The sequence below is a fragment of the Candidatus Corynebacterium faecigallinarum genome (assembly GCF_052264515.1).
Taxonomy (GTDB): Bacteria; Actinomycetota; Actinomycetes; order Mycobacteriales; family Mycobacteriaceae; genus Corynebacterium; species Corynebacterium faecigallinarum.
The window spans coordinates 1-55,692 of record NZ_JBQQOC010000019.1 but is presented as its reverse complement, the minus strand read 5'-3'; the positions used below and the strand labels follow the sequence as shown (position 1 = coordinate 55,692).

General features: G+C 67.0%; 53 protein-coding genes and 1 tRNA gene. 32 read left to right on the top strand and 22 right to left on the bottom strand.

Translation table 11 applies throughout. The features are described from left to right. From ACTXPP_RS10545 to ACTXPP_RS10530, 4 genes are all read right to left on the bottom strand, one after another. Window positions 1-971, bottom strand: a 971-nt coding sequence (locus ACTXPP_RS10545) for a GTP pyrophosphokinase (RefSeq protein ID WP_443342064.1), incomplete at its 3' end; no start/stop codon positions are given. Further along, window positions 968-1,507 carry a hypothetical protein gene (locus ACTXPP_RS10540; RefSeq protein WP_301495183.1) on the bottom strand — a complete coding sequence of 180 codons (540 nt, stop codon included), beginning with the start codon at window positions 1,505-1,507 and terminating at the stop codon, window positions 968-970. The genes ACTXPP_RS10545 and ACTXPP_RS10540, both read right to left, overlap by 4 nt. 16 nt (window positions 1,508-1,523) lie before the next feature. Beyond that, window positions 1,524-2,405, bottom strand: a complete 882-nt coding sequence (locus ACTXPP_RS10535) for a BRCT domain-containing protein (RefSeq protein WP_443342062.1) — start codon at window positions 2,403-2,405, stop codon at window positions 1,524-1,526. Window positions 2,406-2,416: 11 nt separating this feature from the next. Further along, the gene (locus ACTXPP_RS10530) at window positions 2,417-2,977 is read right to left on the bottom strand and encodes a TetR/AcrR family transcriptional regulator (RefSeq protein ID WP_301495180.1); all 561 of its coding nucleotides are present in this window, start codon (window positions 2,975-2,977) and stop codon (window positions 2,417-2,419) included. Between the two features lie 92 nt (window positions 2,978-3,069). Between ACTXPP_RS10530 and ACTXPP_RS10525 the strand changes: the two genes are divergently transcribed. Both ACTXPP_RS10525 and ACTXPP_RS10520 read left to right on the top strand, forming a co-directional pair. Then, complete coding sequence (locus ACTXPP_RS10525) at window positions 3,070-3,726, top strand: hypothetical protein (RefSeq protein ID WP_443342060.1); 657 nt, start codon at window positions 3,070-3,072, stop codon at window positions 3,724-3,726. Continuing rightward, entirely contained in the window at window positions 3,723-4,223 is a 501-nt protein-coding gene (locus ACTXPP_RS10520) for a hypothetical protein (RefSeq protein WP_301495176.1), read from the top strand. Before ACTXPP_RS10525 ends, ACTXPP_RS10520 begins: the two co-directional genes overlap by 4 nt. 4 nt (window positions 4,224-4,227) lie before the next feature. Here the strand turns inward: ACTXPP_RS10520 and ACTXPP_RS10515 are convergent, their stop codons facing one another. Further along, window positions 4,228-5,880, bottom strand: coding sequence for a hypothetical protein (locus tag ACTXPP_RS10515; protein ID WP_443342058.1), 1,653 nt, complete (start codon window positions 5,878-5,880; stop codon window positions 4,228-4,230). Between the two features lie 85 nt (window positions 5,881-5,965). Here ACTXPP_RS10515 and hisD point away from each other — a divergent pair, with 85 nt between their 5' ends. The 18 genes from hisD (at window position 5,966) to ACTXPP_RS10425 (ending at window position 23,840) form a co-directional block, all read left to right on the top strand. Next, window positions 5,966-7,300: a histidinol dehydrogenase gene (gene hisD, locus ACTXPP_RS10510; RefSeq protein WP_301495172.1), complete on the top strand. Its 1,335-nt coding sequence runs from the start codon at window positions 5,966-5,968 to the stop codon at window positions 7,298-7,300. Then, complete coding sequence (locus ACTXPP_RS10505; RefSeq protein WP_301495169.1) at window positions 7,297-8,433, top strand: histidinol-phosphate transaminase; 1,137 nt, start codon at window positions 7,297-7,299, stop codon at window positions 8,431-8,433. The genes hisD and ACTXPP_RS10505 overlap by 4 nt, the downstream gene beginning before the upstream one ends. Continuing rightward, window positions 8,430-9,032, top strand: a complete 603-nt coding sequence (gene hisB / locus ACTXPP_RS10500; RefSeq protein ID WP_301495168.1) for an imidazoleglycerol-phosphate dehydratase HisB — start codon at window positions 8,430-8,432, stop codon at window positions 9,030-9,032. Before ACTXPP_RS10505 ends, hisB begins: the two co-directional genes overlap by 4 nt. A gap of 8 nt (window positions 9,033-9,040) precedes the next feature. Further along, on the top strand, window positions 9,041-10,312 hold the full coding sequence (locus ACTXPP_RS10495; RefSeq protein WP_301495166.1) for an MFS transporter: 1,272 nt from the start codon (window positions 9,041-9,043) through the stop codon (window positions 10,310-10,312). A gap of 211 nt (window positions 10,313-10,523) precedes the next feature. After that, window positions 10,524-11,480 carry a type IV toxin-antitoxin system AbiEi family antitoxin domain-containing protein gene (locus ACTXPP_RS10490; protein WP_301495164.1) on the top strand — a complete coding sequence of 319 codons (957 nt, stop codon included), beginning with the start codon at window positions 10,524-10,526 and terminating at the stop codon, window positions 11,478-11,480. A gap of 59 nt (window positions 11,481-11,539) precedes the next feature. After that, window positions 11,540-12,184, top strand: coding sequence for an imidazole glycerol phosphate synthase subunit HisH (gene hisH, locus ACTXPP_RS10485; protein WP_301495162.1), 645 nt, complete (start codon window positions 11,540-11,542; stop codon window positions 12,182-12,184). Between the two features lie 42 nt (window positions 12,185-12,226). Then, entirely contained in the window at window positions 12,227-12,985 is a 759-nt protein-coding gene (gene priA, locus ACTXPP_RS10480) for a bifunctional 1-(5-phosphoribosyl)-5-((5-phosphoribosylamino)methylideneamino)imidazole-4-carboxamide isomerase/phosphoribosylanthranilate isomerase PriA (RefSeq protein WP_301495160.1), read from the top strand. Beyond that, the gene (locus ACTXPP_RS10475; protein ID WP_301520397.1) at window positions 12,978-13,940 is read left to right on the top strand and encodes an inositol monophosphatase family protein; all 963 of its coding nucleotides are present in this window, start codon (window positions 12,978-12,980) and stop codon (window positions 13,938-13,940) included. The genes priA and ACTXPP_RS10475 overlap by 8 nt, the downstream gene beginning before the upstream one ends. Continuing rightward, a complete protein-coding gene (hisF, locus tag ACTXPP_RS10470) occupies window positions 13,937-14,713 on the top strand; it encodes an imidazole glycerol phosphate synthase subunit HisF (protein WP_301495156.1) in 777 nt (258 codons plus the stop codon). The genes ACTXPP_RS10475 and hisF overlap by 4 nt, the downstream gene beginning before the upstream one ends. Beyond that, entirely contained in the window at window positions 14,710-15,096 is a 387-nt protein-coding gene (gene hisI, locus ACTXPP_RS10465) for a phosphoribosyl-AMP cyclohydrolase (RefSeq protein WP_301520396.1), read from the top strand. Before hisF ends, hisI begins: the two co-directional genes overlap by 4 nt. Before the next feature lie 6 nt (window positions 15,097-15,102). Beyond that, window positions 15,103-16,626 carry an anthranilate synthase component I gene (locus ACTXPP_RS10460; RefSeq protein WP_301495152.1) on the top strand — a complete coding sequence of 508 codons (1,524 nt, stop codon included), beginning with the start codon at window positions 15,103-15,105 and terminating at the stop codon, window positions 16,624-16,626. Then, on the top strand, window positions 16,623-17,312 hold the full coding sequence (locus tag ACTXPP_RS10455) for a TIGR02234 family membrane protein (protein WP_301495150.1): 690 nt from the start codon (window positions 16,623-16,625) through the stop codon (window positions 17,310-17,312). Before ACTXPP_RS10460 ends, ACTXPP_RS10455 begins: the two co-directional genes overlap by 4 nt. A gap of 39 nt (window positions 17,313-17,351) precedes the next feature. Next, a complete protein-coding gene (trpC, locus tag ACTXPP_RS10450) occupies window positions 17,352-18,176 on the top strand; it encodes an indole-3-glycerol phosphate synthase TrpC (RefSeq protein WP_301495148.1) in 825 nt (274 codons plus the stop codon). Window positions 18,177-18,202: 26 nt separating this feature from the next. After that, window positions 18,203-19,531 (top strand): tryptophan synthase subunit beta, encoded by a 1,329-nt coding sequence (trpB, locus tag ACTXPP_RS10445; protein WP_301524657.1) that lies wholly within the window; start codon window positions 18,203-18,205, stop codon window positions 19,529-19,531. Beyond that, complete coding sequence (trpA, locus tag ACTXPP_RS10440) at window positions 19,531-20,304, top strand: tryptophan synthase subunit alpha (protein WP_301494234.1); 774 nt, start codon at window positions 19,531-19,533, stop codon at window positions 20,302-20,304. The genes trpB and trpA overlap by 1 nt, the downstream gene beginning before the upstream one ends. Beyond that, complete coding sequence (gene lgt / locus ACTXPP_RS10435) at window positions 20,304-21,323, top strand: prolipoprotein diacylglyceryl transferase (protein ID WP_301524656.1); 1,020 nt, start codon at window positions 20,304-20,306, stop codon at window positions 21,321-21,323. Before trpA ends, lgt begins: the two co-directional genes overlap by 1 nt. 33 nt (window positions 21,324-21,356) lie before the next feature. Next, on the top strand, window positions 21,357-22,772 hold the full coding sequence (pyk, locus tag ACTXPP_RS10430) for a pyruvate kinase (protein WP_301494238.1): 1,416 nt from the start codon (window positions 21,357-21,359) through the stop codon (window positions 22,770-22,772). Between the two features lie 144 nt (window positions 22,773-22,916). Continuing rightward, window positions 22,917-23,840, top strand: a complete 924-nt coding sequence (locus ACTXPP_RS10425; RefSeq protein ID WP_301494240.1) for a patatin-like phospholipase family protein — start codon at window positions 22,917-22,919, stop codon at window positions 23,838-23,840. Between the two features lie 156 nt (window positions 23,841-23,996). Here the strand turns inward: ACTXPP_RS10425 and ACTXPP_RS10420 are convergent, their stop codons facing one another. Further along, on the bottom strand, window positions 23,997-25,223 hold the full coding sequence (locus ACTXPP_RS10420) for an amidohydrolase (protein ID WP_301494242.1): 1,227 nt from the start codon (window positions 25,221-25,223) through the stop codon (window positions 23,997-23,999). A gap of 20 nt (window positions 25,224-25,243) precedes the next feature. Continuing rightward, window positions 25,244-25,477 (bottom strand): hypothetical protein, encoded by a 234-nt coding sequence (locus tag ACTXPP_RS10415; protein WP_443342054.1) that lies wholly within the window; start codon window positions 25,475-25,477, stop codon window positions 25,244-25,246. Here ACTXPP_RS10415 and ACTXPP_RS10410 point away from each other — a divergent pair. Next, window positions 25,445-26,128 (top strand): hypothetical protein, encoded by a 684-nt coding sequence (locus ACTXPP_RS10410; RefSeq protein ID WP_443342052.1) that lies wholly within the window; start codon window positions 25,445-25,447, stop codon window positions 26,126-26,128. The genes ACTXPP_RS10415 and ACTXPP_RS10410 overlap by 33 nt on opposite strands. 40 nt (window positions 26,129-26,168) lie before the next feature. On the opposite strand, the gene ACTXPP_RS10405 is transcribed toward ACTXPP_RS10410, so the two are convergent. Further along, on the bottom strand, window positions 26,169-27,533 hold the full coding sequence (locus tag ACTXPP_RS10405) for a DUF4921 family protein (RefSeq protein ID WP_443342051.1): 1,365 nt from the start codon (window positions 27,531-27,533) through the stop codon (window positions 26,169-26,171). Window positions 27,534-27,597: 64 nt separating this feature from the next. On the opposite strand from ACTXPP_RS10405, the gene ACTXPP_RS10400 reads away from it, so the two are divergent. Beyond that, window positions 27,598-27,975 carry a hypothetical protein gene (locus ACTXPP_RS10400; RefSeq protein ID WP_301494248.1) on the top strand — a complete coding sequence of 126 codons (378 nt, stop codon included), beginning with the start codon at window positions 27,598-27,600 and terminating at the stop codon, window positions 27,973-27,975. A 72-nt stretch (window positions 27,976-28,047) separates the two neighbouring features. Here the strand turns inward: ACTXPP_RS10400 and ehuA are convergent, their stop codons facing one another. From ehuA to ACTXPP_RS10385, 3 genes are read right to left on the bottom strand one after another with little or no spacing between them, the layout of a single operon-like run. Then, window positions 28,048-28,821: an ectoine/hydroxyectoine ABC transporter ATP-binding protein EhuA gene (gene ehuA, locus ACTXPP_RS10395; RefSeq protein WP_301494249.1), complete on the bottom strand. Its 774-nt coding sequence runs from the start codon at window positions 28,819-28,821 to the stop codon at window positions 28,048-28,050. Continuing rightward, a complete protein-coding gene (locus tag ACTXPP_RS10390) occupies window positions 28,821-29,780 on the bottom strand; it encodes an amino acid ABC transporter permease (protein ID WP_301494251.1) in 960 nt (319 codons plus the stop codon). Before ACTXPP_RS10390 ends, ehuA begins: the two co-directional genes overlap by 1 nt. Next, window positions 29,777-30,757 carry an ABC transporter substrate-binding protein gene (locus ACTXPP_RS10385; RefSeq protein WP_443342049.1) on the bottom strand — a complete coding sequence of 327 codons (981 nt, stop codon included), beginning with the start codon at window positions 30,755-30,757 and terminating at the stop codon, window positions 29,777-29,779. Before ACTXPP_RS10385 ends, ACTXPP_RS10390 begins: the two co-directional genes overlap by 4 nt. Before the next feature lie 48 nt (window positions 30,758-30,805). Between ACTXPP_RS10385 and ACTXPP_RS10380 the strand changes: the two genes are divergently transcribed. Further along, complete coding sequence (locus ACTXPP_RS10380; RefSeq protein WP_301494253.1) at window positions 30,806-32,134, top strand: glutaminase; 1,329 nt, start codon at window positions 30,806-30,808, stop codon at window positions 32,132-32,134. Here ACTXPP_RS10380 and ACTXPP_RS10375 read toward each other — a convergent pair. Next, window positions 32,123-32,260 (bottom strand): hypothetical protein, encoded by a 138-nt coding sequence (locus tag ACTXPP_RS10375; RefSeq protein WP_301494255.1) that lies wholly within the window; start codon window positions 32,258-32,260, stop codon window positions 32,123-32,125. The genes ACTXPP_RS10380 and ACTXPP_RS10375 overlap by 12 nt on opposite strands. 233 nt (window positions 32,261-32,493) lie before the next feature. Next, a tRNA-Leu gene (locus ACTXPP_RS10370) sits at window positions 32,494-32,567 on the bottom strand. A gap of 130 nt (window positions 32,568-32,697) precedes the next feature. Here ACTXPP_RS10370 and ACTXPP_RS10365 point away from each other — a divergent pair. Continuing rightward, window positions 32,698-33,036: a 4a-hydroxytetrahydrobiopterin dehydratase gene (locus tag ACTXPP_RS10365; RefSeq protein ID WP_301494257.1), complete on the top strand. Its 339-nt coding sequence runs from the start codon at window positions 32,698-32,700 to the stop codon at window positions 33,034-33,036. A gap of 31 nt (window positions 33,037-33,067) precedes the next feature. Here ACTXPP_RS10365 and ACTXPP_RS10360 read toward each other — a convergent pair whose 3' ends face one another. Then, window positions 33,068-33,721: a TetR/AcrR family transcriptional regulator gene (locus ACTXPP_RS10360; RefSeq protein ID WP_301494259.1), complete on the bottom strand. Its 654-nt coding sequence runs from the start codon at window positions 33,719-33,721 to the stop codon at window positions 33,068-33,070. An 88-nt stretch (window positions 33,722-33,809) separates the two neighbouring features. Between ACTXPP_RS10360 and polA the strand changes: the two genes are divergently transcribed. Next, entirely contained in the window at window positions 33,810-36,524 is a 2,715-nt protein-coding gene (polA, locus tag ACTXPP_RS10355; RefSeq protein WP_301494261.1) for a DNA polymerase I, read from the top strand. Window positions 36,525-36,545: 21 nt separating this feature from the next. On the opposite strand, the gene ACTXPP_RS10350 is transcribed toward polA, so the two are convergent. The 3 genes from ACTXPP_RS10350 to ACTXPP_RS10340 all read right to left on the bottom strand — a co-directional run bounded on the left by ACTXPP_RS10350 (window position 36,546) and on the right by ACTXPP_RS10340 (window position 39,047). Next, entirely contained in the window at window positions 36,546-37,253 is a 708-nt protein-coding gene (locus ACTXPP_RS10350; protein WP_301494263.1) for an MgtC/SapB family protein, read from the bottom strand. Between the two features lie 104 nt (window positions 37,254-37,357). Continuing rightward, window positions 37,358-38,002, bottom strand: coding sequence for an HAD-IA family hydrolase (locus ACTXPP_RS10345; protein ID WP_301494265.1), 645 nt, complete (start codon window positions 38,000-38,002; stop codon window positions 37,358-37,360). A gap of 34 nt (window positions 38,003-38,036) precedes the next feature. Then, on the bottom strand, window positions 38,037-39,047 hold the full coding sequence (locus tag ACTXPP_RS10340; protein WP_301494266.1) for a DUF368 domain-containing protein: 1,011 nt from the start codon (window positions 39,045-39,047) through the stop codon (window positions 38,037-38,039). A gap of 136 nt (window positions 39,048-39,183) precedes the next feature. Here ACTXPP_RS10340 and ACTXPP_RS10335 point away from each other — a divergent pair, with 136 nt between their 5' ends. The 3 genes from ACTXPP_RS10335 (at window position 39,184) to ACTXPP_RS10325 (ending at window position 44,165) form a co-directional block, all read left to right on the top strand. After that, window positions 39,184-40,308, top strand: coding sequence for an isocitrate/isopropylmalate family dehydrogenase (locus tag ACTXPP_RS10335; protein ID WP_301494268.1), 1,125 nt, complete (start codon window positions 39,184-39,186; stop codon window positions 40,306-40,308). An 83-nt stretch (window positions 40,309-40,391) separates the two neighbouring features. Further along, complete coding sequence (gene rpsA / locus ACTXPP_RS10330; RefSeq protein ID WP_301520298.1) at window positions 40,392-41,870, top strand: 30S ribosomal protein S1; 1,479 nt, start codon at window positions 40,392-40,394, stop codon at window positions 41,868-41,870. A 252-nt stretch (window positions 41,871-42,122) separates the two neighbouring features. Then, window positions 42,123-44,165, top strand: a complete 2,043-nt coding sequence (locus ACTXPP_RS10325) for a glucose PTS transporter subunit IIA (protein WP_443342044.1) — start codon at window positions 42,123-42,125, stop codon at window positions 44,163-44,165. On the opposite strand, the gene ACTXPP_RS10320 is transcribed toward ACTXPP_RS10325, so the two are convergent. The 4 genes from ACTXPP_RS10320 to ACTXPP_RS10305 form a co-directional block, all read right to left on the bottom strand. Beyond that, entirely contained in the window at window positions 44,166-46,289 is a 2,124-nt protein-coding gene (locus tag ACTXPP_RS10320; protein ID WP_443342043.1) for a copper-translocating P-type ATPase, read from the bottom strand. 29 nt (window positions 46,290-46,318) lie between these two features. Next, a complete protein-coding gene (locus ACTXPP_RS10315) occupies window positions 46,319-46,903 on the bottom strand; it encodes a YdhK family protein (protein ID WP_301494274.1) in 585 nt (194 codons plus the stop codon). 295 nt (window positions 46,904-47,198) lie between these two features. Then, entirely contained in the window at window positions 47,199-48,161 is a 963-nt protein-coding gene (locus ACTXPP_RS10310; protein ID WP_301494276.1) for a MaoC/PaaZ C-terminal domain-containing protein, read from the bottom strand. Between the two features lie 29 nt (window positions 48,162-48,190). Continuing rightward, window positions 48,191-49,525, bottom strand: coding sequence for a 3-oxoacyl-ACP reductase (locus ACTXPP_RS10305; protein WP_301520297.1), 1,335 nt, complete (start codon window positions 49,523-49,525; stop codon window positions 48,191-48,193). Window positions 49,526-49,726: 201 nt separating this feature from the next. Between ACTXPP_RS10305 and ACTXPP_RS10300 the strand changes: the two genes are divergently transcribed. After that, window positions 49,727-51,040: an acetyl-CoA C-acetyltransferase gene (locus ACTXPP_RS10300; protein ID WP_301498916.1), complete on the top strand. Its 1,314-nt coding sequence runs from the start codon at window positions 49,727-49,729 to the stop codon at window positions 51,038-51,040. A 92-nt stretch (window positions 51,041-51,132) separates the two neighbouring features. On the opposite strand, the gene ACTXPP_RS10295 is transcribed toward ACTXPP_RS10300, so the two are convergent. Continuing rightward, window positions 51,133-52,425: a glycoside hydrolase family 183 protein gene (locus ACTXPP_RS10295; RefSeq protein ID WP_443342041.1), complete on the bottom strand. Its 1,293-nt coding sequence runs from the start codon at window positions 52,423-52,425 to the stop codon at window positions 51,133-51,135. Between the two features lie 49 nt (window positions 52,426-52,474). On the opposite strand from ACTXPP_RS10295, the gene ACTXPP_RS10290 reads away from it, so the two are divergent. From ACTXPP_RS10290 to uvrB, 3 genes are read left to right on the top strand one after another with little or no spacing between them, the layout of a single operon-like run. Further along, window positions 52,475-52,906 carry a hypothetical protein gene (locus ACTXPP_RS10290; RefSeq protein ID WP_301494574.1) on the top strand — a complete coding sequence of 144 codons (432 nt, stop codon included), beginning with the start codon at window positions 52,475-52,477 and terminating at the stop codon, window positions 52,904-52,906. Window positions 52,907-52,940: 34 nt separating this feature from the next. Further along, the gene (gene coaE, locus ACTXPP_RS10285) at window positions 52,941-53,531 is read left to right on the top strand and encodes a dephospho-CoA kinase (RefSeq protein ID WP_301494576.1); all 591 of its coding nucleotides are present in this window, start codon (window positions 52,941-52,943) and stop codon (window positions 53,529-53,531) included. Continuing rightward, on the top strand, window positions 53,531-55,690 hold the full coding sequence (gene uvrB, locus ACTXPP_RS10280) for an excinuclease ABC subunit UvrB (RefSeq protein WP_301494578.1): 2,160 nt from the start codon (window positions 53,531-53,533) through the stop codon (window positions 55,688-55,690). The genes coaE and uvrB overlap by 1 nt, the downstream gene beginning before the upstream one ends. The last annotated feature ends 2 nt before the right edge of the window (window positions 55,691-55,692 follow it).

Below are 55,692 nucleotides of genomic sequence, written 5' to 3'. Positions count from 1 at the left end.
TCCTTCTGCTTCTGACCCATCCGCTGCCAGCGGTTTCCGAGGCGGCCGGGTCGGGATTCGGGGTGGTCCCCGATGTGGACGGTACGTCGGATGTGATCTCGGCCGTAGGTGTACAGCAGCAGGTCATCGACGAGACGGACCTGTCCGGGCGGGTAACCGAAACCCATCACGTCCTTCAACCCCTCCAATGTCTCCGGGTCGCACAGCGTCTCGAGCTCGCCGATGGTCGTCACACCATTGGCGGCGAGCATGTCGATGGCGAAACCGTAGTACTCAGCCTTCGACATCGGGTACCCCGAACCGACGATCATGGTGAGCACGCCCGGCAGCGTCGCCGCGGTCAGTTCCGTGTCCTCGGTGGAGGAGTCGTGGTCGGTGGTGTTCCGGGCGATCATGTCGAACTGCTGGTCGGCGACCTCGATCAACCCGGCGGCCAGGGTGAACGCCCGGTGCACTTCCGGGGTGAGCTCATAGCCGGGGTTCTTGTAGCGCACATCATGCTCGAACTCCGCCCACGCGTGCTGCAGCACGGTGCGTAGCTGCACCTCGATCAGCCGGCCGTCGTACCCGCGCAACTCCGGCAGGATGGAACCGTCGATGGCGGCGATGACGTGACGAGAGGCATAGCCGAACAGGCCCTGTGCCGCGGTCTGGGCGGTCTTGTCCGTCACCGAGTGCACGTCGAACATGCCCCGCATCACCCCGACGAGCAATGGGATCTCCGAGGTGGTGAACACCGTCACCCGCACCCCGAGCACATCGTGCGCGGAGGCGAAGTCGCGGTAGTCCGGGTGCTCTTTGTCGCGGAGTTTACGCAGGTAGCTGCCCCGGTTCTTGATCCGCACCGACACCTGGTCGAAGTTGATGCCGGCGTCCGAAAGCTCCTCGGAGACGACCTCACTCACGTCGGTGACCACCGTGGGATGGGCGGCCAACCAGTTGTCGAAGTCGCGCAGTGCACTGGTACTCATGGCACCGACTCTAGCCCGACCTCACGGCAGTACCCGGCAGACATGTCCAGCGGCGGTGACAACAGTTCCCCATGGCCCTCCGGGAGCTGCCCGGTGGAGGTCACCAGCAACCGCTGGTCGAGGGTGACCACCAGAGCACCACCGGACGGAGCCCGGTAGTCGGCCAGGGCAGACAGCATTCGGTGAGTCGGGGTGGCGAGCAGGGGATGGGCGATCAGCCCGGCGGCGGGGAACACCTCGTCGACGACGGCGATCTCGCGGACCCCGTCGCCGAGATCACGGTGGCGCAGCGCGGTGCCGTGGGCGGCAGTCAGGTCGCCGAGAGTGGTGAGCATGGCGGAGGCTGCGTCCTGCCACAACCTGCTGGCCGTGGCGGACAGGGTCTCGAGGTCACCGGTGGTTACCGCGGTGTCCCCGTCGAGCACGGTGGCGCACAGTCCGGCCCCCAACGGGATGCTGACTGGGGAGGTCGGCTCGTAGGGGTCGGGCACCTCGGCGATGATGCGCAGGTGCAGTTTCGGCGGAAGAAGGCTCATACCTTCTATAGACGCCTCAGAAGGGTGCTGAGGTTCCCTTGACGTCCTCGAGATCCGGACGACGTGACTTGCCGAGCGCGGCGAGGAACTCGTCGAAGGTCCACAGCATGATCTCCTGGCCCTTCTCCTTGAGCTCCCGGGCACGCTTCTCCTTGCTGGTCACCGAGTTCCACTCGCCGATGACCAGCAGGGTGGTCTTCTTGGTGACATTCTTGCCGACCGTGCCACCGGCCTCGGCGATCATGTCCCACACCTCACCCTTCTCGTAGGGGGCGAAGTCGCCGGTGACGGTGACGTTCTGGCCGAAGACCGGGTTGTTGGCGTCGGCCTCGGCGTTCGGCTCCGGGATGGTGTCCGGGGTGGCGACCGCCCGCCAGTTTCCGCGCTTGGGGGCGGGCTTGTCCTCGACGGCGAACAGGGCGTCCTGCTCGACGGGGGCGGCGTTGCCGGTGAGGGGTTTGCCGGACGCGCTGGCGGCGGCGGACGAGCCTGTCTTGTCGGTGCCGGCATCGGCCGGGGTCTCAGCGCTGTCCGCGTGGTCCGGGGTGACGGTGATGTCGTCCAGCGGGTATCCGGCCTGGAGGTTCACCAGTGTCTGGTGGACCGCGGAATACTCCGTGTCCTGGCCCGGGGCGAAGACGACGATATTCGCCGCCCCGCGAGTCGCCGGGAAACCCCGTACCGGACGCTCGACGGATCCCTCCGGGGCATCGGTGAGACTGAACTGGATCCAGCCCGGCGAGGTCGGCGTGGGGGACTGGTGGTACCAGCCACGCAGCTGCTCGGCGGGCACCTCCAGCACCGCAGGCAGCAGGTTCTGGGCCATGGCCCCGCGGCGGACCGTGACCCCGGCGGTGGTGATCTCGACGGTGGACCCGTGGGCGGTGACGCTGTTCATAATCCCCGATCCTAGCCGGTGGGCTCGGTCGGGATTCCACCCAGCACGAGATCCACACCCGCCATCACGTGTGCCACCGGGCGCGGCTCGGCACCGGCGGCGACGGCGGTCTGCAGGTCGGTGGCCGCCCCCAGCAGGTAGCGGGTCAGCACCCAGCCGGCCAGCCCGGCGTCCGGAGCGTCCTGCAGTGCGACGGTGAGCCGCTCGGCGGGATCCGCCGTGGCGGTGCCGGACGCTAGTGCGGCCGAGACGATCTCGGCACCGTCGCGGGTGGACAGCAGCCGGTCCAGCAGGGTCGCCGCGGTGGCGTGGGCGACGGTGCGCCAATCGGCAATGGCCGAGGTTGGTGCCGCCTCGGCGGCGTCGTCCGCCGCCCCGTCCTCACCGAGGATCCGGTCGCTGATGCCGCCGAGGAGCTCCTGCTTACTGGGGAAATGCCAGTACAGGGCACCAGGGGCGACGTCAAGGTGCCGGGCGAGCCGACGCATCGTCAGGTCGCCGAGGCCGTATTCGTCGAGGATCTCGAACGCCGCGGTGAGGATACGTTCCCGGTTCAGATGTGCAGTGACCACGGTGCTCAAGTGTACGTGCTGCTGCTAACGTGGACGGGTCGTAAACGATGTAGTGTCGTAACGTCTACCGTCCGACCAGAAGGGAACCATCAATGACTCGACGTGGGAACGCTAGGGGTGTTCGCCGGGCAGCACTGGCCGCCATGATGGTCAGCGCGCTCGGACTCGCCGCCTGCGGGTCGGACTCCGACGGGGACGAGGAAACCACCTCGGCCTCGGCGACAACGGGGCACACGACGACCAGCACCACGCAGAGCGAGGAGTCGGAGACCCCGTCGGCCAGCGAGTCCGCCCCGGAAACTGAGCCGGAGACTCCCGAGGATCAGGACCCTGAGCAGGACCCAGAGGCCCAGCGCGAGGACGAGCCGGAGCAGCGTGGCGCCCCCGCCGCATCCGAGGGCGACGCCGCGCAGATCCGCGCGGTCTCCGAGGGGTTGGCCGGTGACCGTCCGTACGCCGACTACATGCAGTACGTCTACGACAACACCTGCACCGCCGACATCGACCGCCTGGGTGGACGCGACTCCTACCGCGAGCAGATCGGTGAGGCACGCAAGGAGAACGAGATGTGGAGCGAGGTCGCCGGTGGTCAGGGCAACATCCCCGACGTCCACGGCGTCAACGACATCCAGGTCCAGGGTGACCGGGCGACGGCGAACGTCGACCGTACTCTCGGCGGCAACCGAAACACCGAGCTGGTGACCTACGTGCGTGAGGATGGCGCCTGGAAGACCTGCGCCAGCGCATGACATCCCCCGTCCTGAACCAGGCGGCCAAGACCGTCACCGTCTTCCTCGTGGTCTTCGGCGTCGCCGGGGCTCTGTGGGGGTGGTGGCGTCCGGCGGTGACCGCGGTGGTCTCCGACCGCGGTGGCGTGGTGGTCGACCCGTCCAGCACCGGTGCGCCGTTCGAGGCCTTCGCCGTCTACGCCGTGGTGACCGGACTGCTCGGTGGGTTGCTCGGTGCCTGGGCCTTCTGGCGCACCCCAGCGCTGCGCGGCCCGGTCGCGATGCTGGTGGTCATCGCCCTGGCCCTGGTCGGGTCGGCGGTGTTCCTGCTCTTCGGGAACTCCCTGGCCGACGCGATCGGCGGCGACAGTGTCGAGGGGGACGTGTCCCCGGGGGACACTCTGTCGATCCTGGCGCACATCTCCGGTGCCATCGGCTACCTTGCTGCACCGGCGGCCGCGGCAATCACCTACTGGGCGTGCGCACTCTTCTCCCCGGACGAGGCGTTCAGCCGATAGCCGGCTAATTGCCCCGCAGGTGCCGCAGCTCGTGGTACGCCTGCCACGCCGGGCTCCCGGGGGCACCGACATCACCGACATCACCGTGGGCGCCGTCGGTCTCCTCGGGGACTTCCTCGGGCACCAGCAGCAGCTCGCCGTGGGCACGGTCCAGGGCGATGTCGCAGCGGGTGTCCTCGCCACGCTCCAGGTGCAGGGACGCCGCAGCCACCCAGTTCAGCGCGGCACTGCTGTGATCCTGGGCATCGGTGAAGGACTGGGCGGCCCGGGTGGCGTACTCCAGGGCCAGGTCCTCGCGACCGGCCTCCTCCCAGATCGCCGACATGTCCTCGTTCCAGTCGCCGAGGTGCCAGCTGAGCATCGGTTCGTCCTGCGCCCGTTCGGCGTCCTCCAGGATCACCCGCGCGCGCTCCATCAGTTCGATCGCCCGGGAGGTGGCCTCGGCGTTGAGCTGTTCCCGGGCGGCGGTGCGCAGCGACTGCGAGGCAGCCAGTGGACGGCCCAGCTCCAGGTAGAGCACGCAGCTGCGCTCCAGCAGGGCGGCGGTGCCGACATGGTCACCGGCGGAGGACGCCGCGACAGAGGCCATGGTCAGACATGCCAGCGTCCGCTCGGCGTCGGGGGTGAGCATCGACCAGTCGGCGGTGGCCTCTGCCAACCGGCGGGCCTCGTCGAGGTTCCCGACCCCGAGGGCGGCCCGGGCCCGTACCGCCTGCAGGTTCAGCAGCGCCGGTGACACCGGGGCGCCGGTGCATGCCTCGTCATAACGGCAGGCCAGGTCGTAGGCGGCGGTGTAGTCACCCTCGGCGTTGAGGAGCTGGCAGGCCTGCTCCGCCCGGTGGACACCCTCCAGCGGGGCGCCGAGCTCCAGGGCGATCTCTGCACAGGTCCGCCAGTGCTCCAGCACCGAATCATTGTCCTCGGCGGTCAGCGCGAAGTAGCCCATCAGGTCGTGGGCCTCGTAGCGGGTGGTCGGGGACTCGGCATCGAGGAGGGCGACGACGAGTTCCTTCGCCGCGGCGATCTCGCCGTCGGCGTGGAGCTGCTGGGCCCGGGTCAGGATCCGGTCGTTGGTCGCCGAGGAGGTGGACGGGGCGGTGAACTTCTCGGCGAGCGTCCGGAAGGTCTCCCGCAGCGGGGACTCCAGTGAGGTCGCACAGGTCAGTCCGCCCATCGCCGCCAACGACAGGCACATCGACTCATGGCGGGTGAGGGAATCACCGGTAGTGTCCCCAGCAGGGGAGTAGGTGCGCAGGGCGTCCCGCAGGTCGGCCAGCAGGGCCTCGGAGGGGGCCAAGGACTCCAACGGGGCGTTGTCGGACTCCACGACCATCGCCACGAGGCACAATGCCGAGGATGCCAGCACAGCTGAGGCATGGTCGCCGGTCTCGGTGGCACGAGACCGCCAGGCGTGGACCGCCTCGGCGGCCTCGGCGTGCAGCTCCAGGCGGTCGGCTACCGCGGCACGCAGCACATGGAACTCGGTGACCAGGTGGGCCCGAGTGCCTTCAGTGCCCTCAGTGACCTCCGGGGCCTCGTCCACCCAGTGCCGCGTCCCGAACTCACTGGTCAGCCGCCAGGCCGTGGTGTGGTCGCCGGCCGTGGCAGCGTCGGCAGACGCCTGCAGCAGTTCGGCGAGAGACAACTGTGATGCCACGGGAGACCCTCCGTCCTTTCTTCAGTCTTGTACTGGCTAGAATCAGTTAACGATACCCGACGACCCCTGGAGAAGATCACCCGCCATGCTCTCGCGCCTGGACCTGAGGGGACAGACCCTCACGACCGCCGAACTCCGCCGCATCCTGCCCCGTGGAGGAACGGACATCGACCATGTCCTCGGGGCGGTGACCCCGGTGGTCGAGGCGGTGCGCAACCGCGGTGCCGAGGCAGCCCTGGAGTACGGCGAGAACTTCGATTCTGTGCGTCCGGACTCCGTCCGCGTGCCCGCCGAGGTCATCGAAGCCGCGGCCCGCGACCTGGACCCGAAGATCACCGAGGCGCTCACCGACGCGATCTCCCGGGTGCGCACCTTCCACGCCACCCAGGTCCCGCAGGACGCCTCTGTCGAGGTCGCACCCGGCGGCACCGTGTCCGAGCGGTGGATCCCGGTGAACCGGGTGGGTCTGTACGTGCCCGGCGGTAAGGCCGTCTACCCCTCCTCGGTGATCATGAACGTCGTGCCCGCCCAGGAGGCCGGTGTCGGCTCGCTGGTGGTCAGTTCCCCGCCGCAGGCCGACTTCGGCGGCTGGCCGCACCCCACCATCCTCGCCGCCTGCTCCCTGCTCGGTGTCGACGAGGTCTGGGCCGTCGGTGGCGCCCAGGCCGTGGCCTTGATGGCTTACGGCGACAGCGGTGACGGCAGCGAGCAGGCCACCCTCGAGCCGGTCGACATGATCACCGGCCCGGGCAACATCTACGTCACCGCCGCCAAGCGACTGTGCCGCTCGGTGGTCGGCATCGACTCCGAGGCCGGCCCCACCGAGATCGCCGTGCTCGCCGACGAGACCGCCGATGCCGTGGCCGTGGCCTACGACCTGATCAGCCAGGCCGAGCACGACCCGATGGCCGCCTCGGTACTGATCACCGACTCCGCCGAGCTCGCCGACGCCGTCGAGCGGGAGGTCGCCGAGCGCTACCAGGTGACCATGAACTCCGACCGGGTGGCCGAAGCGCTCACCGGCGAGCAGTCCGCGATCATCCTCACCGACGACCTTGACGGGGCTGTCCGCGTCGCCGACGCCTACGCCGCCGAGCACCTCGAGGTGCAGACCGCAGACTCCGCCAAGGTGGCCGCCCGCATCACCAACGCCGGCGCCATCTTCGTCGGCCACTACTCACCGGTGCCGCTGGGCGACTACGCCGCCGGCTCCAACCACGTGCTGCCGACCTCCGGCACAGCCCGACACTCCTCAGGCCTGTCCACCCACACCTTCCTCAAGCACGTCGACGTCATCAACTACGACCGTAGCGCCCTGAAGGATGTCGCCGACACGGTCATCGCCCTGGCCGACGCCGAACGCCTGCCCGCCCACGGCGAGGCAGTGAAGGCCCGATTCGAGAACGGAGACCAGCAGTGACAGAGCAGAACGACCTGACCCTGGCCGACCTGCCGTTGCGTCCTGAACTGCAGGGCAAGTCCGCCTACGGTGCCCCGCAGCTCACCGTCACCAACCAGCTCAACACCAACGAGAACCCCTACCCGCCCAGTGAGGGGCTCGTCGAGGACCTCGTCGTCGAGGTCCGGCGGCTGGGGGCCACCCTCAACCGCTACCCGGAGCGCGACAGCGTCGAGCTGCGCGATGAGCTGGCGTCCTACGTCTCCCGCCAGACCGGCGTCGAGGTCACCCGCGACAACGTCTGGGCGGCCAACGGCTCCAACGAAGTGCTCCAGCAGCTGTTGCAGGCCTTCGGCGGGCCGGGTCGCAGCGTACTCGGCTTCACCCCGAGCTACTCGATGCACCCGATCCTGGCGTCCGGCACCCAGACCGAGTTCATCGATGTGCCGCGTCTCTCCGGCGCCGGCGAGAACTTCGACATCGACATCGACGCCGCCGTCGCGGCGATCGGGGAGAAGCGTCCGAACATCGTCTTCGTCACCACCCCGAACAACCCCACCGGTGGGGTGACCACGGTGGACGACCTTCGCCGACTCATCGAGGCTGCCCGCGAGATCGGCGCCGTGGTGATCGTCGATGAGGCCTACGCCGAATTCTCCGACGAACCCAGCGCCACCCGGCTGCTCGCCGACTACCCGGCCACCCTGGTGGTCTCGCGCACCATGTCCAAGGCTTTCGACTTCGCCGGAGGGCGCCTCGGCTACTTCGTGGCATCCCCGGCGTTCATCGAGGCGGTCATGCTGGTGCGCCTGCCGTACCACCTGTCGACCCTGTCGCAGGCCGCCGCCACCGTCGCACTTCGCCACGCCGATGAGACGCTCGCGACCGTCGCCGTGCTGCGCTCCGAGCGCATCCGGGTGGTCGCGGCGCTCGGCGACCTGGGATACGATGTGGTCCCGAGCGAGTCCAACTTCATCTTCTTCCGGGCACCTGCAGGCGCAGATGCTCATGAGACCTGGCAGAGGTTCCTCGACCTGGACGTCCTGATCCGGGACGTCGGCGTCCCCGGCCACCTGCGGATGACCGTGGGAACCCCGGCGGAGAACGACGCCTTCCTCGCTGCAGCAGACAAGATCATGGGAGAACACACGTGAGCAACCGAGTAGCACGCATCGAGCGGGCGACCAAGGAGTCCTCGATCACCGTCGAGATCGATCTCGACGGCAAAGGGACGACCGACATCGCCACCGGCCTGCCCTTCTTCGACCACATGCTCACCGCCTTCGGCTCCCACGGCTGCTTCGACCTGACCGTGTACGCCGAGGGTGACATCGAGGTCGACGCCCACCACACGGTGGAGGACACCGCCATCGTGCTCGGCCAGGCCATCGCCGAGGCACTCGGCGACAAGAAGGGCATCCGGCGCTTCGCCGACTCCTACATCCCGATGGACGAGACCCTGGCCCAGGCCGTGGTGGACGTCTCGGGCCGTCCCTACTTCGTGGGCACCGGGGAGCCGGACACCATGCTGACCACCGTCATCGGCGGCCACTACGCCACCGTGATCAACCAGCACTTCTTCGAGACGCTGGCGTACAACGCCCGCATCGCCCTGCACGTACGCTGCCTCTACGGCCGCGACCCGCACCACATCACCGAAGCCGAGTACAAGGCCGTCGCCCGTGCACTGCGCGCCGCCGTCGAATCTGATCCACGGGTGACGGGGGTGCCGTCCACCAAGGGGACTCTGTGAGCCCGACGGTGAATCAGTCCGACTCAGCCTTGGCGGTCCTCAAGGTCAAGGGCTTCCCCCTTGTCCTGCTGAGCACCTTCATGGCCTTCCTCGGTTGGTCGATGCTGCTCGCCGTGATCCCGGTGGACATGCTCGACGCCGGGTACGGGGAGACCCTCGCCGGCCTGGCGACCGGCGTCTTCATGCTCGCCACCGTCATCACCCAGGCCTTCGTGCCCAGGGTGCTCCGTGGACTCGGCTATGTGCCGGTCCTGGTCGGCGGTGCCCTGCTGCTCGGGGTGCCCTCGGTGCTGTACCTCATCGACGGTGGGTCGACGATGGTGCTGGCGGTCTCCGCGATCCGCGGCGTGGGATTCGGTGCCGTCACCGTGGCCCAGTCAGCCCTGCTCGCTGAGCTGGTGCCACCGAAGAAACTGGGACGGGCGAACGCCTTCTTCGGTGCGGCGATCGGCCTGGGCGAGATCATCGGTTTCAGTGTGGGGTTGCCGCTGTACAGCAGCGCCGGAAACGTCGTCTACATCATCGCCACCGTCTGCGGTCTGATCGGTGCGGTGGGCGCTACCGGAGTGCCCAAGCTCAAGGCGGCCGTTGCCTCGGTGGTGCGCACCGGAGATGCCGGGGGAGAGGTTCACGTCCCGCTGTGGAAGCTGGCGCTGGTCCCGGTGGTGGGGCTGTGTACCGCCGCGATGGGCTTCGGTGCCTTCTCCTCCTTCACCGCACCTTCGGTAGGGGAGATCGACCAGGGAGCGGCTGCGACACTGGCCGGGATCACTCTGGCGGTCATCGGCGCCGGTCAGATCCTGGGCCGGACGATCTCCGGGTGGTGGTCGGACCGGGTCGGCGAACCCGGGCATGTCGTCGTCTGGGCGTCCCTGCTCTGTGCCGGGGGAATGGCAGGGATGACCCTGCTTCTGCAGGTCAGACCAGAGGGGGCGGTCCTGGTTATGGCCGTCCTGGCCGTGGCCGCCGTCTTCGGCCTGGGCTTCGGCGCGGTGCAGTCCGAGACCCTGCTGATGATGTTCGCCCGCATGCCGAAGGAGCGGGTGTCCGAGGCGTCCGCGGTGTGGAACATGTCCTTCGACACCGGCACCGGTGCCGGTTCCTCCGTGCTGGGTGTCACGGCGTCCTCCACCGGCTACGGCGGGGCGTTCCTCGTCGGCGCCGGGCTGGTCTCCATCGGCACCGTGACGCTGGCCGGCGACCGGGTGATGGGTAAGCACCGGGTGGCTGAACACGACAACATCCGGACCCGGTTGCGCCAGCTGCGTTCCGGACAGTGAGTTGAGCAGGACGACCTGCGTTCTTCGGTCTGCGTTCTGCTGTCTTCGCTCTACGGGTCTCACTTTTCGTGAATACGTGCCATCGAATCGCGAAAAATGAGACCCGAAGAACTACCGGAGGACGGCCGGAGCCCAGACAACGTAGAATCGGTCGCAACGACGCGACCAGGGGGCGCGTCCTGACACAAAACCTGACTCCTCGGGGGGATCCGTGACTGACATCAGCGACCGCATGTACTGGCGCACCAGGGAACTGCGTGCGATCGGTATGACGACACAGCACATCGCGACGGCGGTGGCCGAGAAGAAGCTCCACCGCGTGGAGCGGGGACTGTACTGCCGAGAGGAACCGGACGATCGGAGGATCCTCCACATGCTGGCCTGGAACTGTCCAGGGCTCCACTACGTAGGACCTACCGCCGCATTTCTCTGGGGGATCACCGAGATGAGCTGGCCGGCACTCGCGAAAGTTCCCCGGGGGAAGAGCACCAAAGGGGGCAGACTACTCACGATGACAGCCACTGCATCTTCACACGTGAGACTGGTCAACTCGGTCCCCGCAACGTCGGCGATCGAGACCGCGGTGCATTGCCCGGAGCTTGGTCGAGACAGACTCCGTCAGTTCCTGGCCAGGGCCTACAACGGGATCAGGGGATCAGAGCAGCTCGCAGCGGACCTGGCACAACTTCCGCCACGCTACCGCGGACCTGCGACCGACCTCATCGACGGACTGGTCGTCGGGACCGCCAGCGACCTGGAGGCGATGGCCTTGCGGGGAATCGTGAAAGCCCTGGACGGAGTGGATGTCGCCATTCAGGTGAACACCATGGTCCTGGGCTACCGGTTCGACGTGGTCATCCCGGAGGCGAAGGTCTGCATCGAGATCGACAGTCGCCGGTACCACTCCTCACGGTCGGCGAAGCCGGAGGATTTCGTCGAGGACCGCTGGAAAGGCAACACCGTTGCGAGGTTCGGGTGGACATTGCTGCGGTATCCGGAGGACAGCGTCCTGAACGAGATGGACGCCATCATCGAACAGGTGAGAGACACCGTTGTGTTCAACCTGGAGAACCCCCGTTCCAGGAAGGAACGTGATGGGATGATCCCCACGGACCATCCGGTGTGGACGTGGCATTCCGGATTCCGGACGTTCAACCGCAGAGAGTGAACGGGCCAGACGTACCCGACGCAGTGCAACGACCCCGCGGCCTAGTAGAATCTGCGGTCATGGTGGAGACAACAGCGCCGACGGTGGCGCTCCTGGACTACGGATCCGGCAACCTTCGTTCGGCGCAGCGTGCCCTCGAGCACGTCGGAGCCGTCGTCACCGTGACCAGCGACCCGAAGACCGTCCTCGAGGCGGACGGCCTGCTGGTCCCCGGGGTGGGGAACTTCAGTGCCTGCATGGAGGGGCTGAAGGCAGTCAACGGCCCGCGGATGATCGGTGAACGGCTGTCCGGGGGACGGCCGGTGTTCGGCATCTGCGTCGGCATGCAGATCATGTTCGACTACGGTGCCGAGGGAACCGGCGGACCGGGCTGCGGGGAATGGCCCGGCAGCATCACCAAGCTGAGCGCCTCCGTGCTTCCCCACATGGGATGGAATACTGTCGAGGTACCCGAAGACAGCACCATGTTCGCCGGAGCAGACCCCGACGAGCGTTACTACTTCGTGCACTCCTACGGTGCCCGTACCTGGGACCTGGAGACCGACGGCCACACCACCGCACCCTCGGTGACGTGGGCACAGCACGAGGACTGCCGGTTTGTCGCCGCGGTGGAGAACGGCCCGTTGTGGGCCACCCAGTTCCACCCGGAGAAGTCCGGTGCCGCCGGTGCCCGGCTGCTCTCCAACTGGCTCGACACCCTCTAGACCCCACCCAGACCTCATCTCGATCTCATCTAAGGAACCCCGATGACTCTTACCCTGCTCCCCGCCGTCGACGTCGCCGATGGACAGGCCGTGCGCCTGGTACAGGGGGCCGCCGGCACCGAGACCAGCTACGGCGCACCGTTGGACGCCGCACTGGCCTGGCAGAACGCCGGAGCCGAGTGGGTACATCTGGTCGACCTCGACGCCGCCTTCGGCAAGGGGAGCAACTTCGAGCTGCTCAACGACGTCATCGGCAAACTCGACGTGGACGTGGAGCTCTCCGGCGGCATCCGCGACACCGAGTCGCTGGAGCGCGCCCTGTCCACCGGCTGCCGTCGGGTCAACATCGGTACCGCCGCCCTGGAGAACCCGGAGTGGTGCGAGAAGATCATCGGCGAGTACGGCGACCGCGTCGCCATCGGCCTGGACACCCGCCAGGTCGACGGTGAGTGGCGGCTGCGCGGCCGAGGCTGGGTCTCCGACGGCGGTGACCTGTGGGAGGTCCTCGAGCGCCTCGATTCCCAGGGTTGCTCCCGTTTCGTGGTCACCGACGTCTCCCGCGACGGCATGCTGAACGGCCCGAACATCGACCTGTTACGCGACGTCGCCGCGGCGACCTCCGCCCCCGTCGTCGCGTCCGGCGGTATTTCCAGCCTGGACGACCTGCGTGCCCTGGCAGGCGTGGTCGACGAGGGCGTGGACTCCGCGATCGTGGGCAAGGCGCTGTACGCCGGCAAGTTCACCCTCGAGGAGGCGCTGGCCGCCGTTGCCGCGGTGCCGGGGGGTGATTCCGGTGAGTGAGGAACTCGACACCCGGGCACTGCTGTCGATCGCTGAGGCCGCGGTCGACGAGGCGGAGGCGACGTTCACCGCCGCCGTCGGTGCAGAACCGTCGGTGCAGAAGAGTCCGGGCGACTTCGCGACCGAGGCGGACCTGTCCGTGGAGCGTCAGCTGCGTACGTTGCTGACCCAGTACACCGGGCTACCGGTCCACGGTGAGGAGTACGGGGTGGTGCGCCCGGGCGACCCGGTGGACTTCAACCCGAACGACGACCTCGCCGACGACCTCGACGGACCGCGTCGCGAACGCAGTGACCGCAGTGAGGCCGAGAAGAACCCCGGTCTGGACGAACTCCCGGAGACCTGCTGGGTCGTCGACCCGATCGACGGCACAGCGAACTACGCCGTCGGCAACCCCTTCTGCTGCATCCTGGTCTCCCTGGTGCACCGCGGTGAGGCCGTGGTGTCGGTGACCGAGATGCCGCTGCTCGGCCAGCGCATCACCGCAAGCAAGGGCCACGGGCTCTTCGTCGACGGGCACCCGGCCCGTCCGCTGCCGCCCTCGGACCCGGGGATCACGCAGATCAGCTTCGGCTCGATCCTGTCGCAGCGCCGAGGCAATCTGCCGGTGTCCTACCGTCAGGACATGCTCAACGCCATCGGACGCAGCTACCCGCGCATGCGGGTCACCGGCTCCTGCGGCATCGACCTGGCCTACACCGCCGCCGGTGTTTTCGGCGGCACAGTCACCTTCAGCCCGAACCTGTGGGACAACGCCGCCGGGCTGCTGCACGTCCGGGAGGCCGGTGGCGTGGTCACCGACTTCAACGGTGACCCGTGGCGTCCCGGTGTCTCCGGCCTGGTGGCCGGCGAGCCGGAGGTGCACGCCACCCTGCTCGAACACATCCGTTCGGTGCCGATCGGCACCGCCGCACGCAATGCCCAGGAAATCATGGACCGGGGAGGAATCAGATGAGTGTCGCAGTACGGGTCATCCCGTGCCTGGACGTCGACAACGGCCGGGTGGTCAAGGGGGTCAACTTCCTCAACCTGCGTGACGCCGGCGACCCGGTGGAACTCGCCGCCCGGTACGACGCCGAGGGTGCCGACGAGCTGACCTTCCTGGACGTCTCGGCGTCGAAGGACGGCCGCGGCACCATGCTGGACGTGGTGCGCCGCACCGCCGACCAGGTGTTCATCCCGCTCACCGTCGGTGGCGGGGTGCGCAGTGCCGAGGATGTCGACCAGCTGCTGCGTGCCGGTGCCGACAAGGTGTCGGTGAACACCTCGGCGATCGTGCGCCCTGCGTTGCTGCGTGAGCTCTCCGACCGCTTCGGTGCCCAGTGCATCGTCCTGTCCGTCGATGCCCGCCGAGTGCCGGCGGACGGTGACCCGCAGCCCTCCGGCTTCGAGGTCACCACCCACGGTGGGTCGAGGTCCGCCGGTCTCGACGCCATCGAATGGGCGAAGACGGGCGAGGAGCTCGGTGTGGGTGAGATCCTGCTGAACTCCATGGACGGCGACGGCACCAAGGACGGCTTCGACCTGGAGCTGATCCGTCTGGTACGCGAGGCCGTGTCGATCCCGGTCATCGCCTCCGGCGGTGCCGGCACCGCGGAGCACTTCCCGCCGGCGGTCGAGGCCGGGGCGGACGCCGTGCTCGCCGCGTCGATCTTCCACTTCGGGGAGGTCACCTTCGATGAGGTGAAGGACGCCATGGCAGCCGAGGGGATCGAGGTGCGCCGGTGACTGACCCTGCCGATTCTGCCGACCCTGCCGACCCTGCAGACTACGTCCTCGACCCGGCGATCGCCGCACGCCTGACCCGCACGGACACCGGCCTGGTTCCGGCGATCGTGCAGGACAAGGACAGCGGTGACGTCCTGATGCTCGCCTGGATGGACGACCATGCCCTGGCGCACACGCTGGCCACCCGCAAGGGAACCTACTGGTCGCGTTCCCGGTCCGAGTACTGGGTGAAGGGGGCCACCTCCGGCCACACCCAGTACGTCCACGAAGTTCGCCTGGACTGCGACGGTGACACCCTGCTGGTCACCGTCGACCAGACTGGCGCTGCCTGCCACACCGGGGACACCACCTGTTTCGACGCCGACCTGCTGCTCGAGGAGTAAGAGACCGTGCACAACCCCTACGAGGTCACCAGTTTCGAGACCTTCCGCACCCACGCCGCCCGTAACCGGGTGGTCCCGGTCGTCCGCAAGGTGCTCGCCGACGGAGAGAGTGCGCTGAGCGCCTACACCAAACTCGCCGGCGGACGCCCCGGCACCTTCCTCTTCGAGTCCGCCGCCCCGGGCCAGTCATGGTCCCGGCACACCTTCATCGGTACCGGCGCCCGGTGCGCGCTGACCGCCAAGGACGGCGACGCCCACTGGATCGGTACCCCGCCGCAGGGCGCTCCGGCCGGGGGAGACCCGTTGGAGGTCGTCCGGCAGACCCTGGAACTGCTGCACACCGAGCCGATGCCCGGCCTGCCGACGCTGACCTCCGGCCTGGTCGGCTACATGGGCCACGACATCATCCGCTACATCGAGGACCTGCCGGACACCTGCACCGATGACCTGCAGGTCCCAGACATGGTGCAGTTGCTCGCCGACACCCTCGCGGTGGTGGACCACCACGAGGGCACCATCTGGCTGATCGCCAACGCGGTGAACTGGGACGGCTCCGATGAGCGGGTGCGTGAGGCCTACGACGACGCCGTCGCCCGGATCGACGAGATGGCCGACCGGCTGGCCACCGACGAACACCTGCCGTCGGTGACGTTCTCCACCCCGGACCCGCAGCCGCGCCGCCAGCGCGCCCGTGAGGAGCACATCCGCCGGATCGGGGAGTGCAAGGAGCACATCCTGGCCGGTGACGCCTTCCAGATCGTCCTGTCCCAGCGTTTCGAGCTGGACACCCAGGTGCCCGGCATCGACATCTACCGCATGCTGCGGGTCGCCAACCCCAGCCCCTACATGTTCCTGGTCAACGTGCCCGACGAGGATTTCGCGGAGACCGCCTTCCAGATCATCGGCTCCTCGCCGGAGTCGCTGGTGCAGGTCTCCGACGGCCGGGTCACCACCTTCCCGATCGCCGGTTCGCGCCCCCGCGGCGCGACCTACGAGGAGGACCAGCTGCTGGAGAAGGAGCTGGTCAACGATGAGAAGGAGAACTCCGAGCACCTGATGCTCGTGGACCTGGGACGCAACGACGTCGGACGGGTGTGTGAGCCCGGCAGTGTGGAGGTCCACGACTTCCGGCATGTGGAGCGCTACAGCGCGATCATGCACCTGGTCTCCGGGGTCAGCGGTCGGCTGGCGGAGGGCAAGACCGCGGTGGACGCCTTCATCGGCACATTCCCCGCCGGCACGCTCTCCGGAGCCCCGAAACCCTCGGCGCTGTCGATCATCGACCAGTTGGAGGACACCCGCCGTGGTGTCTACGGTGGCACCGTGGGCTACTTCGACTTCTCGGGTAACGCCGACCAGGCCATTGCGATCCGCACCGGCCTGTACAAGGACGGCACGGTGTACGTGCAGGCCGGTGGCGGCATCGTCGCCGACTCCGACCCGGAGGCCGAGGACGACGAAACCCGGAACAAGGCCCTCGCGGTGCTCCGCGCCGTCGCCGCCGCCGAAACCATGGAGACCATCGAGTGAGACGACTGACCGGACGCACCCTGTCCATGTTCCTGATCCTGCTCGGCGCCGCCGGGCTGTGGGGGGCCGGCCAGATGACCTGGCTGACCGTGCAGGTCGACGACGACAAGAGTGGTTCCTCGGTGGAAACCCTCAACGGTTCCGTCTGGGACCCGGCCGGCACACCGGTGGCGCTGGCTCTGCTGGCGATGCTGATCCTGTCCTTCGCGGTGCGTCCGGTGGTGCGCCGGGTCCTCGGCGTGATCGCCGCGGCGCTGTCGGCGCTGGGCGGGGTCGCCGCGGTGACCCTGCTGACGACCGACCCGGATCTGGAACGCGCCCGTTCCCTACTGTCGAGTGGGGCGGCGACCCGACGGGAGAACGATCCCACGGAGATCTCCGACTGGGCCACGGTGGTGGACGCCTCGGTGCACACCGGGCCGTTGGTGCTGTTGCTCCTGGGAGCCTCCGCCGGCATCGTCGGTGGTGTCCTGATGGTCATGCGTCCCGGTGCAGAGCGCAAGGGGCACAGCAAGTACGAGACCCCTGAAGCCCGGCGGGAGGGCGTGGAACAGGACCTCGACGACAACCCCGACTCTGGTCGGGTGATGTGGGATGCCCTGGACGCCGGAGTTGACCCGACCGACCGTGATGCACCTCACGGCGAGGACGACCCCGATTCCGGTTCTGACACCTCCCGGCGATAACATGTAGCAGTTCCGTCTATTCGGCTACCAGGAGGACCCATGGCAGAGCAGCCCACCATTCTCGACGCGATCATCGCCGGTGTCCTGGAGGACACCGCCCGTCGTGAAGCCGCCGTACCCTTCGAGGACATCAAGGCGCAGGCCTTGAGTGCGCCGGAGCCGTTGGACGCGCTGGCTGCCCTGTCCTCGCCGGATTCCTCGACGGTGAGCGTGATCGCCGAGGTGAAGCGGGCCAGCCCGTCCAAGGGGCACCTGGCCGACATCCCCGAGCCGGAGATCCTCGCCAAGGCCTACGAGACCAACGGTGCGGCCGTGATCAGCTGCCTCACCGAGGAGCGACGCTTCCACGGCTCCCTGGCCGACTTCGACAAGGTCCGTGCCGCCGTCGACATCCCGCTGCTGCGCAAGGACTTCACCACGACCCCGTACCAGATCCACGAGGCACGCGCCCACGGTGCGGACGTCATCCTGCTCATCGTCGCCGCCCTGGACCAGGACCGGTTGACCGCGCTGCTGGACCGCACCGAATCCCTCGGGATGACCGCCCTGGTGGAGGTGCACACCGAGGAGGAGGCCGAGCGCGCCGTCGCCGCCGGTGCCAAGGTCATCGGCGTCAACGCCCGCAACCTGAAGACGCTGGAGGTTGACCCGGGGGTCTTCGCCCGGATCGCCCCGCAACTGCCGGACTCGGTGGTCAAGGTCGCCGAGTCCGGTGTGCGCAACGCCAGTGACATGCAGACCTACGCCGCCTCCGGCGCCAACGCCATCCTGGTGGGCGAGGGGCTGGTCACCTCGTCCAACCCGGGTCAGGCCTGCCGGTCGCTCGCCGCCGCCGGTCAGCACCCGGCCTTCCGGTCGGAGTAGGGCACCGTAAGGTACAGTTTCCGGGTGTGAGTACACCATCCGGGAACGACAACCGCGACTTCAAGAACACGCTCGGCCTGCCGACCGCAGGGGAGGTCGTCGCCGCGTCGACGACCAACGAGTCCGACGACCGTGGCCACTGGGGGGACTACGGCGGACGCTACGTACCCGAGGCGCTGATGGCCGTAATCGAGGAGATCCAGGACTCCTGGGCGAAGGCCCGGGTGGACCAGGCTTTCCTCGACGAGCTCGATGAGCTGCACCGCACCTACACCGGGCGGCCGTCCCCGCTGTACTACGGGGCGAAGTTCTCCGACACCGTCGGTGCGGACGTCTGGTTCAAGCGCGAGGACCTCAACCACACCGGCTCGCACAAGATCAACAATGTGCTGGGACAGGTGCTGCTGGCCAAGCGCATGGGCAAGGCCGATGTCATCGCCGAGACCGGTGCCGGCCAGCACGGTGTGGCCACCGCGACCGCGTGTGCGCTGCTGGGGCTGAACTGCCGGATCTACATGGGCGAGGTCGACGCGAAGCGTCAGGCCCTGAACATCGCCCGGATGCGGCTGCTCGGCGCCGAGGTCGTGGAGGTCACCATCGGCTCGGCGACGTTGAAGGACGCCATCAACGAGGCGATGCGCTACTGGGTCTCCCACGCCGAGGACACCTACTACTGCTTCGGTACCGCAGCCGGCCCGCACCCGTTCCCCTCCATGGTGCGTGACCTGCAGCGGATCATCGGCGTCGAGGCCCGCGCCCAGATCCTCACCGAGACCGGACGCCTGCCGGACGCCGTCATGGCCTGCGTCGGCGGCGGCTCCAACGCCATCGGCCTGTTCCACCCCTTCATCGAGGACGAGGGGGTGGCGATCATCGGGGGCGAGGCCGGTGGCGACGGCGTGGAGTCCGGACGCCACGCCGCACCGATCACCGTCGGCAAGGAGGGTGTCTTCCAGGGCTCCTTCGCGGCGTTGATGCAGGACGATGACGGACAGATCATCGAGTCCCACTCGATCTCCGCCGGCCTGGACTACCCCGGCGTCGGCCCGGAGCACTCTTTCCTGGCCGACAAGGGTCGCGCCGAGTACCTGCCGGTCACCGATGCCGAGGCGATGGACGCCTTCCGGTTGCTGACCCGCACCGAGGGCATCATCCCGGCCATCGAGTCAGCCCATGCCGTGGCACTGGCTGTCCGGGTGGCCCGCGAGTACGCCGACGGCACCCGCAGCCTACCTGCTGAGCGTGAGGGACAGCGTCCGGTGTTCATCGTCAACGTCTCCGGGCGTGGCGACAAGGACGTCGACACCGCGGCGAACTGGTTCAACCTGCACCCCGATACCGAGGAGAACAACTGATGAGCGCACTGTCCGACATCTTCACCTCGGCGAAGGCCGAGGGCCGTGCCGCCCTCGTCGGCTACTTCCCGGCGGGTTACCCGACGGTCGAGGGGTCCGTGGAACTGGCCACCACCCTGGCGCGCCGTGCCGACCTCATCGAGGTGGGCATCCCGTTCACCGACCCGATGATGGACGGGCCCACCATCCAGGACGCGGCGACGACCGCCCTGGAGGCAGGCTTCCGGGTCCGTGACACCTTCACCGTCATCAAGGCTGTCACCGAGGCCGGTGGCAACGCGGTGATCATGAGCTACTGGAACCCGATCCTGCAGTACGGGCCGGAGAAGTTCGCCGCCGACCTGGCCGCCGCCGGTGGTCTCGGCTCGATCATCCCCGACCTGCTGCCGGAGGAGGCCGAGCGCTGGACCGCCGCCTGTGAGGCCAATGGTCTGGACAACGTCTACCTCGTCGCACCGTCCACCACCCCGGAGCGTATGGAGCTCACCGTGAACGCCGGGGGAGGATTCATCTACGCCCAGTCGCACATGGGCGTCACCGGTGCCCAGGACGATGTCTCCGGCGACGCACGGGACCTCGTGGAGCGCACCCGGGCTACCACCGACCTGCCGGTCGCCGTGGGGCTGGGAGTGAAGACCGGCGACCATGCCGCCGCCATCGCGTCCTACGCGGACGGGGTGATCGTCGGCTCCGCGCTGATCACCGCCGCCGCCCAGGGGGTCGAGGCACTCGACACCCTTGCCGCCGAGCTCGAGGCGGGGGTGCGTCGCTGATGCTGGACACCCAGATTCTCGCCGCCATCCCGTCCCCGCCGCAGGGCGTGTGGCAGCTCGGTCCGATCACCCTGCGCGCCTACGCACTGTGCATCCTCGCCGCCATCGTCGTGGCCGTGTGGTGGACCATCCGACGCTACGTGGACCGTGGTGGCCGCGCGGAGACGGTCATCGACGCCGCCATCGCCGCGGTGCCCGCCGGTATCGTCGGTGGACGTATCTACCACGTCATCACCGACAACCACCTGTACTTCGGGGAGGGCCGGGACTGGGTTGACGCCTTCAAGATCACCAATGGCGGTCTGGGAATCTGGGGTGCCGTCATCGGTGGCGGTCTGGCCGTGTGGGCGGTGCTGGCCTACAAGAAGGTTCCGCTGGCACCCTTCGCCGACGCCGTCGCGCCGCCGATCCTGCTCGCCCAGGGGATCGGACGGCTGGGCAACTGGTTCAACCAGGAGCTTTACGGCGGGGAGTCGGACGCCCCGTGGGCCTTGGAGATCTATCGACGCGTCGACGAGGACGGCAACATCGACCAGATGGACGGGGTCTCCGACGGCTTCGTCCTGGCCACCGTGCAGCCGACGTTCCTCTACGAATTGCTGTGGAACCTGCTGATCGTCCTGGTCCTGGTGTGGGCGGACCGGCGGTTCCGACTCGGCGGCGGCCGGGTGTTCATGCTCTACGTCGCCGGCTACACCTTCGGACGCTTCTTCATCGAGCTGATGCGTACCGATTCGGCGACGACGGTGTTCGGCGACATCCGCATCAACACGGTGGTCTCCGCGGTGGTCTTCGTCGGGGCGGTCGCACTGTTCCTGGTCACCCGCAATCGCACCCGTGAGGAGCCGGAGTATGTCTTCGGTCCGCCGGTGGAGGGTGAGGACGGCGAGGATGCTGACACCGCCGGCACAGACGGCACAGACGACACCGCAGGCACCGCAGCGTCCGGTACCGGCACCGAGAGTGCAGACGGCGCCTCCGCGGCATCCGAGGACGCCGAAGACTCCACCCGACGGTAGCGGTGGTCGGTCCTCGGGGCTATTCTCGGTGAGGTGAGTAGACGTACCAAGATCGTATGCACCCTGGGGCCCGCCGTGGCCTCCGCCGAGAAGATCCGTGAGCTGGTCGATGCGGGCATGAACGTGGCCCGCCTCAACTTCTCCCACGGTGAACACGCCGACCACCAGCAGAACTACGAATGGGTCCGGGCCGCCGCAGAGGCGTCCGGTCGCTCCGTCGGCGTGCTCGCCGACCTGCAGGGCCCGAAGATTCGGCTGGGTCGGTTCATCGACGAGAAGACCTACTGGGAGACCGGTGAAGAGGTCCGCATCACCGTCGATGACGTCGACGGGACCCACGACCGGGTGTCGACGACCTACAAGCAGCTCGCCAGGGACGCCAGCCCCGGTGACCGTCTGCTCGTCGACGACGGCAAGGTCGGCCTGGTGTGCAAGGCAGTGGACGGCAACGACGTTGTCTGTGAGGTCGTCGAGGGCGGCCCGGTGTCGAACAACAAAGGTGTCTCGTTGCCCGGGATGAACATCTCGGTGCCGGCCCTGTCCGAGAAGGACATCGCCGACCTGCGTTTCGCCCTGACCATGGGGGCGGACGTCATCGCACTGTCCTTCGTGCGGTCCCCGGCCGACGTCGAGCTCGTCCATGAGATCATGGACGAGGTCGGCCGTCGCGTGCCGGTCATCGCCAAGCTGGAGAAGCCGGAGGCCGTCGACGCCCTCGAGCCGATCATCCTGGCTTTCGACGCCGTCATGGTCGCCCGTGGTGACCTCGGTGTCGAGGTCCCGCTGGAGGAGGTACCGCTGGTGCAGAAGCGGGCGATCCAGATCGCCCGGGAGAACGCCAAGCCGGTCATCGTCGCCACCCAGATGCTCGACTCGATGATCGATAACTCCCGCCCGACCCGTGCCGAGGCCTCGGATGTCGCCAATGCGGTGCTCGATGGTGCGGACGCGGTCATGCTTTCCGGTGAGACCTCCGTGGGTAAGTACCCGATCGACACGGTGAAGACCATGTCCCGGATCGTCACCGCCGCCGAGGTCGACGGTGAGGTGCCCCCGCTGTCGCACATCCCGCGGACCAAGCGTGGTGTGATCAGCTTCGCCGCGAAGGACATCGGCGAGCGGCTCAACGCCCGCGCCCTGGTGGCCTTCACCGCTTCCGGTGACACCGCCCGCCGTGTGGCACGGCTGCGCTCCGACCTGCCGTTGCTGGTGTTCACCCCGCGACAGGAGATCCGGAACCAGCTGGCGTTGACCTGGGGTGCGGAGTCCTTCCTCACCAGCGAGGTCTCCACCACCGACGAGATCATGCAGGAGGTCGACTCGATCCTGCTGGCCCAGGACGAGTACTCCACCGAGGATGCCGTGGTCATCGTCGCCGGCTCCCCGCCCGGCACCGAGGGCAACACGAACATGATCCACGTCCACCTGCTGGGGTCCGAGGCACCGTAAACGTCCCTTACCCGGTGCAAAACAGGTAACGACGGTGGTCCGGGGGGGGTGGGGGGGGGGCGTTGGGATTCCTTGACTGCCAGGTTGACTGTCAGGTTGGCTGTCAGTTTGACCGCCAGGTTTTCTCACGAGGAGGCTGATCCGATGATCGAGGCACGTGATACCGCCCTGTTGCTCGAGGGCGGCGGCATGAGAGCGTCCTACGGGACGGGGGCGCTGGACGTTCTCATGGAGAATGACGTGCGTTTCGGTTGGGCTGGCGGGGTCTCCGCCGGTGCCACGCACCTGGTCAGCTACCTCACCGGGGAACGTGACCGGTTGCGTCACAGTTTCGTGGACTTCGCCACCGACCCCAACTTCGGCGGTTGGACCTGGCTGCTGCGTGGCAAGGGGTACTTCAACGCCGCCTACATCTACGGGGACGCCCCGGAACGGGACCTGCCGAGGCCCTATGACTTCGCCCGCGCGCTGCAGAGCGACGTGGAGTTCCGGATCTGCTCGACCCGGGCAGACAACGGTGATCCGGTCTACTGGGGCCGTGAGGATGTCTCCTCCACCGGCGAACTGATGGAGGCGGTCCGGGCATCGTCCACGATCCCGCTGGCGATGCCGGTGCCGCGCATCGACGGGGTGCCGTATGTCGACGGGGCGCTCGGACCGTCCGGTGGGATCCCGTTGGATGCCGCACTGGCAGACGGCTACAGCCGCTTCTTCGCCATGCTGACCCACCCGCGTGGCTACGTGAAGCCGCCGATGGGGCGGACCCGGATGTGGCGGACCATCCTACGGAAGTATCCGGCAGTCGCTGAGGCGATGGCGACCCGGCACATCCGTTACAACGCGACGATGGACCGGCTCTACGCCCTGGAGCGGGCAGGTCGGGCGTTCCTGTACTTCCCGGAGGACGAGAAGCCGGTGAGCTCCACCGAACGTAACGTGGAGGTGTTGCGTGACTCGCTGATGCGCGGGACGATGCAGGCGGAGCGGGACTGGCCGAGTTTCGAGAGCTTCCTGCGCAGTGGGAGTCGGCGCGGCAGCGATGACCGGGTCACCACCCCGGCCCAGTAGCCCGTTGGACTGTGGGGGTGCCGCGGTGCCGCCGAGTCCACTTTTCGGCCCATCCCTGCCACGGACCGGGCATGTACTGGATCGGAAGGAACAGACGCGTGCGGGCGCAGACAGTAAACCGACCTGATGTTGTCGGCCGCACAAGCACCGTAAGTCTCAGCGCCAGAGGTAGGCCAGCACAGCGGCAGTCGCCGAGCGGGTCGCGGCGTCGACGGTGCCGGGGGCGGGCAGGAAATGGGGGGAGTGGTTGCCGGGAATGTCGGAGACCCGGCCCTCGGACACTGCAGCGTCCCAGGAATCCCGGTCGGTACAACCGGTGAGCCAGAACTCGTAGGGCACATCGAAGTGCCGGGGGATCTCGGAGAAGTCCTCGGAGGCGGTCCACCGCATCGCGTCGACGGAAGCCTCCCCGAAGACCTCGTCGAAGACCGGACGCACCGTCTCATGCACCCCGGGATCGTTGTCGGTGAGTTCACCACGGGCGGAGTAGGCGATATCCGCCGGTTTCGGTGTCCCGGAGGCCAGGCACTCCGCCTGGATCACCCGCTCGATCGCCGCATAGGTGCGGTCCCGGACGTCGGTGTCGTAGAAGCGGCAGTTCAGCACCAGGGTGGCGGTGTCGGGGATGGTGTTGTTCGTGTGCCCGGCGGACAGGGTGCCCACAGAGACCACCCCGAACTCCTCGGCGGGGATCTCGCGTCCGACGATGCCCTGCAGCCGCACCACGATCATCGCGGCGAGGAACGTCGGGTCGATGGAGTTGTGCGGCGCCGAGGCGTGCGAGGACACCCCGTGCAGGGTGACGGTGAGGGTGTCACAGGCGGCCATCACCGGCCCGGGCGCGGAGTACACGGTGCCGACCGGCCCGGGCATGATGTGTTGGCCGAGGCAGACCTGTGGGGCGGGGATCTTGTCGGCCAGACCGTCCCGGATCATCGTGCCGGCACCGCGGGTGACCTCCTCGGCCGGCTGGAACAGGGCGATGAAGGTGCCGGACCAGACGTCCCGGCGGGTGTCCATGATCTCGCACAGGCCGATCAGGGCACTGGTGTGCACGTCGTGGCCGCAGGCGTGCATCACGCCGACGTTCTTCGAGGCGTAGGACGCCCCGGTGTCCTCGGTGACGGGCAGCGCGTCGAAGTCGGCGCGGTAGAGGACGGTCGGGCCGTCGCCGTTGCGCCAGACAGCGGTGATGCCGTGGCCGCCGATGCCGGTGGTGACCTCGCAGTCGAGCTGGGCCAGCCGGGACTGGATATGGGCCGCGGTCTGCTCCTCCTGCTCGCTGAGCTCGGGGTTCTCGTGCATCCAGGTGTAGAAACTGTCGACCCACGAGAGGTCCACGCCGTGGTTTTCGACGAATTCTGCGATGTCGGGTGTGCTCATGGTCTCCGAGTGTAATCGTGCTATTCCGCGATGCGCTCGAGGTCCTCCTCTGTGAGGTCATTCCGTTCGACCCGGATCACGGGCAACGGTACCTGGTAGGAGCTGTCGGAGATATTGTCCTCGGTACTCTCCTTCTCCACCATGAGTCTGGGGGAGAAGGCGAAGTGGTCGTAGTCGTCATCGCAGTCCAGGGTCAAACTGACCGTGGTGGTGTTGTCGTCGTGCTGTTCGAACTCGACCTCGTCGAAGCGCATCCCTGGAACATTCGCGGTGACGCCCATGATGCCGCTTGTGGTCCCGGGAGCTGGCGGGTCATCTTCGCTGACCGTGAACTCCAGGTCGCCGCAGGAGGACAGGACACCCGGATAGTCCCCGACCGGCGTGATCGAGGGGGCAGCGTCTTCCAGGTAATCAGGAAAGTGCCGTACGGAGACTTCACCAACGTCGTGATCGGCCAGAGTGCCGCCTTCGTCAACCATGAGCCTCACCGTCGTCAACCCGAAGTCTCCCTGGTCCGTAGGCAACTCCATCCGGATCGTGCCCAGCTGGTTGCCGTCGGCTTCGCCGCTTTGCTCAATCTGCACCGAGTCACCCACGTAAACCTGGTCGCCGCCGTCCGGGTGGTCATTGACAAGGTGAAGTTCGTGGATACCGGACCACACCGGGTCATCCGGCGGGCGACGACAGCCAGATCGAGCGTGGTCAAGTCCTCTCCGGAGGTGACGATGTCGCCGGAGAAGGAGGCGAAAGTCACGTCGGTGTCGCGGGGTTCATCCGGGGTGGGGTCTTCTGAACCGCAGGCTGATGCCGCTGCTGCCAGTGAGAGGGCGGCGGGCAGGGCCCGTAAACGAACGGAGCGGGAAGAGCGGGAAGAGCGGGGTCAGAGGAGAGAAGGTGAAGCATAGATCTCCGAAGTGAGGTTAGGGAACAGGGGCCGGGGACGCCCTACTGGATCGTTGGATTGTAGCGCAGCGAGTTCCGGCGGAACTCCACCTCGTTGCCGAGACGGATCCCGGGGGCCAGGCGTCCTTCCTCCCGGGCGTCCAGCAGTCTGGCGAGGACTTTGCGCTTCAGGTTGGCGGGGCTGAGGGTGTTGATGAAGATCTTCGTGCCGCCCTCGAAACCGGCCATGGTGGAGTCGCGCCACTTGATCATGATGCGCCAGGGCATCGGAACGTCCACGTCCAGCGGCCGGTGCAGCCACTCCTCGTTGGTGGGCATCTGCGGTCCGGCGGCGACATGGCAGGCGTGCACCAGGTCGGCGACGGCATCCCGCTCCTCGTCACTGATCAGCCACGGCTCGGTCGTGCCGGAGCGGGAGAACACCTCCAGGGTGGGCCAGCGGTGGCCGAAGCCGGCGAAGGCGATGGCGTGGTCGTTCTCGGCGAAGATCAGGTTGTTGTGGCCGGCGTAGTCCACCGCCCACTGGTTGTACATGTTCGGGTTGCTGCGCACCTGGGCGATCTCGGTCTCGTTCTGCAGGCCGTGCTCGTCGATGGCCACCAGCTGCTTGTGCAGGTGCTCGATGGAGGCCCCGGCGGGCTCCAACCAGTTCTGGAAGGCGGCGACGTAGCGGACGTAGGGGTTCGCCCGGTACAGCCGGTCCATCGCGTCGACGGTGAAGGCGATGTAGAGCCGGTGGTCGGACCAGCTCAGCTCCCCGGAGCTGACGATCTGGTCGCTGCGGGTCGCGCCCGGCAGGTAGTGGTCCCGGGCAAGGATGATGTCGTGTCCGCCTCCGAAGAAGGCACTGCCGAGTTCATGGATGGTCTGCAGCGCGGTCTCGGGGGTGAACATGGCATCGATCTCCTCGGCGGAGCGCCCCGCCGAGGCCAGTTTCTTCCGGAGAAGCTGTTCGATGTGGTCCTCGCCAGCCCGCTCGGAGAGGTACTCGGCCATGTGCCTGGCGGCCGTGGCGTCCATCCGGTGGCCGTAGTTCACCGACCAGTAGTTGTAGGTCAGGATCTCGTAGAGGTTCGCCACCCGGCGGAACAGCGGGACGGTCTCGTCGAGTTCGGAGACCTTCATTCCGCGCAGGATCCGGGGCTCACCGTTGTCGTCGATGACCATCCGGGCTTTCTCCGGGGTGGTCTTCAACAGGTTGCCGATACCGAAGTCGGTCTGCGTGTCGCGATTGTCCCCGGTGATCTCGAAGACCTCGGTGTGCCGCTCGGCCACCGGGCGGTGGGCACGGCTGGACACCGTCCAGACCTCGGTTCCCGAGAACGGGTTGACCTGTTTGATGGTGCCGTCGGGCAATGTCGTCAACGGGGGCACCGGGGCTGGGGACATGGGTGAGTGACCGATCACAGCTCCCTAGCCTAGCCGGTGGGGTGGTGGCTGTGGGTGGGTGAGTGGTGCTTTACTTGTAGGCATGCCTCAGATCGTCTTCAGCATCCTTGCCACGACCGAGCAGCGGGACGAGATCGTCCAGGACTTCCAGGACGTCCTCGCTGCCAATTCCGATGTCCTCACCGCCACGCTCGACGTCGACACCGGGATCCCCGACGACCCGAGTCTGCAGGGGGTGTGGCAGGACCACGGTTTCGCCGACGCCGCCGAGGAGGAGCCGGACACGACAGCCCTCGTCATCGATGTCCAGCAGTACGACGGCAGCATCAGCGGCCTGTCGATGCGGCTGTCCGAGGTGCTCACCGAGCGCGAGAAGCAGCCGGCGGAGCAGCTCTTCCAGCAGATCAAGGACGACGCCGGTAGCCCGCGGGTGCCGTGGCACGTGGGCGTGCGCCCGTAGCGGGGAACCAGGAACGCGGGGCCCGGAACCTCCCATGAGGTCCCGGGCCCCGCGCGTACCGGTCCGGCCGGTTCAGTCCAGGATGCTGGACAGGAAGGAGCGGGTGCGCTCATGTGCCGGCTCGGTGATCACCTGACGAGCGGCACCGTGTTCGACGATGCGTCCACCGTCCATGAACGCCACATGGTCGGCGACCTCGCGGGCGAAACCCATCTCGTGGGTGACCACCAGCATGGTCATACCCTCATCGGCCAGTCGACGCATCACGCCGAGCACCTCGCCGACCAACTCTGGGTCCAGGGCGGAGGTCGGCTCGTCGAAGAGCATCAGCTTCGGCTTCATCGCCAACGCACGGGCGATGGCCACACGCTGCTGCTGGCCACCTGAGAGCTGCACGGGCCAGGACTCCGCCTTGTCGGCCAGCCCGACCATCTCCAGCAGCTCCCGGGCAGTCGCCTCGGCCTCGGCCCTCGGCACACCCTTGACCTTCACCGGGGCCTCGATGATGTTGGCCAGTACGGTGCGGTGGGTGAACAGGTTGAACTGCTGGAACACCATGCCGATGTCGGCGCGCTGGCGGGACGCCTCACGCTCGGAGATCTGGTGGAGGCGTCCTGCCTTCTCCTCGTAGCCGATGAGGTCGCCGTCAACCTCGATCCGGCCAGCGTCGATGCTCTCCAGGTGGTTCACACAGCGCAGCAGCGTGGACTTACCGGAGCCGGACGGCCCGATCAGGCAGGTCACCGTGCCGGCGGGGACCTCCAGGTCGATGCCCTTGAGCACATCGAGGCGTCCATAACGCTTCCAGACGTCCTGGATCGAGATCATCGGGGTTGTGTCAGTCATCAGCGCTGCTCCTTGCCGGTGGTTCCGGTGGGGTCGGTCATGGCCTCGGGGTTGTCGTCGACGGTGATGTTGCGCGGCGGAACGCCCTCGGCGTCGGTCAGGACGGCCAGCTGACGGCTGGTCAGCGCCCGGGAGGAACCGCGGGAGTAGTAGCGCTCGAGGTAGTGCTGCCCGACCATGAGGATCGAGGTGATCACCAGGTACCAGGTGGCGGCGACCAGCAGCATCGGCACCGGCTGGAACATGGCGTAGGCGATGTCCATGGACCGGCCGTAGAGCTCACCGGCGTACGGCAGCGCGAGGACAAGCGAGGTGGTCTTGAGCAGGCTGATCAGTTCGTTGCCGGTCGGCGGAATGATGATCCGCATCGCCTGCGGCATCACGGTGCGCCGCATGTTCTGCCACCAGGTCATGCCCAGGGCCTTGGACGCCTCGGACTGTCCCTCGGGGACGGCCTGGATACCGGCGCGGACGATCTCGGCCATGTAGGCCGACTCGTTGAGTCCCAGTCCGATGACGGCGAGCCAGAACATGTTCGTCAGCAGGGCGTCCAACTCGATCTCGGTGAAACCGAGGTCGATGGAGGTGTAGATCGCCCCGAGTAGACCCCAGAACACCAGCTGGACGTACACCGGCGTTCCACGGAATACCCACAGGTAGAGCCAGGCGATACCGCTGGTCACCGGGTTCGGGGACATGCGCAGCACGGCCAGGATCGCGCCGAGGACCACGCCGACGATCATCGCCAGCACGGTCAGTGCCAGGGTGTGCAGGGCAGCCTCGGCGATGCGGGAGTCGAAGAGGTAGTCGAAGTAGATGTCCCAGGCGTAGGCGTCGCGGGTGGCGGCGTCCCAGATGAAGGCCACCACCAGGACGAGCAGGACGACGGCGGCGATGATGCGTCCGGGGTGTTTCAGGGGGACGACGTCGTTGTCGACCGGACGAGTGCGCTCGCTCATGATTCTTCTCCTGTGTCGGGACCGGCAGAACGGGACGGTGCGGTGGCGGCGTCGGGGAGGTCGACGTCCTGTGTGTTGACGGTGACGGTGTCGACCATGCCGTCGGTGAGGCCCCAGGGGGTGAGGATCTCCTCGTACTGGCCGGAGGTGATCAGGTACTCCAGGGCAGCGGCGAAGGCGGGGACCAGGTCGGAGCCCTTGGCGAAGGCCCAACCGAAGGGCAGCAGGTCGAAGGCCTCGCCAGCCGGGATGAGCTTGCCCTCCGACAGTCGGATGGCGTAGTCGGTGACGGCCGAGTCCGAGCTCATTGCGTCGGCACGTTCCAGGGCCGTGGCATTGGCCGCGGCGTTGGCGGATTCGTAGACCAGCTTGTTGATCGCCGGTTGGCCGTCGGCGACGCACCGGTCGGACTTCACCTGGACATCGTCGGTGTCGGAGTAGGTGCCCTTCTGAACGGCGACGGTCAGCCCACAGGCGTCGTCGGGGTCCACGGTTTTGCCGGGTGTGGTCGCCCAGGAGATGCCCGAGTTGTAGAAGTCGACGAAGTCATAGGACCGCTGACGTTCCTCGGTGTCAGAGAACCCGGAGGTGCCGATGTCGACGGTGCCGCCGGTGATCGACGGCAGGATCAGGTTGAAGTCCTGCTGCTGGAACGTCACGTCAAGTCCCAGGACCGCACCCGCGGCACGGACCAGGTCGACCTCGAAGCCGATGATGTCGCCGTGCGGGTCCTTGAACTGGTTGGGCGGGAAGGTCGGGTTCGTTGACGCGGCGATGCGCCCGGACGTCCGGTACTCCTGGGGCAGGAGTTCCTGGAGTTCGGGGACGGGGTCGGGCAGGGACTCCACCCAACCTTCCGGGTTCCCGGACTCCTCGTTGGTCACGCAGCCAGTCAGGGTGGCCGTCAACGTCACCGCCATGAGTGTGCCGGCGAACGCGGTGATGCCGCGGGCTCGGCGCAGAGGGCGAAGTGTCATGTCAGACGAGTATATTCGGCTGGTCGCGTTCTGTTACCCTCGGGCGGCATGCAGACTCCGATCGCTGATTACCTGGCCGAGATTCTCGAGAAAGTCCGCGACGACGACTCCGGTGAGGTGGCCGACTACATCCCCGAACTGGCGGCAGCCGACCCCACGCCGTTGGCGGTCGCGCTGTGCACCACCCAGGGGCGGATCTACAGCGCCGGTGACGACGGCCACGAGTTCACGATCCAGTCGATCTCCAAGCCGTTCGTCTACGCCGTCGCACTGCAGGATCGCGGCGTGGAGACGGTGCTCGACAAGGTCGGGATGGAACCCTCCGGCGAGGCCTTCAACGAGCTGTCGTTGGACGGGACGACCCATCAGCCCGTGAACCCGATGATCAACGCGGGGGCGATCACGGTGAACCAGTTGATCAACGGGGAGGACTCCTCGGTGGAGGACCGGGTGGAGGTGATCCTCGACTATTTCTCGCGCCTTGCCGGCCGACAGCTGAGGATCGATGAGCGGGTCACCGGGTCGGAACTGGAGACCGCCGACCGAAACCTGGCGCTGGCCCACATGCTGCGCAGCTACGGGATCATCACCGACTCCGCGACGGACGCGGTGACGTCCTACACCCGTCAGTGCTCGATCATGGTGACGGTGAAGGACCTGGCGGTAATGGGTGCGACGCTGGCGCTGGGCGGGATCCAGCCGGTGACCGGGGAACAGGTGCTCGACCCACTGGTCTGCCGACAGGTGCAGGCGGTGATGGCCTCGGCCGGGATGTACGACGGGGCAGGCAAGTGGATGGCCTCGGTGGGGATCCCCGCGAAGTCCGGGGTCGCCGGTGGGCTGATGGGGACCTTGCCCGGGCAGCTCGGGATCGCGACGTTCTCGCCGCGGCTGGATTCCTCAGGCAGCAGCGTCCGGGGCAGCCAGGTTTTCCGTGAGCTGTCGGAGAGCATGGGTATGCACCTGATGTCGTCGGTGACCCGGCGAGGTACTGCGGTGCGAAGTGTGCGGCAGCGCGGTCTGGTGACTCTGGTGCGGCTGCAGGGCGGCATCGACTTCGCCGGTGCCGAGGAGTTCCTCGACACCGTGGCCGACCGGGACTTCAACACCAAGCGTGTGGTGGTGGACATGCGACGGGTCAACGCGAGTAACCCGGTCGGACGGCGCATGGTCAAGGAAGGCCTGCGACGGCTCCGTCTCGACGGTCTCCAGGTGGCCGTGCTGGACCCGGAGGAGATGCTCGGGGAACCGGTCTACGAGGACGGCACCCAGGTCGAGGAAGCCGCGGTCGACGATGTCGACGGCGGGAACCCCGGCGACGGAGGGGACGGCGTGGCCGGTGTGGGTGCCAACCGTGAGGCAGCGTCAGGGCAGTAGGCCGGTGACGTATGTCACGAGGTCGCCGATCATGCCGAAGGGCGCGGCGATCACCGAGCCGGCGATGAACAGCGCGTTGGAGGCGTAGGCTCCGATCAGTTCGGGGTCGATGACGGGGAGATCCATGTGAGCTTCCTTTGTCGGGGTTGCGGTACTACAACTTCCATCGTAGAGACCACCGCAGGTGTTTCGCACCGTCTCTGCCAGTCACGCCGCCCCATGTCAGAATCGTGGGATCATCTGACGGTCCTGGACAGAAAAACCGGCTATTCGCCCCACCTTCCTGACGTTGCCTGCCTGCGGAACCAGAAAACCCCCGTTGACCTTGAACGTCAAGGTGTCAACGGGGGTGTTCAGGGTGCCCCAGGTGAGACTCGAACTCACACTGGACGGGTTTTGAATCCGTTGCCTCTGCCAATTGGGCTACTGGGGCCGTGTTCTTCCGTGTTCTTCAAGGACCGCTGGGATCCTCAAGGGATATTACGGCAGGCGCAGACGCCGGACCAACACCGGGGTGCGCCTGGCCGGGTGAACTGCCCGCGGGGCGGGCGTAGGCTGGGGCTATGTCGAAGAACATTCTTTCCGAGGCAGAGATCACCTCCGAGATCCAGGCAGCGGCGCTCGTCGGCTGGAGCATTGTCGACGGGCTGCTCGCCGCCACGTACGAGACGAAGGATTTCGCCACCGGCCTGCGGCTGGTGAACCTCATCGGAGCGGCGGCCGAGGCCGCCGATCACCATCCCGACATCGTCCTGAGCTATCCCACGGTCAGGATCACGTTGGTAAGCCACGACGTCGGAGGGCTCACCGGTCGCGACGTGGACATGGCGCGGCGGATCAGCGAGATCGCCGACCAGGAAGGCATCGCGGCGGAAACCGCGCCGTCCGGAGAATCGGAGTAGGGCACTGCCCGGCGGGTAGCCGGGGAGGCTGCTACGCCTCGCCGTCGAGGACTTTCTGGACCAGCCCGCCGTAGTAGCTGACGAAGGCGTCGACGTCGGCCTGCTTGAAGTAGTCCTGGGTGATCAGACGGCGCATCATCGCCACACCGATGAGCATCGAGATCGCCGCCTCTGCGCGCATCTCCGCGTCGCTGACGTCGTCACCGTGTCCGGCTCGGGTCAGTTCGTCCGCCTCTGCATACACCCGCTGCAGGACCGGGGAGACGACCTGGGAGCGGAAGACCTGACCGAGGGTGGAGACGATGTGGCGGTTTCCGCCGGCGTCGGCGAGCTTGCGGATCAGCGAGTTGGGGGAGTCCTCCGGGGCCTCGATGACCACGCGGAGCAGGGCGGTGCCCAGGCAGTCGAAGTCCATCCCGGCGATACGCTCGGCCACCGCGGAGAAGTCGAGCTGGGCCTCGTAGAGGTTCTCCTTGGTGCCGAAGTACTTGATGATCAGCGGTGCGCTGACCCCGGCCTCAGCGGCGATCTCCTTGAGTGAGACCTCGCTGTAGGGACGCTGGTTGAAGGCGACGCGGGCGTGATCCAGGATGCAGCCTCGGGTCTCCTCGGAGCGACGCCGGCCACCGGAGGAATTCACTTCGGCGCTGGATGAGTTCGGCGCGCTGTCGGTCTGGTCCGTCATGGCGACTAGGATAGCCCTGACGAACGTGGAATGCGGTACTCAACCATCATCAGTGTGTCCGGACAATCGGGGCGTGCGGGAAGGTCATATGTCAGAGAACTCCGGGAATCAGCAGGGCAAGCCGACGATGCTGTTGCTCGACGGCCATTCGCTGGCCTTCCGCGCCTTCTACGCCCTGCCGGCCCAGAACTTCTCCACCACCGGCGGGCAGTACACCAACGCCGTCTACGGCTTCCTCGGCATGTTCCTCGGGCTGGTGGAGGCGGAGCGTCCCACCTACATCGCCGCCGCTTTCGACCTCTCCGGCCCGACGTTCCGCGAGAAGGACCTGCCGGAGTACAAGGCACAGCGTCCGGAGACGCCGCCGGAGTTCCGCGGCCAGGTGGAACTGATCCAGCAGACCCTGGAGTCACTGGGTGTCACCACCTTGACCAAGGAGGCCTACGAGGCCGACGACATCATCGCCACCCTGTCGGTCCGCGGTACCGAGGCCGGGATGCGCACCGTGATCTGCACCGGTGACCGCGACAGCCTGCAGTTGGTCAATGATGATGTGACAGTGCTCTACACCCTGCGAGGGGTCTCCGAACTCGACCGGTTCACCCCGGCACGGGTGCAGGAGAAGTACGGGGTCACCCCCACGCAGTACCCGGATCTGGCCTCGCTGCGCGGTGACACCTCCGACAACATGCCCGGTGTCCCTGGTGTGGGGCCGAAGACCTCCCAGAAGTGGATCGAGAAATACGGCAGCCTGGACGCGGTACTGGAGAACCTCGACGACTTCGGCGGCAAGGTCGGCGAGGCCCTGCGGGACAACATCGACAATGTGAAGCTGGCACGCAAGATCACCGAGATGGTCCGTGACCTGGACTTGGGTGACCTCGACGGTGATGGGGATGCCCTGTCGGCGCTGCGTCCCCGCGCCGTCGAAGCGTCCCGTGCCGTGGAGGTCTTCGATGACCTGCAGTTCGGCAACAACCTGCGCAACCGCACCTTCCGCGCCATGGGGATCGAGTTCGAGGACGGCAACGACGTCGAGGTCACCGTCGACGAGGTCGCCGACGGCACGTTGGGGAAGTGGCTGACCACCCACGCCGGCTGGAAGCCGGGACGTGCCGGCGGGGACGCTGCGGTCAACCGTCCGCTCGCTGTGGCGGTCACCGGCGACGGAGCGCCCTTCGGCGGACGCGCCGACACCCTGGCGCTGCTTGACCCGCAGCCCGGTGACGACGGCGCCCTGCACTCGGTGGCGATCGACCTCTCCGACCAGGATCCGAAGGACGAGGAGGCGCTCACCGACTACCTCGCCGACGCTGCCGCCCCGGTCTGGCTGCACGACGCCAAGCAGGCCTGGCACATGCTCAACGGGTCCGGGCTCGCCCTGGCCGGTGTCGAGCACGACACCGCCCTGGCCGCCTACCTGCTGCGTCCTGACGTCCGGGCGACCGACCTGGCGGACGTCCTTCAGCGCCACGTCGGACACGAGCTCGCCGCGGACGCGCCGACACCGGTTCGTGCCCAGGCGGTCCGCGACCTGGTCGCCGCGCTGACCCCCGAGCTGGCCAAGATCGGTGCCATGGAGCTCTACCTCGATCTCGAGGTGCCGCTGGCCACGGTGCTCGCCCGGATGGAAGGCTACGGCATCGAAGTCGACAAGGCCTCGCTTCAGGAGCTGTCGGACGACTACGAGGGAAAGATCAGCGAGGAGGTCGCCGCCGCCAGGAATCTCGCCGGCGACGACAAGCTCAACCTGTCCAGTCCCAAGCAGCTGCAGAAGGTGCTCTTCGAGGACTTCGACCTGCCGAAGACGAAGAAGACCAAGACCGGCTACTCCACCGCCGCCGGTGAGCTGGAGAAGCTCACCGAGCAGACCGGGCACCCCTTCCTCGGCCACCTGATGGCCCACCGCGAGTACCAGAAGATGAAGTCCACCATCGACGGACTCATCGAGGCCACCGCCGATGATGGCCGGATCCACACCACCTTCAACCAGCGGGGTGCGGCGACCGGACGACTGTCGTCCTCGGAACCGAACCTGCAGAACATCCCGGTGCGGACCGAGGCTGGACGACACATCCGCGGCGCCTTCCGGGTCGGCGAGGGTTACCAGACACTGCTCACCGCCGACTACTCGCAGATCGAGATGCGTGTCATGGCGCACCTGTCCCAGGACCCCGGCCTGACCGAGGCCTACCGGGAGGGCGAGGACCTGCACAACTACGTCGGCTCCAAGGTCTTCGACGTGCCGGTCGACCAGGTCACCCCGGAGTTGCGACGTCGGGTCAAGGCGATGAGTTACGGCCTGGTCTACGGCCTCAGTGCCTTCGGCCTGTCCCAGCAGCTCTCGATCTCACCTGGTGAGGCGAAGCAGACGATGGACACCTACTTCGAGCGCTTCGGCGGGGTGAAGACCTACCTCGACGAGGTCGTCGCACAGGCGACGTTGGACGGCTACACCGAGACGCTCTACGGGCGCCGGCGCTACCTGCCGGAGCTCGGGTCGTCCAACCGGGTGGCCCGCGAGAACGCCGAGCGTGCGGCGCTGAACGCGCCGATCCAGGGAACCGCGGCGGACATCATCAAGCGGGCGATGCTGCGCGTCGAGCGCGAGATGACCCGCCGTGGCCTGCAGTCACGCGTGCTGTTGCAGGTGCACGACGAGCTGGTCGTGGAGGTCGTCGAGGGCGAGCTCGAGGAGATGACCGCGCTGCTGGAGGCGGAGATGGATGCCGCAGCCGAGCTGCGCGTGCCGCTGGACGTCTCCACCGGGGTCGGCGAGAACTGGGAGGCCGCCGGGCACTGAATGCCCGGTTGAGGTGTCCGGTCAGTCGTCGTCCTCCTGGGTCACCAGTTGGACACTCCGGACCCCGGAGATCGTGGACAGCTCGGCGACGAGATCGTTGGCGGACTGGCGGCCGCTCAGGCCGAGTTGCAGCGACGTCCGGCCATCCTGTGGCTCGCCCTGCTGGCCAGCTTCCTGCACGGACCAGCCGTGCGCGGTGGTCGTCGAGAGGATGCTGCGGAGCAGCCCGCGGCCGTCGTCGTAGGAGAGGATCATCTGGACCCTGGTGTCCCCTCCAGGCAGCGACCGGGAGAGCAGGCGAAGCCCGTAGGTGATCAGGAAGTGCAGGACCGTGACCACGATCGCCAGTAACCACAGGCCGGCACCGGCTGCGGTGCCGATCGCCGCTGTCTCCCACACGCTGGCGGCCGTGGTCAGGCCGCGAACGGTATTTCTGCGGGTCAGGATCAGACCGGCACCCAGAAAACCGATCCCGGAGACGATGCCGGCGGCGATACGGGACGGGTCGAAGCTGACCTGGGCCCCGAGGATGTCGCTGAACCCGTATTTGCCCACCAGGACGAACAGTGCGGACGCGGTCCCCACGATCGCCTGCGTACGTAGGCCTGCATTGCGTCCACGTAGCCGCCGCTCCAGTCCGATCAGCGTCGACAGCGCGAACGCCAGCAGGAGCAGGGCAATGTGCTCGACGCCCTGTCCCTCGAGTGTAACCAAAGCTAGGGCGGACATGCCGTCCAGGCTACGCCGCGCGGGCCCACCGGCGAGTCATCGTGCACCGGGCAGGATGGCACATAGCGCGGCGGAGGCGATGAGGTCAGCGGTGCAAAGCGGATCTACCGTATCCGCACCGAGAGCCCGCACGTAGCCACACTGACGGTGGCATGCGACAGATTCGGGACGATCTCGTCGGCGTCAGTGAGCTCGGTGGCATCGTGTGAGGTGGCCACGCCGAGCACCGTGGGGCCGGAGGCGCGACCCGCGAGGATCCCGGCCGGAGCGTCCTCAACCACAAGACAGTCGGACGGATCGACGCCGAGAGCTGCAGCGGCGGCGAGGTAACCCTGGGGGTCGGGCTTGCCGGCGGTGACGTCCTCGGCGATGACGAGGACGCGCGGGACGGGCAGTCCGGCAGCTCGAAGGCGGTTCTCCATCACCTCCCTGGCCCCGGAGGTCACCGCCGCCCAGCGGCTGGCGGGGAGCTGGTGGAGGATGTCGGCGACGGTGGGAAGGGTGATGACCCCGTCCAGGTCCCCGCGTTCCATGCGGTCGAGCTGTGCCAGGGCACCCCGAACCTCGGTCGCCGGGATGAGCTCGGCCAGTGTGTCCTCGGTGCGGCGGCCGTGGGAGATGGCCATGATGTGGTCGATGTCCAGGCCCCGCTGGGCGGCGAAGGCCGTCCAGACACGGGTGACGGCCGGTGTCGAATCGACCAGGGTGCCGTCGATGTCGAAGAGTATGGACTCGAACTGAGTGCGCATACGAGCCGATTCTACCGGGGTGTGCTTTCCGGGCCTATGCGTCGGAATCAGCCGCGGACTCAGCCTGCGCTGCGAGCCGCTTGCGCTTCATGACCTGTTCGATGATCACCATCGTGGCGACGACGGACGCACCGACCAGGAAGAGCAGGATCGCCGTACCGGTCTGCTCGCCGGGGGCCATCAGGGTGATAGCCTCCCCCTCCTCGCCTTCCTGCCAGGGCCACAGCGCCCGCAGTGAACCCAGCAGCAGGCCGGTCATGGTGAACAGGGTCAGGGTGCGGTGACGGGTGAGCAGCCACTCCATCACCCGGACGAACAGCACCAGACCGGTGATCGCACCGAGCATGAAGACCGCGATGAAGGTCAGGTCCAGGTCGCTGACGGCAGTCAGGGTCGCCGAGTAGATGCCGATGGCGTAGAGGAAGAAGGAACCGGAGACGCCGGGCAGGATCAGGGCGCACACCGCGACGGCGGCGGAGACGAAGACCAGCAGGAGGTTCGGGTTGCTGTTCTCCGAGGCGGAGAAACTCGTGGCGACGAAGGTGAAGATGCCACCGACGATGAACAGCGGAATGGCTACGGGCAGACGTCGGCGGAGGTCGGCGCGGTCGATCATCAGCAGCGGGACGACCACGGACACCGCGACCATGCCGAGGAAGAGAGCCTTCGCGGGGATCGGGTGGTCCTCGACGAAGCCACCGACGACTCCGGCCATGGTGAAGACCATGACGACGATGCCGATGCCGAGGGGAAGCAGCATGGTCCAGTCGACGGACTTGAGGCGCCGGACACCTTCAGGGCGGTCTTTCGGCAGCGCCTTGACCCCGTCGAGCAGGCGGTTGGCGTTGTAGAGGACGCGCTCGTAGGCGCCGGTCACCAGGGCGACGGTGCCGCCGGAGATGCCGGGCACCAGTTCGGCGGTACCGATGAGACCGCCGCGTACGGCATTGAGTACGACCGAGCCGGCGTTCAGCGGCGTCGGTTCGAACGCCGGCGGGCGCGCGCTGGGGGTGGCTTGGTTGTCACTGGTTGGGTTGTCGGTCACGGCGAATATCGTAGCGTCCCGACGGCTGGACGTGTGCAGTGGCGGCTGGAGTGTGTTGGGCTGCCAGGACATTGACAGGACACTGTGAGCGTAGGCACGGGGAGATACGGGTATATGCGGGGGATATAGTGGCCCCATGACGAACCTGGCTGGCGGCGAGAAAACACTGGTCCTGGGCTATTGGCCGGGTGAAGGCATCGGGCCGGAGATCATCCCGCCCACGGTGCGTGCGGTCGAGCTGGCCCTGGTTTGCGAGGGTGCCGGGAATATCAGTGTGCGGTGGGAGCCACTGCTGCTGGGGCTGGAGGCCTTCGAAGCCACCGGCGCGGTTCTGCCCGAGTCGACGTGGCAGACGGTGACCGGGTTGGACGGATGGATCCTGGGGCCACACGACAACGCCGCTTACCCGGAGGCGGCGCGCGCCCAGCAGAACCCCTCGGCGGCGTTGCGGGTGCGTGCGGACCTGTGGGCGAACATCCGTCCGGTGACGGGGCTGCCCGGGGCACCTGCCCCGGAGATGGACCTGGTGATCGTGCGGGAGAACACCGAGGGGATGTACGCCGACCGCAACATGTACGCCGGCTCCGGCGACATCATGGTCACCCCGGACGTGGCGCTGGCCATCGGTACGTTCACCCGCCACGGGGTGCGTCGGATCGTGGAGCGGGCAGGACGCATCGCTGCCGCACGTGGGGGAGTGCTCACCGTGGCGCACAAGGCCAATGTGTTGAGCCGCTCGTCCGGTATGTACGTCGAGGAGGCCGAGCGCATGGCGGCGCAGACCGGGGTTGAACTGCGCCCGGTGCACATCGACGCCCTGTGCGCTGACCTGGTGACGAACCCGGGGCGGCACCGCACGATCGTCGCGGAGAACATGTTCGGTGACATCCTGTCGGACCTGGCTGGTGCGCTCGGTGGGGCATTGGGGGCGGCCGGCAGTGTGAATGCAGGCGACTCCCTGGTGATGGCGCAGGCCGCCCACGGTTCGGCGCCAGATATCGCGGGGAAGGGGGTGGCGAACCCGGCCGGGGTGATGAACTCCTCGGCTCAGCTGCTGGACAGTCTCGGGTACGGGCGCGCGGCGGCTGCAATGTCGGATGCGGTGCGGGTTGCGCTGATCGAGGCACCTACCGCCGATGTGGCCGGAGTGGCAGGTGTTACTGGCGGAACAGAAGGTGACTCAGGGGCGACTGGGGCAGCTGGGGCAACCACGGCGACGTTCTCAGAAAGGGTATTTGCACAGCTCGGAGGGGTAGTGTAACGTCCAGTCCGTTAAGCGTCCATACGCGGGCGCGCGACACCCTGTCCATCTACGTAACTATCCGTTTCGGAGCACTTTCACCTATGCCCACCAACAACGTTCCTCAGGTTGCCGTCAACGACATCGGCACCGCTGAGGATTTCCTCGCCGCCATCGACCAGACCATCAAGTACTTCAACGATGGCGACATCGTCGAAGGTACCGTCGTCAAGGTTGATCACGACGAGGTCCTGCTGGATATCGGCTACAAGACGGAGGGTGTCATCCCCTCCCGCGAGCTGTCCATCAAGCACGATGTCGATCCCGGCGAGGTCGTCGAGGTCGGCGACGAGGTCGACGCCCTGGTCCTCACCAAGGAGGACAAGGAAGGCCGCCTGATCCTGTCCAAGAAGCGCGCTCAGTACGAGCGTGCCTGGGGCACCATCGAGCAGCTCAAGGAGAACGACGAGCCGGTCACCGGTACCGTCATCGAGGTCGTCAAGGGTGGTCTCATCCTGGACATCGGCCTGCGTGGCTTCCTGCCCGCCTCCCTCGTCGAGATGCGTCGCGTGCGCGATCTGCAGCCGTACATCGGCCAGGAGATCGAGGCCAAGATCATCGAGCTGGACAAGCAGCGCAACAACGTGGTCCTGTCCCGCCGGGCATGGCTCGAGCAGACCCAGTCCGAGGTCCGCTCCGAGTTCCTGCACCAGCTGCAGAAGGGCCAGGTCCGCAAGGGTGTCGTGTCCTCCATCGTCAACTTCGGCGCTTTCGTCGATCTCGGCGGTGTCGACGGCCTGGTGCACGTCTCCGAGCTGTCCTGGAAGCACATCGACCACCCGGGCGAGGTCGTCACCGTGGGCGACGAGGTCACCGTCGAGGTTCTCGACGTCGACCTGGACCGCGAGCGCGTGTCCCTGTCGCTGAAGGCCACCCAGGAGGATCCGTGGCGCGTCTTCGCCCGGACCCACGCGATCGGTCAGATCGTCCCGGGCAAGGTCACCAAGCTGGTTCCGTTCGGCGCCTTCGTCCGCGTCGAGGAGGGCATCGAGGGCCTGGTCCACATCTCCGAGTTGGCCGAGCGCCACGTCGAGGTTCCGGACCAGATCGTCACCGTCGGCCAGGAGCTCATGGTCAAGGTCATCGACATCGACCTCGAGCGTCGCCGGATCTCCCTGTCCCTGAAGCAGGCCGACGAGGACTTCGCCGAGGACTTCGACCCGTCCAAGTACGGCATGGCCGACTCCTACGACGAGCAGGGCAACTACATCTTCCCGGAGGGCTTCGACTCGGAGACCAACGAGTGGATGGAGGGCTTCGAGTCCCAGCAGCGTGAGTGGGAGGACCGCTACGCTGAGTCGGAGCGTCGCCACAAGATGCACGCCGCCCAGATCGAGCGCCACCGCGCCCAGGCCGCCGAGGCCGCCGAGGCCGGCGAGGCCGCCGACAACGGCAGCTACTCCTCCAGCAGCGAGGACAAGCCCGCCGAGGCTGCTGCTGCCGCTGAGGCCACCGACGACTCCGGTTCGCTGGCGTCCGACGAGCAGCTCAACGCCCTGCGCCAGAAGCTGGCCGGCAACTAAGCTGCAGCCTGTTCCGATGCTCCGGAACAACCCCTGAACAAGCCCCGAGGACTTCTGTCCCCGGGGCTTCTTCATGTCTGTTCCCCTCTGCATCCTTCTTTGCCCCTCTGCGTCTTCTCCTCGGTTTCCCCATGGTGGTGCCCCCGCAGGCCGATGTCGTCCTACCGGTTCAGAGCGTTTTCACCTTAAACTGGTTCACGCGACCGTCCCCACCGGGCGGCTTTGCCACACTGACTCAAGGTGGAATGCCACATGGTATCGAAAACGATTGAGACATCCCGGCACATCCTGCGGGAAATAGGAGGCGCGGACAACGTCGCCTCCTTCACCTACTGTGCGACGCGGCTCAGATTCGACGTTCACGACAAATCCAAGGTCGACATTGACGCCCTGGACGAGGACCCCAACGTCCTAGGCGTAGTGGAACAGGGGAGTACCGGCGTCCAGGTGGTGATGGGCGGTGGCGTCGCCGAGTTCTACAACGCCATCGTCAAGGAACCCGGGATGGGGGACGGGGAACGTAAGAGCTCGTCGAGTGGGAAGAAGGAGTACGGGGGAGTACGCGGCAAGTACGACTGGGTGAACTACTGCTTCGAGTTCCTCTCCGATACGTTCCGCCCGGTGCTGTGGGCCCTGCTGGGTGCCTCGCTGATCATCACCCTGCTGGTGCTGGCCGACACCTTCAACATGCAGGACTTCCGTGCGGACATGGCGGACCAGCCCAACGGCTACGTCCTGCTTCACGCCATGTGGCGCTCGGTGTTCTACTTCCTGCCGATCATGATCGGTGCCACCGCAGCCCGGAAGCTCGGCGCCAATGAGTGGGTCGGTGCCGCCATCCCGGCCGCCCTGCTGACCCCGGAGTTCCTGGAACTGGGCGAGGCAGGGGAGACGGTCGATGTCTTCGGCCTGCCACTGGTGCTCAACGACTACTCGTCCCAGGTCTTTCCGCCGCTGATCGCGGCGATCGGCCTGTTCTGGGTGGAGAAGGGGCTGAAGAAGCTCATCCCCAGTGCTGTGCAGATGGTCTTCGTCCCCTTCTTCTCACTGCTGATCATGATCCCGGCGACGGCTTTCCTGCTGGGGCCCTTCGGCATCGGCATCGGTAACGGAATCTCCGACTTCCTGCTGTGGCTCAACGGCATCTCACCGTTCATCCTGGCTATCATCGTGCCGATCATGTACCCGTTCCTGGTGCCGTTGGGTCTGCACTGGCCGCTGAACGCGATCATGGTGCAGAACCTCGCGACCCTCGGCTACGACTTCATCCAGGGGCCGATGGGTGCCTGGAACTTCGCCTGCTTCGGCGTTGTCGCCGGCGTGTTCTTCCTGTCCATCAGAGAGAAGAACAAGAGCATGCGTCAGGTGTCGCTGGGCGGTCTGATGGCCGGTCTGTTCGGCGGTATCTCAGAGCCATCGCTTTATGGTGTGCTGCTGCGATTCAAGAAGACCTACTTCCGCCTCCTGCCGGGCTGTGTCGTCGGTGGCGCGATCATCGGCTTCTTCGACGTGAAGGCGAACGCCTTCGTGTTCACCTCGCTGCTGACCTTCCCGGCGATGGACCCGTGGGGTGGCTACCTCATCGGCATCGGTGCGGCCTTCGCCACCTCGATGCTGCTGGTGCTCGTCTTCGACTACCGCGGCAAGGACGAGAAGGCCGAGGTTATGGCGCAACTCGAGGCGGAACGTGCCGAGGCCAATGCTGACGAGGACGCCCGGGTGGCTGCTGCCGGTACTACCGCCGGAGAAGCCGCCGGTGCCGTGGCCAGTGACAAGGCAGCCCTGCAACCGGGGGCGGTCACAGTGGTGACCTCTCCGGTGGTCGGTAAGGCCATTCCACTGTCGGACGTTCCGGATCCGGCGTTCGCTTCCGGGGCGCTCGGCAAGGGTGCTGGTATAGAGCCCACCGGGGACACGGTCGTGGCCCCGGCCGATGCCACCGTGCTGACGGTGCAGAAGACCGGTCATGCTGTCGGTCTGCGCCTGGACAGCGGCATTGAACTGCTCATCCACATCGGTATCGACACCGTGAAGATGGACGGTGACGGCTTCGAGGTCCTCGTCGAGCGCAAACAGAAGGTGGAGGCGGGAACCGAGTTGATTCGTTTCGACCGGAAGAAGATCGAGGCCGCAGGGTACTCGGCGGTGACCCCGGTCGTGGTCGTCAATACCCGGAAGTTCGCCGAGGTAGAGGGGATCCCTGCCCCGATTGCCGCCGTCGGCGATGATCTCATCACGGTTACTGCGAAACCCGCGGAGACTCCGGATGCCGCAGCGACCGCAGCCACCGGGTAATCAGCGTTGAGTAGCCACACTGTCCGGTGACAGGTCGAGCCTGCGCAGCAATTGTGCGTTCAGGGCGACGACCACCGTGGAGGCGGACATCAGCACCGCCCCCACGCTCATCGGCAGGATGACACCGACCGGGGCGAGGATACCCGCCGCCAAGGGAACGGACACCAGATTGTAGCCCGCGGCCCACCACAGGTTCTGCGTCATCTTCCGGTAGGTCGCCCGGGACAGTTCGATCACCGAGAGCACGGCGCGCGGATCGGAGCTTGCGAGGATCACCCCGGCCGATCCGATCGCCACGTCCGTGCCGGCACCGATGGCGATGCCGACGTCCGACTGGGCCAGCGCCGGGGCATCGTTGACCCCGTCGCCGACCATGGCGACACGACGTCCGGCGTCCTGCAGTTCAGACACCTTCGCTGCCTTGTCCTCCGGGCGGACCCCAGCAAAGACCCGGTCGATGCCGAGCTCCTCCGCGACTGTCTCCGCGACTGCCGGGGCATCCCCGGTGATCATCATGACCTGGACATCGCGGGCGTGCAGCGCATCGACGGCATCCCGGGATTCAGGACGCACCGCGTCGGCGAGTCGGAGCGCACCGATGACGACACCGTCCGCGAGGACGTGGAGGATGATCGCGCCCTGCTCCCGCCACGAGTCAGCGACGGGCAGCTCGTGGACGTCGTGCTGCTCCAACAGGTATGGTCCACCGACTTCGATGGTCGTCCCGTCGACCTCGGCCTTCACGCCGACAGCAGGGGAGGAGGAGAAGTTCGAGGACGTCAGCACATCCAGCTCCCGGTCCGCTGCGGCTTTGACGATGGCACGGGCAAGTGGGTGCTCACTGTCGGATTCCGCGGCTGCTGCGAGTGCGAGGATCTCGTCCTTGCCGACGTCTCCGTTCGGCTCGATGGCGGTGACCGTAGGTTCACCCTTGGTGAGCGTTCCCGTCTTGTCGAAAACGACGGTGTCCACGGTGCGCATGGACTCCAGGGCCAGACGGTCCTTGACCAGCACACCCGCGCGGGCGGCGCGTTCGGTGGCGATCGATACGACGAGGGGGATCGCCAGCCCGAGGGCATGGGGGCAGGCGATGACCAGGACGGTGATGGTGCGGACAACGGCGTCCTCGGGCACGCCGACCAGCGTCCACACCACCGCGGTGATGAGCGCTGCGCCGAGTGCGAACCAGAACAGCCAGGCTGCGGCGGTATCGGCGATGCGCTGGGCGCGGGACGAGGAATTCTGGGCGTCCGACACCAGCTTCTGGATACCCGCGAGCGCGGTGTCGTCGCCGACGGCGGTGATCCGCACCCGTACCCCGGAATCGGTGGCGATGGTGCCGGCGACGACATGGTCATCGACGTCGCGGTGCACGGTGCGGGATTCGCCGGTGACCATCGATTCATCCATCGAGGCCGAGCCGTCGACGATGGTGCCGTCGGCGGGGATCGTGGCACCCGGACGGACCAGGACGATATCCTCCAACTCAAGCTCCGCGGGGGAGACCGTCACAGTGGTCTCCCCGGTGACCTTTACGGCTTCATCCGGGAGGAGGGCGGCCAGTGAATCGAGAGCGGAGGAGGTCTGGGCCAGGGAACGCATCTCGATCCAGTGACCCAGGAGCATGATCACGACCAGCAGGGCGAGCTCCCACCAGAAGTCGAGTTCGTGACTGAGAATGCCCAGGCTCGCACCCCAGGAGGAGATGAAGGCCACGGTGATGGCCATGCCGATGAGCAGCATCATCCCCGGCTTCCGGTCGCGGATCTCATCGACCGCGCCGGTGAGGAATGGCCGGCCGCCCCAGAGATACATGACGGTGCCGAGGGCCGGGGAGATCCACCCGATGACCTCGGTATCCGGCAGTTCGTAGCCGATGAGCTCGGCGAACATGTCATTGAAGACGACTACCGGGACGGCGATGACGAGCATGATCCAGAACAGGCGCCGGAACTGGGCGACATGGCCGGCGTGACCGCCGTGACCTGCGTGACCTGTGTGATCCTTATGTCCACCGTGGTCGTCGTGACCCGTGTGATTCTGATGGCCACCGTGATCCATGTGGTCATGGTTCATGTGATCGTGGTCCATATGCTCGTGGCCGGCGTGCGTGTCGTGCTCCATAATCCTGTTCTACCTTCCTTCTCCCGCGACTACTCGGCGGGGGAGATCTCGCTTTCCACGACCCACTTGTGGTTGATCATGGTCATTCCGTCCATCTCGACATCCACCATGTACACCGTCTCCTCCGTGGAGCTGTCGATCGTGGCCTCGGCGCCGTCCATGCCGGCCATGTGTTCAGCGTTGATGGTGGCGGTGTCGCCGTCGGAAAGGCGGTCCTCGCCGACTCCGTCGAGTTCCTCCTGGACCACCCACTTGTGGTCCTCCACCCGGGCGCTGCCATCGGTCGGGTCGTAGCTGACCGAGTAGGTGTAGGTGTCGAAGGCGCCGGTGATTGTCGCGGTCGCGCCGTCCATACCGGGCATGTGGTCAGCGGACAGGACAACCTCCGTGCCCACCGGGAACTCCGGGTCGGATACTTCGGTAATGCCCTCGGGTGGCGGACCGCCGTCGGCCGGATGGTCCATGTCCCCGTGGTCCCCGTGGTCCCCGGTCGTCTCGTGTGCCCCGTGGTCCTCGTGTGAGGTGTCGGAATCCTCGTCCGAGGAGCAGGCGGTGAGGGTGAGAGTGCTGGCGATGGCCCCTGCGGCCAGGGCGCCGAAGAGTCGCTTGCGCATGGTGGTGTCCTTTCCGGTGTCGCGTATCTGTATACCCCCTCGGAGTATACCGACGTGCGCTGGGTGCCACCCCTGATCGAGGGGGGGCACAGCGCGGGAGGTTTCGGTTCCGGGGGGTGCAAGAGGAGCAAAAAACCACGACCCAGAACCGAAAACTCGTTGACTCGTCCATCCCGCACATACAGCAACCCCGCTGGTCACCTCGAGTTACTCAAGTGACCAGCGGGGTTGTTACGCAGCGTCGCTGTGCGACAAGCTACGCGGCATCGTTAAGCGAGGCCCCGTGCGGCGATGCCTACATCGGCGACACCTCGGCGATGGCGTGCAGTGTCTCCAGCTTGGAGGCCTTGCGCAGCTGCACCGACCAGGTGCCGGACTGGCTACCGGCGTTGTCCGGGGTCTGTGCAGAGAAGAAGGCGACCTTCGTCGGCAGCACGACCGGCTTGGCGAACTCGACGGCGAAGCGTCCGGCGGCAGGGAGGTGGCCCTCCAGGTTGCCGAGGATCTTCGCTGCCGACCACATGCCGTGGGCGATGGTCGCCGGGAAACCGAAGGCCTTCGCGCCCAGGCCGGACACGTGGATCGGGTTCTTGTCGCCTGAGGCGTCTGCGTAGGCCTTGATGACCGATTGGTCGGCGGACCAGGTGGCCGTCGGGGTCGGGTCCGCGGGGATCTCCGGACGCTCGAAGAGGTTGCCGGTGTCCTCCTCACGCTCGGCGACGGTGGCGTCGGCCGAGGAGGACAGCTTGGCGCCCTTGGCGAGGAAGCCGGAGGTCTGGGTCCACACCGGGGCGTCGGACGCAGTGTCCTCTCCGTCCCCACCATCGACGAAGATCTCGGTGACCATGTCGATCAGCAGGCCCTTGCGGTGCTTGCGCAGGTTCGTCGCGTGGGTGCGGATCCGCAGCTCATCGTCGACGGTCAGCGGGCGGGTCTGCTCGATGACGTTGGTCAGGTGCACCGCGCCGACGGCGTTGAAGGGGAAGTCCGGGGTGGACATCACCTTCATGGCCAGCGGGAAGGACAGGACGTACGGGTAGGTGTACGGCAGCTCGTTGCCCAGCCGCTGGTCCGTGGCGGCGGTGAAGGCCGCGAGGTGGGCGATGTCGACCTTCACACCCGAGACCTCGAAACCGGTGGCCGGATCGGTCTTCGCCGAACGCTTCGCACCGATCACCGGGGCCAGGTCCTTCGCGGCACCCTTGTACTCGGTCATCAGATCCGGGATGGAGGAGAGTTCCTTGTAGGTGACAGTCATGGTGGACTCCTTCTGGTCAGGTGCGAGGCTTAGGCGCCCAGCAGGTTCTGGCCGCAGACGCGGACGGTGTTGCCGGTGACGGCATTGGAGGCGTTGCCGGCGAAGAAGGCGATGGTCTCGGCGACGTCGACGGTCTGGCCACCCTGTGCCAGGGAGTTCAGGCGACGACCGACCTCACGGGTACCGAACGGCATCGCGTCGGTCATCGCGGTCTCGATGAAGCCGGGGGCCACGGCGTTGACGGTGATGCCCTTGTCAGCCAGCTCGACGGACAGGGAGTCGACCAGGCCCACGACGCCGGCCTTGGTGGTGGCGTAGTTGGTCTGGCCACGGTTACCGGAGATACCGGCCATCGAGGACACACCCACCACGCGACCGCCGTCGGCGAGGCCACCGTTGGCCAGCAGGGCCTCGGTGATACGCACCGGGGCGACGAGGTTGATGTTCTGGACCATGTTCCAGCGGCCCTCGTCCATGTTGGCGAGCAGCTTGTCGCGGGTGACACCGGCGTTGTGGACGATGATGTCGATCTGGCCGCCGTGGCGCTGCTCGGCGTGCTCCTTGATCTTGTCGGCAGCGTCAGCGGCGGTGACGTCCAGCGGCAGGGCGGAACCCTTGACCTTGTTGGCGGTGTCGGCGAGGCCCTCACCAGCGGCGGGGATGTCGACGCAGACGACCTTCGCACCGTCACGGGCCAGCACCTCGGCGATGGTGGCGCCGATGCCACGGGCGGCACCGGTGACCACGGCGATCTTGCCGGCCAGCGGCTCGTCCCAGGACTCCGGGGCGTCCGAGGTGCCGGCGGTGACGCGGATGACCTGGGCGTCGACGAAGGCGGACTTGCCGGACAGCAGGAAGCGCAGCGTGGACTCGGTGCCGGAGAGGTCCTCCCCGATTTCGGGGGCGACGTAGACCAGCTGGGCGGTCGCGCCGCGACGCAGCTCCTTGGCGATGGAGCGGGTGAAGCCCTCCAGGGAACGCTGGACGATGTGCTCGTCGCGGTCCTCCACCAGTTCGGGGGTGGTGCCGATGACGATGATGCGGGCGGAGGGCAGCAGCTTGCGCATCTGCGGGTTGAAGAAGTCGTAGAGCTGGTGCAGGTCCTCGGGCCTGGTGATGCCGGTGGCATCGAAGACCAGGGCGGCGCGCTTGGCGTCGGTACCAGCATCGATGAACTGGTAGTCACCGGTCAGCAGCGGCTCGATGCCGGCGGCGACGCGGCCGGCGCCACCCAGGACGACCGGGCCGTCCAGGGCGGGCTCGCCCTTCTTGTAGCGGCGCAGCTTCTCACCCTGCGGAACACCGAGCTTGCCTGCCAGGCCGGAGTTGACGACCTGGTCGAGCAGGCCCTTGTTGGAAGACAATGTAGTGATCTCCTTGTGTCGTGGATGTGTCGTAGATCCGTTATTCGAAAGCGTACCCTGCGGCCGCTCGAACAATGTATGTTCTCATTCGTACCCTAGTGTGTGACGCGGTACCATGTCAGGTAAAACCGTGACGCGGACTACATAACCGGCATCGCGGTCCCCGAACACACGACAACGACGATGGAGATACATCCCGCCATGACTTCCACCCCGCGCAAGGTCGCCATCCTCGGCGGCAACCGCACCCCCTTCGCCCGCTCGAACAAGGAGTTCTCGAGCGCCTCGAACCAGGACATGCTGACCGCCGTCATCGACGGTCTCGTGGCCCGCTTCGGACTGCAGGACGAGCAGCTCGGCCTGGTCGTCGCCGGCGCCGTGCTCAAACACGCCCGTGACTTCAACATGACCCGCGAGGTCGTCCTCGGCTCCGCGCTGGACTCCCAGACCCCGGCCTTCGACCTGCAGCAGGCCTGCGGCACCGGCCTGGCTGCCGCCGTACAGGTCGCCGACGCGATCGCCCTGGGCCGCATCGACTCCGGCATCGCCGGCGGTACCGACACCACCTCGGACGCCCCGTTGGCCGTCAACGACGAGCTGCGCAAGACCCTGATCAAGGTCAACAACGCCAAGTCCACCGGTGAGATGGTCAAGCTGCTGGGCACCGTCCGTCCGTCCCAGATCGCCCCGGAGCAGCCGCAGAACGGTGAGCCCCGCACCGGGCTGTCCATGGGTGACCACGCCGCCATCACCGCCCGTGAGCTCGGCGTCTCCCGTGAGGACCAGGACCAGCTGGCCGTCGAGTCCCACCAGAAGCTGGCCGCCGCCTACGACGCCGGCTTCTTCGATGACCTGGTCACCCCGTTCCTCGGCGTGCAGCGCGACACCAACCTGCGCCCGGACTCGAACGTGGAGAAGCTGTCCACCCTCAAGCCTGTCTTCGGCAAGAAGGACGCCGCCGCCCACGGCACCCAGGCCACCATGACCGCCGGTAACTCCACCCCGCTGACCGATGGTGCGTCCGCCGTGCTGCTGGGCACCGAGGAGTGGGCCGCCGAGCACAACCTCCCGGTCCGTGCCTACCTGGTCGACTCCGAGACCGCCTCGGTCGACTTCCTGCACGGCCACGACGGCCTGACCCCGGACGGCCTGCTGATGTCCCCGACCTACGCTGTCCCGCGTCTGCTGGAGCGTAACGGGCTGACCCTGCAGGACTTCGACTTCTACGAGATCCACGAGGCCTTCGCTTCCCAGACCCTGGCCACCCTGCAGGCCTGGGAGTCCGAGGAGTACTGCCGCGAGCGTCTCGGCCTGGATGCCCCGCTGGGCTCCATCGACCGCGCGAAGCTGAACGTCAAGGGTTCCTCCCTGGCCGCCGGCCACCCCTTCGCCGCCACCGGTGGACGTATCCTCGCCACCGCCGCGAAGACCCTCGAGGAGAACGGCGGCGGCCGTACCCTGATCTCCATCTGCGCTGCAGGTGGCCTGGGCATCACCGCCATCGTCGAGCGCTAGTCGAGCGCTAGTCCGGCTTCACGAACGACCCCACGGGGAGGAAACGCACTGTTTCCCCGTGGGGTCGTTGTCGTCGGAGGGCCGCTGGACGGTTATCCGAGCACCGCGTCCAGGTCGGTGCGGAGCATGGCGGTGTTGTAGCCAGACCAGGTGGTCGCGACGAAATAGAGCTTCCCATCGTCCTCGGGCGCCTGGTGCGGCAGCATGAACGCGCCGTAGGCGTCGGGTACCTGCAGCTTCGAGATCACCGTACGCTTCGGTCCCCAGGGGCCGGTGGGGTAGGCGGACTCGCGCAGGACGATCCCCTCCGTGGATTCGTACATCGCGAGCCAGCTGCCGCGGTGTTCGTTGTACTGCACGGACAGTTCTGACACCCGTCCGTCGATGACGACGGCCGCCTGCGACGGGGCATCGGTCCAGGAGGCGCCGTCCCAGTATCCGGCCTTCGACCAGTCGGGGAAGTTCTCCGGGGTGAAGCGGGCCAGACGCGCAGATCCGTCGCGGCCATTGGGGGTCCCGTAGACGTAGACATGATCGTCCGCCTGTGACGCCGGGTTCTTCGCCATGGCGGTCATCTGGAAGTTCTGGTCGCCAGAGCGGTGTGCGGGAAGCTGGGGCAGCCGGGGGTCTGTCGAGGGTGAGCTGTTCGTGCGGGTGGATTCGTCGACGGGGGTGAAGGTGCGGCCACCGTCCTCTGAGACCACGGTCTGGGCGTAGTTCGTGGTCCACTGACCTGCCTGTCCCCAGGACCGTACGGACATGAAGTCGACGTACTGGTGCCCACCGACCTCGATACCGGAGGTCGGGATCTTCGTGTGCTCCACGCCGGGTACCTTCAGCGAACGGGGGAGGAACTCACCGGATGTCTGCCCGTTAGCGGTGCCGTCGATGAGGAGTCCGTCGGTGGGGTCGGTGTCCCGTGAGCTGAACAGCGCATTGGAGTGCCAGCCATTGCTGCTGGTCTCACAGGTGAAGCTGTCGCCGAAGGCGATCAGGGTAGTTCCGTTTCCGGCATCCCACATGAAGCCGAGATCGGTCGAGGCCAGGCCGAGTGCCGCTGTGTTGTCGGGGCTGTTCGGGCCGGTCACCATGTACATCGACTCGGTCGGTCCGGACAGTGAAGGCAGGTCGAAGGGGGTCCCATTGGACCAGGACGGTCCCACAGACCCGAGCGCCTGGGAGCTTCCGGAGGTGGAGGACCCCGGTAGTGACCCGGTTCCGGAACTCAACAGGGCGGCGGCGCGGTCGATCTGGCCGGGCGGGTAGCTGTCGCACGGGGCGGCGTGGGCGGTGCCGGGGCCGTGGCCGGCCACGGTCAGTACCGTACCGAGGACGGCGGCGGCGAGTACTGATGCGGTGACACTGCGCGCAGGGATGGGGTTCAAGGGGGACTCCTCATGTGAAGTGTTGTCGATATCAGTATAGTTCAACCGCATGAACACAACCCGGTACGGTATCGCGGCCATGCTGACGGCCGGTGCGCTGCTCGCACCAGCCGCCCTGGCAGATGCGGCAGAGGACACAGCTACTGCCGACACCACTGAAACGGTCCCCGATCTTCCGGAGCTGCAGGGGGTGGACGGCTCCGCCGGAAGCCTGCTGAACAACAATCTCGGCACGGGTGACCAGTTGTTCTGTGCCGAACTGGGTGCACAGCTTGCAGAGCTGTCGGAACAGTGGAACATGCACCGCATCGCCCATGAGGTCGCTGTGGGCGACGGGGATGACGCAGCGGCCGCCGCCGCGCGTGCGGCAGCGAACACGGTGCGGTTGGTGTTCACCAACGCCAACGCGGCTAACCTGCAGTGCCTCACTGCCGCACATGCTGCCCTGACCTCGTCACCGTCCGGATCCTTTGCTGCATAGCCCCTGACCGCACCGTCCGACTAGTCTGGGGGCCATGCGCATTATCGGTCTGACAGGTGGAATCGGTTCCGGCAAGACAACGGTGGCCGAGCGGCTGCGGCAGAAGGGGGCGTTCGTCGTGGACGCCGACAAGGTCGCCCGTGAGGTCGTGGAGCCCGGCCAGCCGGCACTGGCTGAACTCGCCGAGGCCTTCGACGGGGTGATCACCGCCGAGGGCGTCCTCGACCGTGCGGAACTTGCCCGGCAGGCCTTCGCCACCCCGGAAGCCACCCAGCAGCTCAACAACATCACCCACCCGCGGATCCGGGAACGCACCGACGAACTCTTCGCCACCGCCCGTGAGGAGGGACGCGAGGTCGTCGTCTACGACATGCCTCTGCTCATCGAGAACGGGGAGACCGAGACTGTCGACACCGTGCTGGTCGTCGACACCCCCGACGAGACCCGCGTGAGCCGTCTCGTCGATTCCCGTGGACTGGACGAGGACGACGCCCGCCGTCGCATCGCCGCCCAGATCGACCGTGACACCCGCCTCGCCGCCGCAGATGTGGTGCTGGACAACTCCGGCGACGTCGAGGCACTCATCGACCAGGTCGACCGCTTCTGGGAGCAGGTGCAGGCGTAATGGCCTTCGCCGCAGAACATCCCGTCCTCTCCGAGTCCGAGTTTCGCCCGGTCGGCGAGGTCGAGCGCTCCGATGACCGCTTCGAGGTCGTCAGTGACTATGAACCAGCCGGTGACCAACCAGCGGCGATCAAGGAGCTCGACGAACGCCTCAACCGGGGTGAGCGCGACATCGTCCTGATGGGTGCCACCGGTACAGGTAAGTCGGCCACCGCCGCCTGGCTGATCGAGCAGCAGCAGCGTCCCACCCTGGTCATGGCCCCGAACAAGACGCTGGCCGCCCAGCTCGCCAATGAGCTGCGCAGCCTGCTGCCGAACAACGCCGTCGAGTACTTCGTCAGCTACTACGACTACTACCAGCCCGAGGCGTACATCGCGCAGACGGACACCTACATCGAGAAGGACTCCTCGATCAACGACGACGTGGAGCGCCTGCGCCACTCCGCGACGTCCAACCTGCTGTCCCGGCGGGATGTGGTGGTCGTGTCCTCGGTGTCCTGTATCTACGGCCTGGGTACCCCGCAGTCCTACCTCGACCGGTCGGTGGTGCTGAAGGTCGGGGAAGAGGTCGAACGCGACCGTTTCCTGCGGCTGCTCGTCGACATCCAGTACGACCGCAACGACGTCTCCTTCACCCGTGGTGCCTTCCGCGTCAAGGGGGACGTTGTCGACATCATCCCCGCCTACGAGGAACTGGCGGTGCGCGTCGAGTTCTTCGGCGACGAGATCGACAGTCTCTTCTACATCCACCCGCTGACCGGGGACGTCCTGCGCGAGGTCGAGGAGATCCGGATCTTCCCGGCCACCCACTACGTCGCCGGTCCGGAGCGCATGGAGAAGGCGATGGACGACATTCGCGAGGAGCTGGAGCACCGCGTCGCCGACCTGGAGAACCGCGGCAAGCTGCTGGAGGCCCAGCGGCTGCGGATGCGCACCGAGTACGACCTGGAGATGATCCAGCAGGTCGGCTACTGCTCCGGTATCGAGAACTACTCCCGCCACGTCGACCAGCGTGAAGCCGGCTCCGCTCCGGCCACCCTGATCGACTACTTCCCGGACGACTACCTGACGATCATCGACGAGTCTCACGTGACCGTCCCGCAGATCGGCGGCATGTTCGAGGGCGACATGTCCCGCAAGCGTAACCTGGTCGACTTCGGATTCCGGCTGCCCAGCGCTCTGGACAACCGACCGCTGACCTGGGAGGAGTTCGACGACCGCAAGGGTCAGGCGGTGTACATGTCCGCCACCCCCGGCGACTACGAGATGGCCGCGGCCGGCGGCGAGTTCGTGGAGCAGGTGATCCGCCCCACCGGGCTGGTCGACCCGCAGGTCGAGGTGCGTCCCACCGAGGGGCAGATCGACGACCTCATCGAGCAGATCCGGCAGCGGGTCGAGAAGCAGGAGCGTGTGCTGGTCACCACGCTCACCAAACGGATGGCCGAGGATCTCACCGACTACCTGCTGGAGCACGGGGTGCGGGTGCGCTACATGCACTCCGACATCGACACGTTGAAGCGTGTGGAACTACTGCGCCAGTTGCGCCTGGGCGAGTATGACGTACTCGTCGGCATCAACCTGCTGCGTGAGGGCCTCGATCTGCCCGAGGTGTCGCTGGTGGCGATCCTCGACGCGGACAAGGAGGGCTTCCTGCGCTCGGAGCGTTCGCTGGTGCAGACCATCGGACGTGCCGCCCGAAACGTCTCCGGCGAGGTGATCATGTACGCCGACAAGGTCACCGACTCGATGCAGTACGCCATCGACGAGACCGAGCGCCGCCGTGCCAAGCAGATCGCCTACAACGAGGAACACGGTATCGACCCGCAGCCGCTGCGGAAGGCCATCGCCGACATCCTCGACCAGGTCTACGAGAACCGCGCGGAGGGTGACAGTGCAGGGGGCGCTGGTGGAGAGGACGCTGCGGCCTCCGGCTTCGGCGCGGACGTCAACGTCGCCGAGGGTGCGTCCGGCGCGTCCGCGGTCACCGGACAGGACACCGGGGAGGTGGCGCGTCCGCAGCTGGAGAAGCTCATCGCCGACCTGACGTCCCAGATGCAGGACGCGGCCCGTGAGTTGAAGTTCGAGCTCGCCGGACGGCTCCGCGACGAGATCGCGGACCTGAAGAAGGAACTGCGAGGGATGATCGAGGCGGGCCTCTAGGT

Coding starts and splice junctions, on each gene's coding strand:
- ACTXPP_RS10415 (WP_443342054.1), bottom strand. CDS start 25,477: ATGCGCTTCGACGAGGTCGAGTTCGAACAGCACGACGACAACACCACC.
- hisH (WP_301495162.1), top strand. CDS start 11,540: ATGGTGGAGACAACAGCGCCGACGGTGGCGCTCCTGGACTACGGATCC.
- ACTXPP_RS10325 (WP_443342044.1), top strand. CDS start 42,123: ATGGTATCGAAAACGATTGAGACATCCCGGCACATCCTGCGGGAAATA.
- trpA (WP_301494234.1), top strand. CDS start 19,531: ATGAGCGCACTGTCCGACATCTTCACCTCGGCGAAGGCCGAGGGCCGT.
- uvrB (WP_301494578.1), top strand. CDS start 53,531: ATGGCCTTCGCCGCAGAACATCCCGTCCTCTCCGAGTCCGAGTTTCGC.
- ACTXPP_RS10420 (WP_301494242.1), bottom strand. CDS start 25,223: ATGAGCACACCCGACATCGCAGAATTCGTCGAAAACCACGGCGTGGAC.
- priA (WP_301495160.1), top strand. CDS start 12,227: ATGACTCTTACCCTGCTCCCCGCCGTCGACGTCGCCGATGGACAGGCC.
- ACTXPP_RS10520 (WP_301495176.1), top strand. CDS start 3,723: ATGACATCCCCCGTCCTGAACCAGGCGGCCAAGACCGTCACCGTCTTC.
- ACTXPP_RS10310 (WP_301494276.1), bottom strand. CDS start 48,161: ATGACTGTCACCTACAAGGAACTCTCCTCCATCCCGGATCTGATGACC.
- ACTXPP_RS10365 (WP_301494257.1), top strand. CDS start 32,698: ATGTCGAAGAACATTCTTTCCGAGGCAGAGATCACCTCCGAGATCCAG.
- ACTXPP_RS10345 (WP_301494265.1), bottom strand. CDS start 38,002: ATGCGCACTCAGTTCGAGTCCATACTCTTCGACATCGACGGCACCCTG.
- polA (WP_301494261.1), top strand. CDS start 33,810: ATGTCAGAGAACTCCGGGAATCAGCAGGGCAAGCCGACGATGCTGTTG.
- hisF (WP_301495156.1), top strand. CDS start 13,937: ATGAGTGTCGCAGTACGGGTCATCCCGTGCCTGGACGTCGACAACGGC.
- ACTXPP_RS10360 (WP_301494259.1), bottom strand. CDS start 33,721: ATGACGGACCAGACCGACAGCGCGCCGAACTCATCCAGCGCCGAAGTG.
- ACTXPP_RS10375 (WP_301494255.1), bottom strand. CDS start 32,260: ATGGATCTCCCCGTCATCGACCCCGAACTGATCGGAGCCTACGCCTCC.
- ACTXPP_RS10425 (WP_301494240.1), top strand. CDS start 22,917: ATGATCGAGGCACGTGATACCGCCCTGTTGCTCGAGGGCGGCGGCATG.
- ACTXPP_RS10315 (WP_301494274.1), bottom strand. CDS start 46,903: ATGCGCAAGCGACTCTTCGGCGCCCTGGCCGCAGGGGCCATCGCCAGC.
- trpC (WP_301495148.1), top strand. CDS start 17,352: ATGGCAGAGCAGCCCACCATTCTCGACGCGATCATCGCCGGTGTCCTG.
- ACTXPP_RS10535 (WP_443342062.1), bottom strand. CDS start 2,405: ATGAACAGCGTCACCGCCCACGGGTCCACCGTCGAGATCACCACCGCC.
- ACTXPP_RS10380 (WP_301494253.1), top strand. CDS start 30,806: ATGCAGACTCCGATCGCTGATTACCTGGCCGAGATTCTCGAGAAAGTC.
- ACTXPP_RS10300 (WP_301498916.1), top strand. CDS start 49,727: ATGACTTCCACCCCGCGCAAGGTCGCCATCCTCGGCGGCAACCGCACC.
- ACTXPP_RS10400 (WP_301494248.1), top strand. CDS start 27,598: ATGCCTCAGATCGTCTTCAGCATCCTTGCCACGACCGAGCAGCGGGAC.
- ACTXPP_RS10290 (WP_301494574.1), top strand. CDS start 52,475: ATGAACACAACCCGGTACGGTATCGCGGCCATGCTGACGGCCGGTGCG.
- rpsA (WP_301520298.1), top strand. CDS start 40,392: ATGCCCACCAACAACGTTCCTCAGGTTGCCGTCAACGACATCGGCACC.
- lgt (WP_301524656.1), top strand. CDS start 20,304: ATGCTGGACACCCAGATTCTCGCCGCCATCCCGTCCCCGCCGCAGGGC.
- ACTXPP_RS10525 (WP_443342060.1), top strand. CDS start 3,070: ATGACTCGACGTGGGAACGCTAGGGGTGTTCGCCGGGCAGCACTGGCC.
- ACTXPP_RS10350 (WP_301494263.1), bottom strand. CDS start 37,253: ATGTCCGCCCTAGCTTTGGTTACACTCGAGGGACAGGGCGTCGAGCAC.
- hisD (WP_301495172.1), top strand. CDS start 5,966: ATGCTCTCGCGCCTGGACCTGAGGGGACAGACCCTCACGACCGCCGAA.
- ACTXPP_RS10385 (WP_443342049.1), bottom strand. CDS start 30,757: ATGACACTTCGCCCTCTGCGCCGAGCCCGCGGCATCACCGCGTTCGCC.
- ACTXPP_RS10540 (WP_301495183.1), bottom strand. CDS start 1,507: ATGAGCCTTCTTCCGCCGAAACTGCACCTGCGCATCATCGCCGAGGTG.
- ehuA (WP_301494249.1), bottom strand. CDS start 28,821: ATGACTGACACAACCCCGATGATCTCGATCCAGGACGTCTGGAAGCGT.
- ACTXPP_RS10335 (WP_301494268.1), top strand. CDS start 39,184: ATGACGAACCTGGCTGGCGGCGAGAAAACACTGGTCCTGGGCTATTGG.
- ACTXPP_RS10320 (WP_443342043.1), bottom strand. CDS start 46,289: ATGGAGCACGACACGCACGCCGGCCACGAGCATATGGACCACGATCAC.
- coaE (WP_301494576.1), top strand. CDS start 52,941: ATGCGCATTATCGGTCTGACAGGTGGAATCGGTTCCGGCAAGACAACG.
- ACTXPP_RS10390 (WP_301494251.1), bottom strand. CDS start 29,780: ATGAGCGAGCGCACTCGTCCGGTCGACAACGACGTCGTCCCCCTGAAA.